The sequence below is a fragment of the Cryobacterium sp. Hh11 genome (assembly GCF_004404045.1).
Taxonomy (GTDB): Bacteria; Actinomycetota; Actinomycetes; order Actinomycetales; family Microbacteriaceae; genus Cryobacterium; species Cryobacterium levicorallinum.
Map to the genome: position 1 here is coordinate 1 of NZ_SOHF01000035.1, position 57,671 is coordinate 57,671.

50 protein-coding genes (1 of these 50 running past the window's edge) are annotated in these 57,671 nt (G+C 66.1%); 28 read left to right on the forward strand and 22 right to left on the reverse strand.

Features of this window, described 5'->3' with window-relative positions; genetic code table 11:
* The 3 genes from E3T46_RS15650 to secA form a co-directional block, all read left to right on the forward strand.
* The coding region (locus E3T46_RS15650; RefSeq protein ID WP_134579256.1) for a phosphoribosyltransferase family protein at window positions 1-415 on the forward strand (415 nt) is incomplete at its 5' end.
* 122 nt (window positions 416-537) lie between these two features.
* Entirely contained in the window at window positions 538-1,242 is a 705-nt protein-coding gene (gene raiA, locus E3T46_RS15655) for a ribosome-associated translation inhibitor RaiA (RefSeq protein WP_134579257.1), read from the forward strand.
* A gap of 140 nt (window positions 1,243-1,382) precedes the next feature.
* Window positions 1,383-4,190 carry a preprotein translocase subunit SecA gene (secA, locus tag E3T46_RS15660; protein ID WP_134579258.1) on the forward strand — a complete coding sequence of 936 codons (2,808 nt, stop codon included), beginning with the start codon at window positions 1,383-1,385 and terminating at the stop codon, window positions 4,188-4,190.
* Between the two features lie 31 nt (window positions 4,191-4,221).
* Here secA and E3T46_RS15665 read toward each other — a convergent pair whose 3' ends face one another.
* Window positions 4,222-4,662 (reverse strand): Rv3235 family protein, encoded by a 441-nt coding sequence (locus E3T46_RS15665; RefSeq protein ID WP_134579259.1) that lies wholly within the window; start codon window positions 4,660-4,662, stop codon window positions 4,222-4,224.
* A gap of 130 nt (window positions 4,663-4,792) precedes the next feature.
* On the opposite strand from E3T46_RS15665, the gene E3T46_RS15670 reads away from it, so the two are divergent.
* The 3 genes from E3T46_RS15670 (at window position 4,793) to E3T46_RS15680 (ending at window position 7,367) form a co-directional block, all read left to right on the forward strand.
* The gene (locus E3T46_RS15670; RefSeq protein WP_134441776.1) at window positions 4,793-5,392 is read left to right on the forward strand and encodes a hypothetical protein; all 600 of its coding nucleotides are present in this window, start codon (window positions 4,793-4,795) and stop codon (window positions 5,390-5,392) included.
* 83 nt (window positions 5,393-5,475) lie between these two features.
* Window positions 5,476-6,105 (forward strand): hypothetical protein, encoded by a 630-nt coding sequence (locus tag E3T46_RS15675; RefSeq protein ID WP_134441774.1) that lies wholly within the window; start codon window positions 5,476-5,478, stop codon window positions 6,103-6,105.
* The gene (locus tag E3T46_RS15680) at window positions 6,105-7,367 is read left to right on the forward strand and encodes a regulator (RefSeq protein ID WP_134441772.1); all 1,263 of its coding nucleotides are present in this window, start codon (window positions 6,105-6,107) and stop codon (window positions 7,365-7,367) included. The genes E3T46_RS15675 and E3T46_RS15680 overlap by 1 nt, the downstream gene beginning before the upstream one ends.
* Window positions 7,368-7,401: 34 nt before the next feature.
* Here E3T46_RS15680 and E3T46_RS15685 read toward each other — a convergent pair whose 3' ends face one another.
* Both E3T46_RS15685 and E3T46_RS15690 read right to left on the reverse strand, forming a co-directional pair.
* Entirely contained in the window at window positions 7,402-9,147 is a 1,746-nt protein-coding gene (locus E3T46_RS15685; protein ID WP_241980828.1) for a DUF5671 domain-containing protein, read from the reverse strand.
* The gene (locus E3T46_RS15690) at window positions 9,147-9,611 is read right to left on the reverse strand and encodes a hypothetical protein (protein ID WP_134441770.1); all 465 of its coding nucleotides are present in this window, start codon (window positions 9,609-9,611) and stop codon (window positions 9,147-9,149) included. The genes E3T46_RS15685 and E3T46_RS15690 overlap by 1 nt, the downstream gene beginning before the upstream one ends.
* A 79-nt stretch (window positions 9,612-9,690) precedes the next feature.
* On the opposite strand from E3T46_RS15690, the gene E3T46_RS15695 reads away from it, so the two are divergent.
* Complete coding sequence (locus E3T46_RS15695; protein WP_134467244.1) at window positions 9,691-11,184, forward strand: PAS domain-containing sensor histidine kinase; 1,494 nt, start codon at window positions 9,691-9,693, stop codon at window positions 11,182-11,184.
* Between the two features lie 202 nt (window positions 11,185-11,386).
* Here E3T46_RS15695 and E3T46_RS15700 read toward each other — a convergent pair whose 3' ends face one another.
* Window positions 11,387-11,635 carry a WhiB family transcriptional regulator gene (locus tag E3T46_RS15700; RefSeq protein ID WP_035837005.1) on the reverse strand — a complete coding sequence of 83 codons (249 nt, stop codon included), beginning with the start codon at window positions 11,633-11,635 and terminating at the stop codon, window positions 11,387-11,389.
* A gap of 192 nt (window positions 11,636-11,827) precedes the next feature.
* Here E3T46_RS15700 and E3T46_RS15705 point away from each other — a divergent pair, with 192 nt between their 5' ends.
* Entirely contained in the window at window positions 11,828-12,277 is a 450-nt protein-coding gene (locus E3T46_RS15705) for a hypothetical protein (protein ID WP_241980829.1), read from the forward strand.
* A gap of 39 nt (window positions 12,278-12,316) precedes the next feature.
* On the opposite strand, the gene bcp is transcribed toward E3T46_RS15705, so the two are convergent.
* The 3 genes from bcp to aroA are packed head-to-tail and all read right to left on the reverse strand — an operon-like array spanning window position 12,317 to window position 15,292.
* Window positions 12,317-12,796 (reverse strand): thioredoxin-dependent thiol peroxidase, encoded by a 480-nt coding sequence (gene bcp / locus E3T46_RS15710; RefSeq protein WP_134441767.1) that lies wholly within the window; start codon window positions 12,794-12,796, stop codon window positions 12,317-12,319.
* 24 nt (window positions 12,797-12,820) lie between these two features.
* Complete coding sequence (gene rsgA, locus E3T46_RS15715) at window positions 12,821-13,930, reverse strand: ribosome small subunit-dependent GTPase A (protein WP_134579260.1); 1,110 nt, start codon at window positions 13,928-13,930, stop codon at window positions 12,821-12,823.
* Window positions 13,931-15,292 carry a 3-phosphoshikimate 1-carboxyvinyltransferase gene (gene aroA, locus E3T46_RS15720; RefSeq protein WP_134579261.1) on the reverse strand — a complete coding sequence of 454 codons (1,362 nt, stop codon included), beginning with the start codon at window positions 15,290-15,292 and terminating at the stop codon, window positions 13,931-13,933. It lies immediately after the preceding gene.
* Between the two features lie 105 nt (window positions 15,293-15,397).
* Here aroA and E3T46_RS15725 point away from each other — a divergent pair, with 105 nt between their 5' ends.
* Both E3T46_RS15725 and E3T46_RS15730 read left to right on the forward strand, forming a co-directional pair.
* Window positions 15,398-16,066: a sigma-70 family RNA polymerase sigma factor gene (locus tag E3T46_RS15725; RefSeq protein WP_092451332.1), complete on the forward strand. Its 669-nt coding sequence runs from the start codon at window positions 15,398-15,400 to the stop codon at window positions 16,064-16,066.
* Window positions 16,063-16,305 carry a zf-HC2 domain-containing protein gene (locus tag E3T46_RS15730; RefSeq protein ID WP_092451330.1) on the forward strand — a complete coding sequence of 81 codons (243 nt, stop codon included), beginning with the start codon at window positions 16,063-16,065 and terminating at the stop codon, window positions 16,303-16,305. Before E3T46_RS15725 ends, E3T46_RS15730 begins: the two co-directional genes overlap by 4 nt.
* Window positions 16,306-16,599: 294 nt before the next feature.
* On the opposite strand, the gene E3T46_RS15735 is transcribed toward E3T46_RS15730, so the two are convergent.
* The gene (locus E3T46_RS15735; protein ID WP_134579318.1) at window positions 16,600-20,370 is read right to left on the reverse strand and encodes a multifunctional oxoglutarate decarboxylase/oxoglutarate dehydrogenase thiamine pyrophosphate-binding subunit/dihydrolipoyllysine-residue succinyltransferase subunit; all 3,771 of its coding nucleotides are present in this window, start codon (window positions 20,368-20,370) and stop codon (window positions 16,600-16,602) included.
* A 182-nt stretch (window positions 20,371-20,552) separates the two neighbouring features.
* Here E3T46_RS15735 and E3T46_RS15740 point away from each other — a divergent pair, with 182 nt between their 5' ends.
* From E3T46_RS15740 to E3T46_RS15750, 3 genes are all read left to right on the forward strand, one after another.
* A complete protein-coding gene (locus E3T46_RS15740) occupies window positions 20,553-21,992 on the forward strand; it encodes a GuaB1 family IMP dehydrogenase-related protein (protein WP_134579262.1) in 1,440 nt (479 codons plus the stop codon).
* 162 nt (window positions 21,993-22,154) lie between these two features.
* Window positions 22,155-23,507: a hemolysin family protein gene (locus E3T46_RS15745; RefSeq protein ID WP_241980836.1), complete on the forward strand. Its 1,353-nt coding sequence runs from the start codon at window positions 22,155-22,157 to the stop codon at window positions 23,505-23,507.
* Complete coding sequence (locus E3T46_RS15750) at window positions 23,504-24,574, forward strand: hemolysin family protein (RefSeq protein ID WP_134441758.1); 1,071 nt, start codon at window positions 23,504-23,506, stop codon at window positions 24,572-24,574. Before E3T46_RS15745 ends, E3T46_RS15750 begins: the two co-directional genes overlap by 4 nt.
* A 113-nt stretch (window positions 24,575-24,687) precedes the next feature.
* Here E3T46_RS15750 and E3T46_RS15755 read toward each other — a convergent pair whose 3' ends face one another.
* Window positions 24,688-26,841 carry a leucine-rich repeat protein gene (locus E3T46_RS15755; protein WP_166790305.1) on the reverse strand — a complete coding sequence of 718 codons (2,154 nt, stop codon included), beginning with the start codon at window positions 26,839-26,841 and terminating at the stop codon, window positions 24,688-24,690.
* Window positions 26,842-27,220: 379 nt separating this feature from the next.
* Complete coding sequence (locus E3T46_RS15760; RefSeq protein WP_134579264.1) at window positions 27,221-28,741, reverse strand: leucine-rich repeat protein; 1,521 nt, start codon at window positions 28,739-28,741, stop codon at window positions 27,221-27,223.
* A 473-nt stretch (window positions 28,742-29,214) separates the two neighbouring features.
* Between E3T46_RS15760 and E3T46_RS15765 the strand changes: the two genes are divergently transcribed.
* From E3T46_RS15765 to E3T46_RS15780, 4 genes are all read left to right on the forward strand, one after another.
* Entirely contained in the window at window positions 29,215-30,090 is an 876-nt protein-coding gene (locus tag E3T46_RS15765; protein WP_134579265.1) for an ADP/ATP-dependent (S)-NAD(P)H-hydrate dehydratase, read from the forward strand.
* Between the two features lie 164 nt (window positions 30,091-30,254).
* Entirely contained in the window at window positions 30,255-31,538 is a 1,284-nt protein-coding gene (locus E3T46_RS15770) for a glycosyltransferase 87 family protein (RefSeq protein ID WP_241980830.1), read from the forward strand.
* Window positions 31,539-31,548: 10 nt separating this feature from the next.
* Complete coding sequence (locus tag E3T46_RS15775; protein ID WP_104132783.1) at window positions 31,549-31,851, forward strand: thiamine-binding protein; 303 nt, start codon at window positions 31,549-31,551, stop codon at window positions 31,849-31,851.
* Between the two features lie 38 nt (window positions 31,852-31,889).
* Window positions 31,890-33,167 carry an MFS transporter gene (locus tag E3T46_RS15780; RefSeq protein WP_134579266.1) on the forward strand — a complete coding sequence of 426 codons (1,278 nt, stop codon included), beginning with the start codon at window positions 31,890-31,892 and terminating at the stop codon, window positions 33,165-33,167.
* Window positions 33,168-33,264: 97 nt separating this feature from the next.
* Here E3T46_RS15780 and E3T46_RS15785 read toward each other — a convergent pair whose 3' ends face one another.
* The 6 genes from E3T46_RS15785 to E3T46_RS15810 all read right to left on the reverse strand — a co-directional run bounded on the left by E3T46_RS15785 (window position 33,265) and on the right by E3T46_RS15810 (window position 40,359).
* A complete protein-coding gene (locus E3T46_RS15785) occupies window positions 33,265-33,921 on the reverse strand; it encodes a response regulator transcription factor (RefSeq protein ID WP_134579267.1) in 657 nt (218 codons plus the stop codon).
* Between the two features lie 45 nt (window positions 33,922-33,966).
* Window positions 33,967-35,301 carry a hypothetical protein gene (locus E3T46_RS15790; RefSeq protein ID WP_134579268.1) on the reverse strand — a complete coding sequence of 445 codons (1,335 nt, stop codon included), beginning with the start codon at window positions 35,299-35,301 and terminating at the stop codon, window positions 33,967-33,969.
* Window positions 35,298-36,467: an ATP-binding protein gene (locus tag E3T46_RS15795; RefSeq protein ID WP_134579269.1), complete on the reverse strand. Its 1,170-nt coding sequence runs from the start codon at window positions 36,465-36,467 to the stop codon at window positions 35,298-35,300. The genes E3T46_RS15790 and E3T46_RS15795 overlap by 4 nt, the downstream gene beginning before the upstream one ends.
* Window positions 36,468-36,537: 70 nt before the next feature.
* Window positions 36,538-37,740, reverse strand: coding sequence for a homoserine O-acetyltransferase (locus tag E3T46_RS15800; RefSeq protein WP_134579270.1), 1,203 nt, complete (start codon window positions 37,738-37,740; stop codon window positions 36,538-36,540).
* A gap of 73 nt (window positions 37,741-37,813) precedes the next feature.
* Window positions 37,814-39,145, reverse strand: a complete 1,332-nt coding sequence (locus tag E3T46_RS15805) for a bifunctional o-acetylhomoserine/o-acetylserine sulfhydrylase (RefSeq protein WP_134579271.1) — start codon at window positions 39,143-39,145, stop codon at window positions 37,814-37,816.
* 113 nt (window positions 39,146-39,258) lie between these two features.
* Entirely contained in the window at window positions 39,259-40,359 is a 1,101-nt protein-coding gene (locus E3T46_RS15810; RefSeq protein WP_134579272.1) for an acyltransferase family protein, read from the reverse strand.
* 29 nt (window positions 40,360-40,388) lie between these two features.
* Between E3T46_RS15810 and E3T46_RS15815 the strand changes: the two genes are divergently transcribed.
* On the forward strand, window positions 40,389-41,168 hold the full coding sequence (locus tag E3T46_RS15815; RefSeq protein ID WP_174845413.1) for an SDR family NAD(P)-dependent oxidoreductase: 780 nt from the start codon (window positions 40,389-40,391) through the stop codon (window positions 41,166-41,168).
* A gap of 341 nt (window positions 41,169-41,509) precedes the next feature.
* On the opposite strand, the gene E3T46_RS15820 is transcribed toward E3T46_RS15815, so the two are convergent.
* The 3 genes from E3T46_RS15820 to E3T46_RS15830 all read right to left on the reverse strand — a co-directional run bounded on the left by E3T46_RS15820 (window position 41,510) and on the right by E3T46_RS15830 (window position 45,489).
* Complete coding sequence (locus E3T46_RS15820) at window positions 41,510-43,126, reverse strand: cation acetate symporter (RefSeq protein WP_134579273.1); 1,617 nt, start codon at window positions 43,124-43,126, stop codon at window positions 41,510-41,512.
* Entirely contained in the window at window positions 43,123-43,470 is a 348-nt protein-coding gene (locus E3T46_RS15825; protein WP_134579274.1) for a DUF485 domain-containing protein, read from the reverse strand. The genes E3T46_RS15820 and E3T46_RS15825 overlap by 4 nt, the downstream gene beginning before the upstream one ends.
* A 90-nt stretch (window positions 43,471-43,560) precedes the next feature.
* Window positions 43,561-45,489, reverse strand: coding sequence for an acetate--CoA ligase (locus E3T46_RS15830; protein WP_134579275.1), 1,929 nt, complete (start codon window positions 45,487-45,489; stop codon window positions 43,561-43,563).
* A gap of 88 nt (window positions 45,490-45,577) precedes the next feature.
* Between E3T46_RS15830 and E3T46_RS15835 the strand changes: the two genes are divergently transcribed.
* From E3T46_RS15835 to E3T46_RS15850, 4 genes are read left to right on the forward strand one after another with little or no spacing between them, the layout of a single operon-like run.
* Entirely contained in the window at window positions 45,578-46,276 is a 699-nt protein-coding gene (locus E3T46_RS15835; RefSeq protein WP_347232624.1) for a GntR family transcriptional regulator, read from the forward strand.
* Window positions 46,277-46,307: 31 nt separating this feature from the next.
* Window positions 46,308-47,843: an MmgE/PrpD family protein gene (locus tag E3T46_RS15840; RefSeq protein ID WP_241980831.1), complete on the forward strand. Its 1,536-nt coding sequence runs from the start codon at window positions 46,308-46,310 to the stop codon at window positions 47,841-47,843.
* On the forward strand, window positions 47,843-48,760 hold the full coding sequence (prpB, locus tag E3T46_RS15845) for a methylisocitrate lyase (RefSeq protein WP_134441734.1): 918 nt from the start codon (window positions 47,843-47,845) through the stop codon (window positions 48,758-48,760). Before E3T46_RS15840 ends, prpB begins: the two co-directional genes overlap by 1 nt.
* Before the next feature lie 10 nt (window positions 48,761-48,770).
* Window positions 48,771-49,910 (forward strand): bifunctional 2-methylcitrate synthase/citrate synthase, encoded by a 1,140-nt coding sequence (locus E3T46_RS15850; RefSeq protein ID WP_134441732.1) that lies wholly within the window; start codon window positions 48,771-48,773, stop codon window positions 49,908-49,910.
* Here E3T46_RS15850 and E3T46_RS18085 read toward each other — a convergent pair.
* Window positions 49,898-50,038 (reverse strand): hypothetical protein, encoded by a 141-nt coding sequence (locus tag E3T46_RS18085; RefSeq protein ID WP_166790306.1) that lies wholly within the window; start codon window positions 50,036-50,038, stop codon window positions 49,898-49,900. The genes E3T46_RS15850 and E3T46_RS18085 overlap by 13 nt on opposite strands.
* 55 nt (window positions 50,039-50,093) lie before the next feature.
* On the opposite strand from E3T46_RS18085, the gene E3T46_RS15855 reads away from it, so the two are divergent.
* From E3T46_RS15855 to E3T46_RS15865, 3 genes are all read left to right on the forward strand, one after another.
* A complete protein-coding gene (locus tag E3T46_RS15855; RefSeq protein WP_134579277.1) occupies window positions 50,094-50,801 on the forward strand; it encodes a Type 1 glutamine amidotransferase-like domain-containing protein in 708 nt (235 codons plus the stop codon).
* A gap of 123 nt (window positions 50,802-50,924) precedes the next feature.
* On the forward strand, window positions 50,925-51,647 hold the full coding sequence (locus tag E3T46_RS15860) for a uracil-DNA glycosylase (RefSeq protein ID WP_241980832.1): 723 nt from the start codon (window positions 50,925-50,927) through the stop codon (window positions 51,645-51,647).
* Window positions 51,640-52,218: a GNAT family N-acetyltransferase gene (locus E3T46_RS15865; protein ID WP_174845414.1), complete on the forward strand. Its 579-nt coding sequence runs from the start codon at window positions 51,640-51,642 to the stop codon at window positions 52,216-52,218. The genes E3T46_RS15860 and E3T46_RS15865 overlap by 8 nt, the downstream gene beginning before the upstream one ends.
* 85 nt (window positions 52,219-52,303) lie before the next feature.
* Here the strand turns inward: E3T46_RS15865 and E3T46_RS15870 are convergent, their stop codons facing one another.
* Window positions 52,304-53,128 (reverse strand): SDR family oxidoreductase, encoded by an 825-nt coding sequence (locus E3T46_RS15870; protein WP_134579279.1) that lies wholly within the window; start codon window positions 53,126-53,128, stop codon window positions 52,304-52,306.
* 77 nt (window positions 53,129-53,205) lie between these two features.
* On the opposite strand from E3T46_RS15870, the gene E3T46_RS15875 reads away from it, so the two are divergent.
* Window positions 53,206-54,636 carry an amidase gene (locus E3T46_RS15875; RefSeq protein ID WP_134579280.1) on the forward strand — a complete coding sequence of 477 codons (1,431 nt, stop codon included), beginning with the start codon at window positions 53,206-53,208 and terminating at the stop codon, window positions 54,634-54,636.
* 63 nt (window positions 54,637-54,699) lie between these two features.
* Here the strand turns inward: E3T46_RS15875 and E3T46_RS15880 are convergent, their stop codons facing one another.
* Window positions 54,700-56,757, reverse strand: a complete 2,058-nt coding sequence (locus E3T46_RS15880; protein ID WP_134579281.1) for an MMPL family transporter — start codon at window positions 56,755-56,757, stop codon at window positions 54,700-54,702.
* A gap of 95 nt (window positions 56,758-56,852) precedes the next feature.
* Here E3T46_RS15880 and E3T46_RS15885 point away from each other — a divergent pair, with 95 nt between their 5' ends.
* Window positions 56,853-57,335 (forward strand): Fur family transcriptional regulator, encoded by a 483-nt coding sequence (locus E3T46_RS15885; protein ID WP_134579282.1) that lies wholly within the window; start codon window positions 56,853-56,855, stop codon window positions 57,333-57,335.
* 46 nt (window positions 57,336-57,381) lie between these two features.
* Window positions 57,382-57,671, forward strand: the start of a protein-coding gene (locus E3T46_RS15890) for a catalase (RefSeq protein ID WP_134579283.1). 1,201 nt of this gene lie beyond the right edge of the window; 290 of the gene's 1,491 nt are visible here — the first part of the coding sequence; its start codon is at window positions 57,382-57,384; the stop codon falls past the right edge of the window.

Consider the following 57,671-nt stretch of genomic DNA (forward strand, 5'->3'; position numbering starts at 1 on the left):
CGCCGCCGCACCGAGCCTGCCCGCACCGAGCCGGGTCGCGCCGAGCCGGGTCGCGCCGGGCCCGGCCGGAATCGAGCTCGTGACCATCCCCTCCTCGCGCGGGGCCTGGCGGGCCCGCGGCTACCACCCGGTCGATGCACTGCTGCATCGCGCTGGCCTCCACCCGGCCCCGTTGCTCGCCCAACGCGGCGTGGTCAGCGACCAGGTCGGTCTGGGCCGTGCTGAGCGCGCCGCGAACAAAGACCACAGCCTCATGGCCCGACATCCACTCAACGGAGTCGCTGTAATCCTGGTCGACGACATCGTGACCACCGGCGCCACGCTCCTCGAGGCGCGCCGTGCCGTGTTCGCTGCGGGCGGCACCGTCGTTGGCCTGGCCACACTGGCGGAAACACGGCGTCTGCTGCCGCGATAACGACCCGTCGCACAAACTGGTTAACAAATACTGTGACTTATCCCACCGCCCCAGCTACGGTGGAGACAAAGGCGCGCAATGATCGCCCGGTTTGAGGGCGGTCCGCCAAACTGGAGGTCGTCATGGAAACTAACATCGTCGGACGCAACCTTGGGATCACTGATCGCTTCCGGGATTACGCGACGGAGAAGGCCGAGAAAATCGCCCTCCTCGCGGATAAGGCCCTCGCACTCGAAATCAAGGTCAGCCGCCACCACGAGAAGAACGGTGCAGCCGTCGGCAACGACCGGGTTGAACTCACCCTGATCGGTAAGGGTCCGCTCGTTCGGGCCGAAGCGGACGGATCCGACAAGTACGCTGCTTTCGACGTGGCGCTCGGCCGTTTACTCGAGCGTGTTCGCCGCGCCAAGGACCGCAAGAAGGTGCACCGCGGTGGAGCCCACCGCCCCACCTCGCTGCACGAGGCATCCGCGGTCGGGTTCAGCGTCATCGACATCACGCCGGCCAACCCCGAAACGCTCGAGCGGGTGCGCACCGGCGCGATTCCCATCGTGCACGCGGATGCCCCCGCCGTCGCGGACGAGGAAGACTACTGCCCCGTCGTCATCCGTCGCAAGGTCTTCGCCGCTGCGCCCATGTCGGTCGACGATGCGCTCTACTTCATGGAGCTGGTCGGGCACGACTTCTACCTGTTCCAGGATATCGAAACCAAGCGTCCGAGCGTGGTCTACCGCCGCAAGGGCTGGGACTATGGAGTCATCGAACTCGATAGTGCCGTCAGTGAGTTGCACGAGGCTGTGCCCGTTGCCAGCGGGCGTGCCAACTGACCAACTAGCATTGCCTTAGTTGCCGACCAGGTCGGCGCTCTGGCATCTGCCAGACGAGAGGCGCAGGCAGGCGCTGCGGGAGCGGTTCAATCGAGCTTCCGCAGCGCGTGTCTGCACCGTTTGACTAGTGGAGTACATTCGTGGCGTCAATTCTTGAAAAGGTTCTTCGTGTTGGTGAAGGCCGCGTTCTGCGCCGCCTGGAAAACTACGCGAAAGCCATCAACGCGCTGGAAGAGGACTTCCACGAGCTCACCGACGAGGAGCTCAAGAACGAGACCGTCACCCTGCGGGAGCGGTACTCCAACGGCGAATCGCTCGACGACTTGCTCCCCGAGGCGTTCGCCGCCGTGCGCGAGGCGAGCACCCGAACCCTGGGGCTGCGGCACTTCGACGTGCAGCTGATGGGCGGGGCAGCACTGCACCTCGGCAACATCGCCGAGATGAAGACCGGTGAGGGCAAGACCCTGGTCGCCACCACCGCCGCCTATCTCAATGCGATCAGCAGCCGCGGTGTGCACGTCATCACGGTCAACGACTACCTCGCGAGCTACCAAAGCGAGCTCATGGGCCGCGTCTTCCGCGCCCTCGGTATGACGACCGGATGCATCATCTCCGGCCAGACTCCGGCTGCGCGTCGGGAAATGTATGCCGCCGACATCACCTACGGCACCAACAACGAATTTGGTTTCGATTACCTGCGCGACAATATGGCCTGGCAGGCCAGCGACATGGTGCAGCGCGGTCACTATTTCGCCATCGTCGACGAGGTCGACTCGATTCTCATCGACGAGGCACGCACCCCCCTGATCATTTCCGGACCCGCTTCCGGCGAAGCCAACCGCTGGTTCAACGAGTTCGCCAGCCTGGCCAAGCGCCTGGTCCCCGACGAAGATTTCGAGGTCGACGAGAAGAAGCGCACCATCGGTGTGCTCGAACCCGGCATTGAAAAGGTCGAGGATTACCTCGGCATCGACAACCTGTACGAATCGGCCAATACCCCGTTGATCTCCTTCCTGAACAACGCGATCAAGGCGAACGCCCTGTTCAAGAAGGACAAGGACTACGTCGTGATGAACGGCGAGGTACTCATCGTGGATGAGCACACCGGCCGAATCCTGATGGGCCGTCGCTACAACGAGGGCATCCACCAGGCCATCGAAGCCAAGGAGGGTGTCGCGGTCAAGGCCGAGAACCAGACCCTGGCCACGGTCACCCTGCAGAACTATTTCCGCCTCTACTCCAAGATCTCCGGCATGACCGGAACAGCCGAGACCGAGGCCGCCGAGTTCATGAGCACCTACAAGCTCGGCGTGGTGGCCATCCCCACCAACAAGCCGATGAAGCGCCTCGACCAGTCCGATCTGATCTACAAGAACGAAGAGTCCAAGTTTCGTCAGGTCGTCGAGGACATCGTCGAACGCCATGCGGCCGGGCAGCCAGTTCTGGTCGGCACCACGAGCGTTGAAAAGAGCGAATACCTGTCGCGTCTGCTCGCCAAGAAGGGCGTGCGGCACGAGGTGCTCAACGCCAAGAACCACGCCCGTGAGGCCGCGATCGTCGCCCAAGCCGGTCGCCTCGGTTCGGTGACCGTGGCCACCAACATGGCCGGTCGTGGTACCGACGTGATGCTCGGCGGCAACGCCGAGTTCATCGCCGTCGCCGAGATGAACGCGAAGGGTCTCAGCCCGATTGAGACCCCCGACGAGTATGAACTCGCCTGGGATGACGTCTTCACCGCGGTAAAGGCCGACGTGGCGGAAGAGGCCGACAAGGTCATCGCCGCCGGTGGCCTGTACGTGCTCGGCACCGAACGGCACGAGTCCCGTCGCATCGACAACCAGCTGCGCGGACGCAGCGGTCGCCAGGGCGACCCGGGCGAAAGCCGCTTCTACCTTTCCCTCACCGACGACCTCATGCGCTTGTTCAACGCCGGCGCCGCCGAAGCACTGATGGGGCGCCAGGGGGTGCCCGACGATATGGCGATCGAGTCTAAGGTCGTCAGCCGGGCCATTCGCAGCGCCCAGTCGCAGGTCGAGGGTCGCAACGCCGAGATTCGCAAGAACGTGCTCAAGTACGACGACGTACTCAACCGCCAGCGCGAGGCGATCTACGGCGACCGCCGGCACATCCTTGAGGGCGACGACCTGCACGAGCGCACCCAGACCTTCCTCACCAACGTCATCGACGAGGTGCTCGACGTGCACGCCGGCGAAGGCAACGGCGACGACTGGGACTTCGATGCCATGTGGACCGAGCTCAAGACGCTCTACCCGGTGGGACTGACCATCGACGAGGTCGTATCAGAGGCCGGCGACAAGGGCAAAATCAACCGCGACTTCATGCGCCGCGAGATTCTCTCCGACGCCAAGCTCGCCTACACCCGCCGGGAAGAGTCCCTCGGTTCTCCGGCCATGCGCGAGCTCGAACGCCGCGTGGTGCTGTCGGTCATCGACCGCCGCTGGCGCGACCACCTGTACGAGATGGATTATCTGAAGGACGGCATCGGTCTGCGCGCGATGGCTCAGCGAGACCCTTTGGTCGAGTACCAGCGTGAAGGCTTCGCCATGTTCCAGCAGATGATGGGACAGATTCGCGAAGAAACGGTCGGGTTCCTGTTCAACCTCGACGTCGAGGTGACGGCCGGATCCGGAGCCGTCGCCGGACCGGTCGTCGCGGCCAAGGGGCTGTCCCCGGCCGATTCCCCCGAGGAGAAGCTCAGCTACACCGCCCCGAGCGATTCGGGTGGAGTCGAGGTGCGCAACCAGCGCGGTCAGATTCAGCAGGCCGCCACCGATCGAGCCAGACGCACGGCCACCGTCGCTGCCAGCGATGACGAACCGACCGAGCCGGCCGGACCGCCCCAGCGTGGAGCCTTCGGTCAGAAAACCGAGGGTGCTGCCCCAGTGAACCGGGCGGAGCGTCGCTCACAGGGTAAGAAAACAACGTAGCGTTTCGGTCGCCCTCGGTTTTGGCCGTGCTTTACAGCACGACCAGGACCGAGGCTCGCCACCGCCGGTCCATCCCCTCCAAACAGATCGCGACCGCATAGCTCCGGTGCCGCTCGAACACGACGACGACGGCGTCCAGGCCTCCAGTGTCGCGCTTCACCTGGGTGACGTGGCCGATGGCGAGCCGGGGGCGGTCAGCAACCTGGCCGGTGACGGCGCGCGCCCGCGCTGCGATCGACGCTCGAACGCGCAGATGGGCATAGACGTCGTCGGTTACCCAGCTCGCAAGGTGTTCAATCTGTCGGACTCCGGCGATGACCTCGAAGGCGCAGATCGCCAGGGCCCGAAGCAGCGGTTCCGGATCGGGGAGCTCCGCCATGGTACTGGGCTGAGGACCGAAGAACTCGTCGTCTTCGGTTCGCTCCCGCCGGAGGGCCTGCGCATTCGATTCGCTGCTACCGGGTGACGGCATGATGCCTCCTGAGGTCGAGCACGAGCTGCAATGGCGGAAACCTAAGCAGCATTGTTCCGGCACTGTCGAGGGCTTAAAGAGCCTGTGGACAACGTGAGCGAGAACGCCCAGGTTCGGCTACTTTCGGTGTGTGCGCTGGGATGATTTGTTTGATGACCTGGAAGGGCAGCTCGACTACGAGCTGCAGGCCGAGGTCGCTGACCTGTGCCTGCACGAGGAACGGGAGCGCCTGGAGAAGCTCTCCCTGCGCACCCGGCTGAGCAACGTGGTGCGGTCCGCGAGCCTCGGCAGCGCCCTGCGGCTGCGCGTGGTGCTCGTGTCGGGCCAAACGCTCGCCCTGCGTCCGACCGCGCTGGGCCGGGACTGGCTTGCGGCCGACCTGCTCGATTCCGAGAGCGCTCGCGGCCAGTGCGTGGTCCCGCTCGCGGCCATCGCCGCAGTCTTGCTCGACGAGGAACAGATCAGGGCGTCGTTGGCCGTGGAATCGGCAGCGACCGGTCGGGGAGTCGAACGGGTCGGACTACCGTTCGTCCTGCGCAACCTGTGCCGTCGCCGGCGCGCCGTGGAGCTGGACACCCGGGCCGGTGTGGTGGCCGGAACCATCGACCGGGTGGCGCGGGACCACATTGATCTGGCGGTGCATCCGCTCGGAACGTTGCGCCGTGGCCCCGAAATCGCTCACTACCGCATCGTGCCGATCTGGCAGATCCATGTCATCCGGCTGAAATGACGCTGCCCTGTGGAGAACTTTTTCACCGGGTGGCACAGTGGGCCACGATAAGAGCGAATCCTTCCAGACAAGCGAGGTAGCGGATGATGTCACCCGGTTCCACACGTACGCGCCGCCGCTTCTGGGTGGACCCCCGATTCGTCATCGGCCTCGTGCTCGTGGCCGCGTCGATTGCCGGCGTGAGTGCGATCGTCGTCGGCAGTGACCGGACCACGGCGGTCTACACCGCACGCCACACGCTCACCGTCGGCGATCGCCTCACGAAGACCGACCTCGTTGAAACCCGGGTACGGCTGGGCAGAGCCGCCGACCTCTATCTGTCGCCCTCGGTCGAGCCGGGCATGCTGGTCACCCAGACCATCCTGGCCGGGGAACTCGTGGCGCGCTCCGCGGTCGGAGCAGCAGCCGGAGAGCTGACCACGAGTGTCGTCGTAGACGTTCCCGGCCGGTTGGCAGCCAGGGTCGTGTCCGGTTCGGTGGTGGACATCTGGTCGGCGCGGGCGACCGGGCCGGGCGAATACGCGCCGCCGACGATTCTCGTGGCGCAGGCTGTCGTGGTGCGGATCGTGATCCCGACCGGCATTATCGCCGCAGACAATGGTCAATCCGTGGAATTGCTCGTGCCCAAGGCGAACGTCGCCGACGTGCTCGAAGCGATCATGAACGGTGATGCCCTCGCGATCGTGCCGGTCAATACCCCCGTGGTTCCCTGATGGCCCGGATCGCGCTCGTGCTGGACCGAACGACCGAGCAGCGCATGCTGGCCGACATCATCGAGTGCGGGCACAGTGTGGTGACGCGCGTGGATACCGCCCGCGATTTTCTGGAATCGCTGTCGCACGGCCAGCCGCACGTCGTCGTGGTCAGTGGTCGGCGGGAGTCTCTGACCGGCCAGCTGATCGCCGCCTGCGATGAGCGGGGCATCCGGGTCGTCGCCATCGCCGCATCGGAACAGGAACGTCGGCACGCCGGCTCGCTCGGCCTGTACGAAACCGTGGCCCTGCCCTGTGACTGGGCGGAGATCGAAGACCTGCTCGTCTCGGGCGTGGTGGTGCCGCTGCGCGTCGGGGATCGGCACTTCACCGGCGGCGCGCTGAGTGCCGGCTCCGTCATCGCGGTGTGGGGCCCGTCCGGGGCGCCCGGGCGTACCACGCTCGCCATTAACATTGCAGCCGAAATTGCCGCGGCCGGCCACACCGTGGTGCTGGCCGACGTCGACACCTACGGCGCGTCCATCGCACCGCGGCTCGGCATGCTCGACGAGGCTCCCGGCTTTGCCGCCGCCTGCCGTCTGGCCGGCAGCGACAGCCTGAACCGGTCAGAACTCGAGCGCATCGCCCAGCGCTACAATTCCCCGAAGGGCGCCTTCTGGGTGTTGACCGGTCTCGGCCGGCCGTCTCGCTGGCCGGAACTGTCGACCGAGCGGGTCACCCGCACGATCGATGCGCTGCGACACTGGGTGGATTACGTGGTGCTGGACACCGGATTCAATCTGGAGAGCGACGAGGAATTGAGCAGCGATCTGTTGGCACCGCGCCGCAACGCGGCCACTGTGACCGCGCTGCGGATGGCCGACCACGTCGTCGCCTGCGGACTGGCCGACCCGATCGGCATGGCGCGGTTTTTGCGGTCCTGGGTGGACCTCGCCGAGGTCACGACCGGCCGTGCCGTGAGTGTTGTGATCAATCAGGTGCGGGCGAGCGCCCTGGGGCTCAATCCGCGTGGGCAGGTCTTGAGAACCCTCAAGCTGCTCGGCAACATCGACTCCGCCGTTCTGGTGCCGCACGACCAGGTCGCGCTCGATACCGCCGTACTGACCGGCCACACCCTGCGGGACGGGGCGCCGAAGTCCCCGGCGCGCGTCAGCATCCGTCGATTTGTGCTCGATGAGCTGATCGTCGTTGCGGTCGGCCAAACCGAGCGGGTGCCGCGGCGAGTGCGCTGGCCTGGCCGTAAGGCCGCCCCGGCGATCTGATCTGACCAGTACTGATCGATCAGGCCTGCGCTGGTCAGTTCTGCAGCGGGATGACGTCGACGCTGCCGCCGACGCCCACGACGACGAGCACGCGTGCTCCGGTGACCCCGGCCAAGGCCAGGCCGAGGCGCTCGGCCGATGGCAGGACGTCGTCGCGAGGTGCAGCGTCGATCGGTGCATCGTTGGTCGGTGCAGGGCCGTCGGGGGCGGTCGCACGCTGCCAGACCGTGACTGCGGCGCCGGTCAGCTCGGCGATGAGGTCGCGGGTCGCGGTCGGGTCGCCGGCCGTGACCAGAATGACCCGGTGGATGGCACGGCCGGGCAGCCCGGCCTCAGCCAGCGCAGCGCGGTCCCTCCGCCAGACCGAGAAGTGGTAGCCGGCGGCGAGGCCGGTGGCGACGAGCAGCCCCAACGGTGCCCGCACCCGGTCGAGCAGGCTCTGTCGGCTCAGGTCGTCGAGGACGAATTCGAAGATGCGGTAGCCGATCACGAGCAGGGTGATAATGGCCACGATCGCGCTGATCCCGAAGATGAGAATGAGGTAGACCCGGCGGCCCGTCACCTGGGCGGACACCGGATCGACCGGGCGCAGCGGCTTCCAGGCGGCCCACCAGACCGGGCCACCCACGATTGCGGCGCTAAGCCCGCCGAGCAGCAGGGAGCGCGTGTCCGACCCGACCACGACCGGTGCCAGGCCGGACAGCAGGGCATTGACGATGATTCCCAGCCCGGTAGCCGCAGCCACCAGACCGAAGCCGGAAACGACGAGGGTGGCGGCCAGCCGGGTCGGCAGCGCTCGCTGCCGCAGCAGACCGTGGTGGTAGGCCCAGATTAGAGCGCCGACCAGAGCGGTCGCCACGGCGGTGCCGAGCGGATCGAGAATATCGTCCAGCGGATGCTCCCGGGCAAAGGCCAGCCGGAGCAGCACGAACAGCACCGTGCCCGTTCCCACCAGCGACGCGGCAGCGGCGGCCGCGATCCCCAGGACGACGAGGGTGAGATCGGCCAGCACACCGCGCACGAGCCGGGCGCGCTCCCGCATCCACTGCCACCACCAGATCAAGGTGCCGCCGAGAAACCAGACGCCTGCCTGCAGGGCCAGCCGCCACCAGGGGTCGCCAATGACGATCGAGGACTGGAGCGCGTCGACGGCCGCATTGACCAGGGATGCGAGCGCGGTCACCGCCCCGACCGCTCCGATCAGCAAGCCGAAAATCGCGCTCAGAATGGGCGCGACGCTCGTCAACTGCAGGGGACTCTTGGACGGGTGTCGAGACATCCACCGGTGCCAGGCCCACACCAGCGTCCAGATCAGCGCGACCGCGAGGGTGCGCGGCTGCCAGTCGCCCCGCACCAGTGCCGCCAGGGTCCCGAGCAGGGCAGAAGCCGCGGTCACGAGCGCGACCGTCTGCAGGCCGGCCAGGTAGAGCCCCCAGGAGATCGACGCCCGCTCCGCGCTCGCCATCCGCCGCCACAGCACCCACCAGAGCAGCGCGGCGAACGGGCCGGCGATCAGGGTGAAGGCGAGGGACCGCGCGAGTCCGGTCACATCGATACCGGCCAGGTTGGTGCCGGTATCGAGGGCGCGCCCCAGGAGGCCGCTCAGGCCGATCGCGGCGATGACCACGAGCGCGAACAACAGGATGTACACGACCACTCGGCGTGCCGTCGGCGTTGATGTGCTACCGGGCTGTCCAGGAGATCGGCGCACAGCGATGACGATGCCGGTCATGCCCACGCCCAGCACGGCGACGAGGACGAGGAGAACCACGATGGACATTACTTCGTTACCGTCGGGTTCGGGCAGATGGACAGTTCCCAGGGAGCTGTCTCGATCAGCCAGGCACCGTCCGCCCTGACCAGGTCGAAATTGCTCTCGAACTCATACTCGGAGGCGCCGAACGGGCCGTCGTCGTAGGACGTGACCAGGGACACGACGACATCGGCTGATTTGGGGCGAACCGTCGTTGACACCAGTACGACGCGAAGGCTGTTGGTTGGACCGTGTTCGACGGGCCCACAGCCCACCAAGGCCTCTGCGGTGAGCAGCTTTTCGGCCGCATCTTCGTCACCGGCGATGACGGCCGCAGAATAGGCCTGCACCACGCCTTCCGGGGTGCTTGGGTCGAACGGTGCCGGTGCGCCGCGGGTGAAGACCACCACGAGGGCGACGAGCACCAGGGCGGCGATAGTGCCGAGGATGACGATCAAGGTGCGATCTTTAGTGCCCGCCGGTGTGTGCATGTTCTCATCATGGACCCAATGGTGTGGCATCACCACAGCGGGTGCCGGGGGAAGCGCGCGGGGATCTAGGCTAGTGATCGTGTCGACTCTCAGTGATCTCGTTCTTGCCCAGGGCCGCAGCAGCGCGGAAGACGTGGACTGGCTGCACATGCTCGTTGCCGACGGCCAGCTGCTGGCCGACCTCGCTTTCGCCGATATTGTCGTATGGGTTCCGGCGCAGTCTGGTAGCTTCGTCGCCGTCGCGCATGCCCGGCCGTCGAGTGCCGCCACACTGTTCTATCGCGACTTCGTCGGGCAGCAGATCAAGGTCGAGTGGCGCAATCAGGTTACCGAGGCGTTCGAGACCGCCAGGATCGTCGACGCCACCGCTCCCGACTGGTATGAGGAGACGCCGACCCGGGTGCGGGCTATCCCGGTGCTGCGCCGGCTGAGCACGACCGGTGCTGCGGTAACGGATGCCCCGGTGGCGGTGCTGACCTGCCACAGCAACCTGAGCGAGGCACGCACGCCGGGACGCCAGGAACTGACCTTCAACGACTGCGCCAACGATCTGTTCGCCATGATCGCGTCCGGGGACTTTCCCGACCTCGGCGCTCCGACCGGTCCGCGCCGCGGCGCGCCACGCGCCTCCGACGGGCTGCTCCGGCTCGATGTCGACGGACTGACCACCTTTGCCAGCCCCAACGCGCTCTCGGCGTTTAACCGCATGGGTTTCATCGAGGAACTCGAGGGGGAATCGCTCGCCGAGGTGACGACCGGCCTGCTCACCGGCACCGCCGTCGTGGACGAGTCGCTGCCCCTGGTGGTCACCGGGCGGGCACCGTGGCGCACCGACATTGAAGCGCGCGGCGTGACGGTGTCGCTCCGGGCGATTCCCATTCGCAACCGCGGCGAACGCGTCGGCGCGATCGTGTTGTCGCGAGACGTTACCGAACTGCGGCACCAGGAACGTGAGCTGATCACCAAGGATGCCACCATCCGGGAGATTCACCACCGGGTCAAGAACAACCTGCAGACCGTCGCCTCGCTGCTGCGGATCCAGGCTCGGCGTACCCAGTCCGACCGGGCGCGCGAGGCGCTGACCCAGGCGATGCGGCGGGTCGCTGCGATTGCCGTCGTGCACGACACACTGTCCGAGGGACTCAGCCAGATCGTCGACTTCGACGCCGTTTTCGAGCGGGTGCTGCTGCTCACGGTGGAGGTCGCATCCGCTCACAATACGACCGTGCATCCCAAATCGTCGGGTAGCTTCGGCACCCTGCCCAGCGCCTATGCGACGCCGCTCGCGCTGGTTTTGACCGAACTGGTCACCAATGCTGTGGAGCACGGCCTCGCCGGGCGCGAGGGCGAGGTGTCGATCGAGGCGCAGCGCAGCGAGGAGACACTGACCGTCATGGTGCGAGACACCGGTGCCGGATTACCGGAAGGTAAAGTCGGTTCGGGGCTCGGCACCCAGATCGTGCGCACGCTCATTCAGGGCGAGCTCGGCGGCACCATCGACTGGCACACCATGATGGGCAGCGGCACCGAGGTCACGATCGAGATCCCCCTCCGCTTCATGCAGGAGTCCTAGCCCTTTCGGGACGGGGCCTGGGCCCCGTCCCTGGGCCCAGGTTAGAAACTGGGCCCAGGGACATAAGGTGGGCCCGGCGAGCGGATGCCGATTCCGCGCGGTCGCGCGGCCCGGCTGCTCGCAGAGCACAAAAAAACGAGCCCGCGGCCTCCGGGAATACCGGACGGCCGTTGGCTCGCGTTCTGTAGCGGTGCCGGCTTTGCTAGGAAGCGCGACGGGCGCGTGCGGCGCGACGCTTGAGCGCACGTCGCTCGTCCTCGCTCAGGCCGCCCCAGACCCCAGAGTCCTGACCGGTCTCGAGTGCGTACTGGAGGCAGACCTCCGTGACGTTGCAGCGAGCGCACACCGATTTTGCCTTCTCGATCTGGTCCACAGCGGGTCCAGTGTTACCGACCGGAAAAAAAAGTTCCGGGTCAGCGGTGAGGCAGGCAGCTTTATCGCGCCAGTCCATAGGGATGCTCCTTTTATTACATGGGTGCACGGCCGATTGGCCAGAGTTGCAGGGTGATGGCCGGTTGCAGGAAAGTGGGATCTGCGCGATAACCGCGTTGAAACAGCTCACGTCCCTGTGAGCGTCAACCGGGCCTCAAATATCGTCCCATAATAGAGGTATCAAATCAATAGTTTTGTATGGCTTTTCGCTGTGAACAGCGACTCTGGTGCGCGGCGCCCAGCTCGGATCGACCTCCGGGCGCTTCGTCGCGCCCCCCTGCTGGGTGTGCTTGTAGGGCTCGTAGCTCTGGAGGCGCTCGCACTGTGGGCGCTCACGGCCTGGTGGGTGCTCGAACTGCTCATCGATACACCGACCTCGATGGGTGGCGCGCTCGCCCTGCTGGCACTGACGGCCGTCGCGGCCGTGTGGGTGAGCGCAATCACGGTCGGTGCCCTGCGTGGGCGTTCGTGGATTCGCGGAGCCGCGGTCACCTGGCAGCTCGTACAGATCATGATCGCCGTCGGTTGCTTCCAGGGCATCTACGCCCGCCCCGACGTCGGCTGGGCGCTGCTCGCCCCCTCGATCGTGGTGCTCGTGCTGGTCTTCACTCCGAAGGTCGTCGCCGCGACCAGTCACGAACCGAAGCCGGACGCCGACTGACCACGGCCGCCTGACCACGGCCGCCTGACCGCTAGACGGTCAGGCGTCGATGCCGAGCTTCTTGCGCAGGCTGGCGACGTGGCCGGTGGCCTTGACGTTGTACAGGGCGTGGGTGATGACGCCGGCTTCGTCCAACACGAACGTCGACCGCAGCACGCCGGTCACGATCTTGCCGTAGAGGTTCTTCTCGCCCCAGGCACCGTAGGCGCGGTGCACGTCGAGTGCGCTGTCGCTCAGCAGCGGAAAGTTAACCGCATCATGCTCCTGGAACGTCTTGAGCTTGGCCGGGGCATCCTTCGACAGGCCTAGCACCTGGTAGCCCGCGGACTTGAGCGACCCGAGGTTGTCGCGAAAGTCACAGGCCTGGGTCGTGCAGCCGGGGGTCATCGCCGCCGGGTAGAAATACACGACCACCTTGCTGCCCGCGAAACCGCTAAGCGAAACGGATGCCCCGTCCTGGTCGGTCAGGGTGAACTGGGGGGCCGTATCGCCGACTGCAAGGCGCGCTGAATCCGTCATGGTTCCATCGTATCGAGAGCAGACTCAGCGGGCGGGCGCAAACGTGGCGAGCAGCCGTTGCAGCGAGTCGAGGCGCACCCGGCCGGTGTCGCCGAGCTCGCCGGCCTCAACCGCGTCGATGATCGCGCAGTCCGGCGAATCGGGCAGGTGAGTGCAGCCGCGCGGGCAGCGCTCCGCGATCGTCGCGAGGTCGGTGAAGGCCTTGAGAATATTGTCGGTGTTGATGTGACCGAGGCCGAAGGAGCGCACGCCGGGGGTGTCGATAACCCAGCCGCGGCCGGCATCCGTTTCGAGGCGCAGTGACACCGTCGACGACGAGGTGTGCCGTCCGCGCCCGGTGACGGTGTTGACGACGCCGATGGCGCGGTTGGTGCCGGGCACCAGCGCGTTCACCAGGGTGGACTTGCCGACGCCGGAGTGCCCGACGAAGACCGTGTCGTGCCCGACCAACGCGGCCGAGATCTCGGCGATCGGCATGCCGCCCTCACCACTCTGGAAGACCGGAAGGTCGAGGCCGGCGAAGTTGGCCAGGAACGCGGCGGGGTCGGCGAGGTCGGTCTTGGTGATGCACAGAATGGGTTTCACGCCGGCGTCATAGGCCGCGACCAAATAACGATCCACCAAGCGGATGCGCGGCTCCGGGTTGGCCGCAGCGACCACGATCAGCATCTGGTCGGCGTTGGCCACGATCACGCGCTCGACGGCGTCGGTATCGTCGGCGCTCCTCCGCAGCAGGGTGTCGCGCGGCACGATGCGCACGATGCGGGCCAGGCTGCCCTCGGCTCCGGTGGTGTCGCCGACGATGTCGACCCGGTCGCCGTTGACGACGGCCTTTTTGCGCAGCTCGCTGGCCCGCGCAGTTGTGATTCGACGCTCGGTGGGCAGATTCTCGTCGAGCATGACGGTGTAGCGACCGCGATCTACCGAGAGGATGCGCCCGGTCAGCGCATCCTGATGGCTCGGCCTGGTCTTGGAGCGCGGTTTACTACCCTTGCGGCCGGGGCGCACGCGCACGCTCGACTCGTCGAATTCCGGTTCGTCGTCGTCGGCTAAGGCCCACCAGGTGTCGCCGGGATCGCCGGCCAGGTCCTCGGCAAGACCCTCAGAACCGTCAGCGGGCGGCGGCACGGGCATCTACAGCGCCGCTTCGGAGATCATCGCGTGCCACAACTCGGGAAACTGGGGGAGCGTCTTCGCGGTCGTACCGATGTTCTCGACCTCGACTCCGGGCACGGCGAGGCCGATCAGCGCACCGGCCGTGGCCATGCGGTGGTCGTCGTAGCTGAGCCACTGGCCGCCGTGCAGGGGCGCCGGTTCGATCCGGAGGCCGTCGGGCAGCTCGGTGACCTTGCCGCCGAGCCGATTGATCTCGGTCGCCAGTGCGGCGAGACGGTCGGTCTCGTGGTGGCGAATGTGCCCGATGCCGGTGATCGTGCTCGGCGTCGAGGCCAGGGCGGCCAGAGCGACGAGGGTGCAGGCGAGTTCCCCGCCAGCGGAGAGATCCAGATCGACGCCGACGATGTGGTCGCCCCCGGTGACGGTGAGCCGGTCACCGGCGCGCGTGACGACGGCGCCGAACAACGGCAGCAGCTGGGCGAGGTCGGCCCCGACCTGCGTCGTCGTCTCCGGCCAGCCGGTGATGGTAACGCTGCCGCCGGCCACGAGCGCGGCGCACAGAAAGGGTGCCGCGTTTGATAAATCGGGTTCGATGTCGACCGTGCGACCGGCGAGCTGACCGGGTGCGACGATCCACTCGCCGACGTTTGGCGTAGACACGTCGACGCCGCGCGCGCGCAGCACCTCGATGGTCATCTCGATGTGCGGCAGGCTCGGCAGCCGTTCGCCGGAGTGGGTGAGGTGCAGCCCCTGCTCGAAGCGTGCGCCGGCCAGCAGCAGCCCCGACACGAACTGGCTTGAGCTGCCGGCGTCGATGGTGACGGCTCCGCCGGTGACCGCTCCGCGGCCGTGCACGGTGAAGGGCAGGGCGTGCTTGCCATCGTCGTTGATATCGCCGCCCAGGTCGCGCAGAGCGCCGATGATGGGACCCATCGGGCGGCGTCGCGCACCGGCATCGCCGTCGAACGTGGTCGGGCCGAGCGCGAGGGCTGCGAGCGGGGGCAGAAAACGCATGACCGTGCCGGCCAGGCCGCAATCGATCGTGGTGGAGCCAAGCAATTCCTCGGGCGGGGTCACCAGCAGGTCCGTTCCGAACGCCCCGTCGCCCGCAACGGCCTCGATCGTGGCGCCGAGCTGCCGCAGGGCATCGACCATGAGATCACTGTCGCGAGAGTGCAGCGGCGCGCGCAGCAGAGACGGTTCACTGGCGAGAGCGGATGCGACGAGCTCCCGGTTGGTCAGGGATTTCGAGCCCGGCAGAGCCAGCACCGCCTGCAATGGCGCGCCAATGGTCGGCGCCGGCCACCAGACATCCACTTCGGTCGGTGAATTGTCGCCGTACGGATCGAACTCCGGCTTGGAATATCTCGAGATCAACATCGGTTATCAGAATAGTCGGTGATAGCAATCTGAGGGAGGCCCGTGACGGTGTCAATGCTGTTAGAACGACCCCTGGCTGTGGGGAACGGCCTAGAATTGCCCGTGATGACTTCAGACACGCCCGTCAATTCGGAATCTATTCCGGTTGACGACACAGAACTGGTTGCACCGACCAAGGCCGAGCTGCGCGAGCAGACCCGCGGACTGTTCGAAGAACAGGCCCTGCCGTTCCTCGACCAGTTGTACGCGGCCGCCATGCGCATGACCCGCAACCCGTCCGATGCCCAGGACCTCGTGCAGGAGACCTTTGTCAAGGCCTTCGCCGCTTTCGCGCAGTACGAGCAGGGCACCAACCTCAAGGCCTGGCTGTACCGCATCCTCACCAACACCTTCATCAACCAGTACCGCAAGAAGCAGCGTGAGCCCTATCAGGGCACCATTGATGAGCTCGAAGACTGGCAGCTGGGCGGCGCCGAATCGACGACCGCCATGTCGGGACGGTCGGCCGAGGCCGAGGCCATCGACCATCTGCCGGACAGCGCCGTCAAAGAAGCCCTGCAGTCCATTCCCGAAGACTTCCGACTCGCCGTGTACTTCGCCGACGTCGAAGGATTCTCCTACCAGGAGATCGCCGAAATCATGAAAACACCCATTGGCACCGTGATGAGCCGCCTGCACCGTGGCCGGCGACTCCTGCGTGAGCTCTTGGCCGGTTATGCGGCCGAGCGCGGACTAGGCCAGGGACAGAAAACATCCGGGAGCGCAAGCAAATGACCGATTGTGGTTGCGAGAAGGCCAAGGCCGAACTCGAAGAATACCTGCACAACGAACTCCGCAAAGACGATGCGGCCGACATTCAGGAGCACCTGGCGACCTGCACCGACTGCAGCGCCGAACACCTGATCGGACGCACCATGACCGAGGTGATGCAGCGCGCCTGCAAGGAAACCGCGCCCGAAGTTCTGCGCGACCAGGTCCTGCTCAAGCTGCGCGCCCTCCAGGCCTCGCACTAGCTGAGCGCGCACGCTCAATCGCCTGTCGCTGTTCGCTGGTAGGCAAACGGATGCCGCCGCGCTCGCACGCGGGCTGGCCACGCCGCACCCTCGTGGCGCTCGTCATGGATCGTGGCACTCTAGCGCGGGGTGCCGCGAGCGGCGGCGTGACCGCGCGCATCCGCTGACGGCACGTGTTCGTCGCGCCGGCCCCGGTTGCAACCGGCCAGGCGCGGGTCGCAAAGCCGCGCCCGCCGCCGCGCAGAAACACCAATGGAGGGTGACCCCTGGGTCACCCTCCATTTTCACGTGCGGTTACAGCGTGAGCGCCTCGCGCTGCAGCTTGGCCTGCTCGACCGCGTGGCGCTTGGCCGAACCTGCCGCCGGCGAGGCCGACGCGGGACGGGAGAACAGCCGCATGGCGCGCGGGCCGAGCTTGTTGGTCTCCAGGTAGAAGAACGGCCAGGCTCCCTGGTTCTCCGGTTCGTCCTGCACCCAGGCCAGTTCGGCGTTCGGATACTGGGCGGCGACGTTCTTCAGCTCAACGGCGGGCAGCGGGTAGAACTGCTCGACGCGCACGAGGGCAATCTCGGGGTTCGGGTTCTTCTCGAGTTCGTTCAGCAGGTCGTAGTAGATCTTTCCGGCCATGAACAGAACGCGCTTGACGGCGTTCTTGTCGTTCACGCGTGCATCGTCGATGACCGCTTCGAACTTGCCGCTGGTCAATTCAGACACGGCGCTCGTCGCTCCGCGCAGGCGCAGCATCGACTTGGGCGTGAACACGATGAGCGGACGGCGCGGACGCATGTAGGCCTGGCGACGCAGCAGGTGAAAGTACGACGCGGGCGTCGACGGGCGCGCCACGGTCATGTTTTCCTCGGCGCACAGCTGCAGGAATCGTTCGATGCGGGCTGAGGAGTGGTCAGGGCCCTGACCCTCGTAGCCGTGCGGCAGCAGCAGCACAACGGATGACCGCTGGCCCCACTTTTGCTCGGCGGAGGACACAAACTGGTCGATGATGGTCTGCGCACCGTTGGCGAAGTCACCGAACTGGGCTTCCCAGAGCACGAGTGCGTCGGCGCGTTCCACCGAATAGCCGTACTCGAAGCCCATGGCGGCGTATTCGCTCAGCAGCGAGTCGTAGATCCAGAATCGGGCCTGGTTGTCCTTGAGGTTGGCCAGTGGCAGCCATTCCTGGCCGTTCACCCGGTCGTGCAGCACCGCGTGACGCTGCACGAACGTGCCGCGGCGGGCATCCTGTCCGGCAAAACGCACCGGGGTGCCCTCGACCAGCAGCGAGCCGAGCGCGAGCAGTTCGCCGAAGCTCCAGTCGATATTGCCGTTACGGCTCATGTCGAGGCGCTTCTGCAACAGCTGCTGCAGCTTATTGTGCACGGTGAAACCGGCCGGCTTGTTGTTGAATGCATCACCGATGAGCTGGATGACGCTCTCCGGGACACCGGTGGTCTCTGGCTCACCTGCGGCGTCTTCACGGGCCTGAGCTTCAGCCTCGGCCTTGGCCGTGGCGGCCATTTCCGGCGTGATGACCGGGATCGACGCGGTCTGGGCAGCGTGGGTCTCGAGGAAGGCGCGCTCGAGGCGATCCTGGAAGTCGCGGTGGGCGGCTTCGTATTCTTCCTCGGTGATGTCACCACGGCCGACGAGCGCCTCGGTGTACAGCTTGCGCACGCTGCGTTTGGCCTCGACCAGGTTGTACATCAGCGGCTGCGTCATCGAGGGGTCGTCGCCCTCGTTGTGGCCCCGACGGCGGTAGCAGATGAGGTCGACGACGACATCCTTCTTGAATTCCTGGCGGTAGGCGAAGGCTAGCTCGCCGGCGCGTACCACGGCCTCCGGGTCATCCCCGTTGACGTGGAAGATCGGCGCCTGGATGGTCTTGGCGACGTCGGTGGCGTACACGCTGGTGCGGGCATCCTGCGGCAGGGTGGTGAACCCGAGCTGGTTGTTGACCACGATGTGTACGGTTCCGCCGGTGCGGTAGCCGCGCAGCTGGGACATCTGCAGGGTTTCGAGTACGACGCCCTGGCCGGCCATCGCGGCGTCGCCGTGGATGAGGATCGGCAGGGTGGAGAAGGTGCCGATCGGCTTGCGGTCCTGCTTGGCGCGCACGATGCCCTCGAGCACGCCGTCACCGGCCTCGAGGTGCGAGGGGTTCGCGGCCAGCGATACCGGAATCTCGGCGCCGTCTTCACCGCGGAACATGCCCGTGGTGCCGAGGTGGTACTTCACGTCGCCGGAGCCGTGTAAGGTGCGTGGGTCCTGCGTGCCCTCGAACTCGCGGAAGATCTCGCCGTAGGTCTTGCCGGCGATGTTGGTGAGAACGTTCAGGCGGCCACGGTGGGCCATCCCGATCGCGACCTCGTCGAGACCCTGCTCGGCGGCGCCCTGCAAAATGGTGTCCAGTAGCGGAATGGTGCACTCGCCGCCCTCGAGGCTGAAGCGCTTCTGACCGACGTACTTGGTCTGCAGAAACGTTTCGAAGGCTTCGGCCTCGTTGAGCTTGGCCAGAATACGCATCTGCTCGTGGTGGGTGGGCTTGACGTACGACTTCTCGATTTTCTCCTGCACCCACTTGCGCTGGGCCGGGTCCTGAATGTGCATGTACTCGATACCCGTGGTGCGGCAGTACGAGTCACGCAGCACACCGAGAATGTCGCGCAGCAGCATCTGGCGCTTCGCTCCGAAACCGCCGGTCACGAAGGACCGGTCGAGGTCCCAGAACGTGAGCCCGTGGGTGGCGATGTCGAGGTCGGGGTGGCTGCGCTGTGAGTACTCGAGCGGGTCGATGTCGGCCATCAGGTGGCCGCGCACGCGGAACGAGTTGATCAGTTCCTGCACCCGCGCGGTCTTGTCGACGGCGCTCGCGAGGTCGACGCTGATGTCCGGGGCCCAGTGGATCGGGTCGTACGGGATGCGCAGCGCCGAGAAGATCTCTTCGTAGAAGTTGTGCTGGCCGATCAAAAGCTCGTGCACGATCTTGAGGAACTCGCCCGACCCTGCACCCTGGATGACGCGGTGGTCGTAGGTGCTGGTGAGGGTGATGGTCTTTGAGATGGCCAGGCCGGTAAGCGTCTTGACGCTCGAGCCCTGGAATTCGGCCGGGTAGTCGAGGGCGCCGGCGCCGATAATACAGCCCTGGCCCTTCATCAGGCGGGGCACCGAGTGCACGGTGCCGATGCCGCCCGGATTGGTCAGCGACAGGGTCGCTCCGGCGAAGTCGTCGGCCGTGAGCTTGTTTTGGCGGGCGCGAGTGACGAGGTCTTCGTAGGCGGCGAGGTATTCGCCGAAGGTCATCGTGTCGGCACGCTTGATCGCCGGAACCAGCAGGGCGCGGGTGCCGTCGGGCTTGGGCATGTCGATGGCCAGGCCCATGCCGACGTGGGCGGGAGCGACCACAGAGGGCTTGCCGTCGACCTCGTCGTAGTAGACGTTCTGGCTCGGGAACATCTTGAGCGCGCGAATCAGCGCCCAGCCGATCAGGTGGGTGAAACTGACCTTGCCGCCGCGTGCCCGCTTCATGTGGTTGTTCATGACGATGCGGTTGTCGATGAGCAGCTTGGCCGGGATGGTGCGCACGCTTGTCGCGGTCGGCACGGTCAGGCTCGTGACCATGTTGGTCGCGAGTGACTTCGCCATACCGCGCAGCGGAACGACCTTGTCCTGCTTGACCGGCGCTGACTCGTCGGTGACGACGGCCTGCGGGCTGGTGACGGGAGCGTCGGCGGGAACCGGGGCCGGCTTCGGCGCGCTCGAGGTGGTGCGGGCCGTCGGCTGGTTCTCAGTCACCTGAGCTGGCGCTGCCGGTACGGCCGGGGCTGCGGCTGCGGCGGTTGCGGCCGGCGCCGGTGAAACGGATGCTGCTGGCGCTGCTGCGGGGGCAGCATCCGCTGGAATGGGAGTGTTCGCGGTCTGGTTGTAGCTCTCCAACACCGGCCACCACGACTCATCAACCAAGTTCTTGTCGATCAGGAATCGCTCATACAATTCGTCAACGAGCCACTCGTTTGCTCCGAATTCGCCTGACGTTGTCTCGTCAGAAGCTCCACCGGTTACCTGGCTTGACACCGTGGGATCGCCCACTCTCTGCTTTGAATTTGGATGCCCTCGGCAAGGTCCGTTGCCGGGTCATTCTGCGCTTTCATTGAGCCTGTCGCTGACGATCGTGACCGCCAGGTCAGTCTTACTGCCCAGCCTAATCCCATCCCGCGCGACCACTAACACCCTGTCGAACGGCTAGCGTTCTTGGTATGCAGTTCTATGGAACGACGCCCAGCCATGATTTGACTTACTCCGACGTGTTTTTGGTGCCCGGACAATCGGCTGTCACTAGCCGGTTGGATGTCTCCCTGGCACCCAATGACGGTACGGACGCGACGATTCCGATCGTGTCGGCGAATATGAACTCGGTCACCGGGCCACGCCTGGCTGCCTCGCTGGCCCGCCGCGGGGGGCTCGGAGTGCTGCCGCAGGACATGCCGTTGCAGGACCTCGATGCCGCTATTCGCTGGGTCAAAGCCCAATCGGTTCGTTTCGACACGCCGTTCACCTTTGCCCCGGACGATACCGTCGAGATGGCGTTGCGGCAGGTTCCGGCCTCGCCCGGCCAGGGAATCGTCATCCACTCCACCAGCGGAGACTACCTGGGCTGCATCGTCGCCAGCCGGCTGGCGACCGCGCTGCCCGATGCGCGCCTCGGCGATCTGCTGCACGGTGAACTCGCCGCGCTCGACGCCGACGACGTCGAGGGGCCGCGCCGCGCCTTCGACCTGATGACGGAGGCGGACATCGATTTCGCGCCGGTGCTGCACCACGGCACCGTCGTCGGAACGCTCAGCCGCAAGAGCGCCCTGCGCTCCACCCTGTACCAGGCGACACTGGACGCCCGCGGTCGGCTCAAGGTCGCTGCCGCGATCGGCATCAACGGCGACGTCGCCGCCAAGGCCCGCGCCCTCGCCGCCGCCGGCGTCGACATTCTGGTGATCGACACCGCGCACGGCCACCAAGACGGCATGCTGCGTGCCCTCGGCATCGTCGCCGACCTGAACCTCGGGCTGCCGATCGTGGCCGGCAACGTCGTCACCAAGGACGCCGTGCGCGACCTGGTCGGTGCCGGCGCCACGATCGTCAAGGTGGGAGTCGGTCCGGGCGCCATGTGCACCACCCGCATGATGACCGCCGTCGGTCGGCCCCAGTTCTCGGCCGTGCTCGAAACGGCCACCGCGGCCCGTGAGCTCGGCGCGCACGTCTGGGCCGACGGGGGAGTGCGCTACCCGCGGGACGTGGCCCTCGCGCTGGCCGCTGGGGCGGCATCCGTCATGATTGGTTCCTGGTTTGCCGGCACGACCGAGGCGCCAGGAACGCTGAATACGGATGCCCGCGGCGCGCTGTACAAAGAAAGCTGGGGAATGGCCTCGACCAAGGCCGTTCAGGCACGCTTCGATCGCCTCGACGCCTACGACCTCGCCCGTAAGACCCTGTTCGCCGAGGGAATCTCGAGCTCGAAGATCTACCTCGACCCGCTGCGGCCGTCGATCGAGGACCTGCTCGACATGATCACCTCTGGCGTGCGCTCGTCGTTCACCTACGCCGGCGCCACCACCGTCGCCGACTTTCACGAGAAAGCGCTCGTGGGTATTCAGTCGGCGGCCGGGTACGAAGAGGGCAAGGCTCTGCCGGTCTCCTGGTAGATGTGGCCGGGCGCTGCCGGACGGTTCTCGTGCTGCGCTAATGGGTGTGGCCGGGCGCGCAGGCAGGTGCGCCCGGTATACTCGGAGGAATAATGGATGACCCTCCCACCGCTGAACCCTCGCCTGACAAACCCTCGCCCGTGACTGCCGGCGGTGAAATCCTTGTCTGAGCTGATCATGCTCGGGTTCGGCCTCATCCTCACGGTGGGAACGGGCATCTTCGTCGCCAGTGAGTTCGCCCTGGTGAATCTCGATCGCGCCGACCTTGAAGCGCGCCGCGATCGCGGGGAAACCCGTCTCGCCATGACCATCGCGGCGCTGAAAATCACCTCGACCCACCTGTCGAGTGCGCAACTGGGCATCACCCTGACCACGCTGCTGACCGGGTACACGATCGAACCGGCCCTCTCGTCCCTGCTGCGCAGCCCGCTCACCGCGGCCGGGCTGCCGGTTGACCTGGTTCCCGTCTTCGGCACCACGATCGCCATCGTCTCGGCGACCCTCGTGTCGATGGTCATCGGCGAACTGGTCCCGAAGAATTTTGCGCTTGCGTTACCGATTCCGACCGCTCGGCTGGTCATTCCGTTTCAGACCGCGTTCACCGCCGTGTTCAAACCGGCCGTGCTCGTGCTCAACAACAGCGCCAACGGCCTGTTGCGCGCGTTCGGCATCGAACCCAAGGAGGAGCTCTCGGGTGCCCGCACCGCTGAAGAGCTCTCATCGCTCGTACGCCGCTCGGCCAGCGCTGGGCTGCTCGAGAAGGACACCGCGACCCTGCTGCGCCGCACGTTGATGTTCTCCGGACACACCGCCTCCGATGTCATGACTCCGCGCCCGCGGGTCGCGAGTATCCACCGCACCGATTCGGCGCAGGACATCATCGACCTCGCGCGTTCCACCGGTTTTTCCCGGTTCCCGGTCGTCGACGAGAGCGTCGACGACGTCGCGGGTGTCGTGCACGTCAAACAGGCGGTGGCCGTGCCGCGCAATCGGCGAGCGGATGTGCCGGTTTCGGCCCTGCAGACCGACCCGGTTCGCGTTCCCGAAACGATGAAACTCGACGACCTGCTCGGTGAGTTGCGCGGTCGTGGCTACCAGATGGCGATCGTCGTCGACGAATATGGCGGAACCGCCGGCGTCGTCACCCTGGAGGACCTGGTCGAGGAACTGGTCGGCGAGGTCGCCGACGAGCACGACCGGGCCAGGGCCGGCGTCGTGCGCTCCCCCGACTCGCTGACCTTTCCCGGAATGCTGCGGCCGGATGAACTGCTCGATCGTACCGGTGTCGTCGTGCCGGAACAGGGCCCCTACGAGACCGTGGCCGGCTTTGTGATGAGCGAGCTGGGGCGGTTGCCGGTCACCGGCGACCGCGTGCCGGTGCCGGGCGGATTCCTCACCGTTGAGCGTCTGGAAGGGCGTCGCATCGACCGACTGCGTTTCACCCCGGAGGTGGCGCCGGAGCCGGCGGTTCCGCCCGGGCCCAAGACTGATCGAAAGAAGGTGAGCGACAAATGAGCGACTGGGCCGGACTTGCCTGGTTGGTCGTGCTGCTCGCCGCCAACGCCTTCTTCGTCGGAGCGGAATTCGCCGTCATCTCGGCACGTCGTTCCCAGATTGAGCCGCTCGCCGAGGCCGGAAAACGCAGCGCCAAGACCGCGCTCTGGGCGATGGAACACGCAACGCTCATGCTCGCGACCTCGCAGCTGGGCATCACGGTCTGTTCGCTGCTCATTTTGAACGTCTCCGAACCGGCGATCCACCACCTGCTCGAGGTGCCACTGGCCCTGACCGGCCTGCCCGAGGCTCTGATCGGCACGATCGCCTTCATCGTCGCACTGCTGCTGGTCTCGTACCTGCACGTGGTGTTCGGCGAGATGGTACCGAAAAACCTGTCTTTCTCCGTCCCCGACCAGGCCGTGTTGCTGCTTGCCCCGCCGCTCGTGTTCGTCGCCCGCGTTTTTCGTCCGGTGATCGTCACGCTCAACGCCTGCGCGAATGGTGTGCTGCGGCTGTTTGGCGTGCAGCCGAAGAATGAGGCGACCAGCGCGTACACGCTCGACGAGGTAGCCACGATCGTCACGCAGTCCACCAAAGAGGGTGTGCTGAGCGACGGGACCGGCGCGCTGACCGCGGCATTCGAGTTCACCAACCTCAAGGTGCGCGACGTGGCTGTTGGTCTGTCCAAGCTGGTCAGTCTGCCCGAGTCGGCCACCCCGGCCGACGTGGAGAAGGCCGTCACTCGCCACGGGTTCTCCCGGTACGTGCTGGCCGATGCCGAGGGCTATCTCACCGGATACGTGCACCTGAAGGACGTTCTCGACCTCGATATCGCATCGGTCGGGGAAGCAACGCTGGCCGCGCCGGACAGCTACTCGGGGCGGATCCCGGCCAAGCGCATCCGTGCCTTGATCTCAATTTTTGAAGACACCGACCTCGAAGATGCCCTCGCGACCATGCGCCGTTCTGGCGCGCACCTCGCGCGGTCGTTCACCGCCGAGGGCGAAACCACCGGGGTGCTCTTTCTCGAGGACATTATCGAAGAGCTTGTCGGCGAAGTACAGGACGCCACCCGCCGCGAGTAGTTGGCGCAGCTGCGGAACTCGCCCAATTCGCTGGTCGAGCTCGCCGAGACCGCCATAAGACGGCCGTCACCCGTGTAGTTCGCGCGGTGACGGCCGTTTTTTAAGTGGATGCGTTATGCGATACTTCGACGTCGGGCCGCGACGAGCGCGGCTCCGGCCAAGAGCAGCAGCAGCGCGGCGAAGCCCAATGGCGCTGCTGTGAATCCGGTTGACGCGAGTGCCGTGGTGGTGGAGGTCGCGGTGACGGACAGGACAGCATCCGCTGCGGTGTAGGAGAGGTAGGTGACCGTGCCGGTGGCGCTGACCGTCAGGAACGCGACGCGAGACACGATCGAACTGTCAGCGGCCGTGCCCGTCAGGGTCACGGTGTGCTGTCCGGCCGATAGTCCGGTCGGTAGATTCGCGCTGGCTGTGAACGCTCCGGAGCTGTCGATCGTTCCGCCGGCCAGGAGTACCGGGGTGGAGCGCAGAATGATGGTGTAACTCGAACCTTCTTTCAGCCCGGCGCCCGACACGGCCACCAAAGCGCCGGCGACCGTGTCGCCAACGGCCAGGCCGAGATTAAGCGTCAGGGTCGGCGACGAAGGTGCCTCAGGTTCAACCACCACGGCCAGGGGCCATTTCGCGTACACGGTCACATCGTCGGTCGGAGCGACTGAAAAATCAAACTCCGTCGTGAAGTCTGCAGTGGTGAACCAGCCATCAAAGTCTGCATCCGTCGGAACAGGATCGACGGCCAGCTGGCCTGCAATCAAGCGCTGCGCACCGATAGTGCCATGCCCGTTCGACTCAAACGACACGATCGGGTCGATCACGGTGAGATAGTCCGTCCACGCGCCCGACGTAAACCCGCCGTCCACTGCGAACTGCGACAGATAGTGCACCGTCAAGCCCTCAGCGTTACCCAGCGACGGCTCGAGGTTGTCAGCGAAGAGCGTCGGCGCTGCGCCGGCAAACGTCACCGATACGACGGGGGTCCGGTAGAAAATGTTCGCGCCGATGGACTGCATTGAAGCTGGCATGGTGATCGCCGTAAGACCTGCGATGTTTGCGAAAGCATACCCTCCAATGGACTCGAGCCCCTCGTGCAGGGTGACCGAGGTCAGGCCGGTGTTAGCGAACGCCGCGTCGCCGATGTTTTCCACTGACCCTGGAATGTCGAGTAGCGTCAGGAAGCTGTTCGTGTGGAACGCGCTACCGCCGATAGTCGTCACGGACGCCGGAATACTGATCGACGTCAACAAGTTGGATTGAAAGGCTGCGAAACCAATGGTGGTCACGTTCCGGCCGATGGTGACTGCAGTGAGGCTCTTATACGCAAAGGCGCGGTCGCCGATGGCGGTGACCCGGTAGGTCGTGTCCATATCTTCGACCGTGTCAGGAATCTCAACGATCCTCGACGCCGCATCCGTAAGACTGACGGCGGTCGCCGTTCCGTCGCCAGCACTCGTGTCGTACGTGATGCCGTTTGCGGTGGTGAATGCCGTGCAGGGGGTCCACTTCGCGTACAGGATCACATCGTCGGTCGGAGCGACCGAAAAATTAAACTTTGTCGTCAACGCTGCATCGCTGGTCCAGCAGCCGACCTCTTCACCCGTAAAAGTAGGAGCTACAGCCAGCTGGCCTGCAATCAAGCGCTGCGCACCGATAGTGCCATGCCCGTTCGACTCAAACGACACGATCGGGTCGATCACGGTGTTGTAGCCCATCCAGGTCGGCGTCGTAAACCCGCCGGTGGCCCCGAACTGTGACAGATAGTGCACCGTCACAGGCGTAACCGTCACACCCTCATTCCTCAAACCCCAACCCAGCGGCGGATAGCTGGCATTAGAGTCGTCGAGTGTTGTTGGCGCGAGGCCGGCGAAAGTCACCGATACGACTACGCCGTCATAGAAGATGTCCTGCCCGATGTACGTCACTGACGCCGGAATGGTGATAGCCGTCATCGGGTTTTGGCCGAAGGCATAACTGTCAATTTTAATGAGCCCGTCGGAGAGGATTATAGAGCTCAGGTCCTTCCCCATGAACGCGTACTCGCCGATGGCGGTCACCGGGTAGGTCATGCTGTCCTTTAGGACCGTGGCAGGAATCACAACGGTCGTGTCCGACCCGGTATAGCCAATGGCGGTAATCGTTCCGTCACCAGCGCTCGGTCCGTAGACAATGCCGTTCGCGGCGGTGAAGCCTGCCGTCGTGGCCTGTGCCGGTCCGGCGATCAGTGCGATCGAGCTGGCCACGAGTAAACCGACGACGGATGCCGCTAGCATCCGTTTCGACGCCCCTCGCGAAAGGGAAAAACCTACAGACACTGCGACCTCCCGGTAGATGAACGTGACGACTCGGCCACCGGCGGGCGTGGTCGTCAGAGGGTTTCGACACACGCCGAATTTTGAGCCTACTTCGAGCACCCCCCCATTTGCCCAGAGTGGGAGTGCTGGGATTTCGTTACGAACTACTGGGATGGGTGCTTCTGTTCCAGCAAAAGGGATCAGCGGATGGCCGCGCCCGATTCGGCTGGCCGCTACGCCCGTTACCGTAGCGAGCACCCAGATCGGGCGCGCTCGCGGCGGGTCGCAGCGCTCCGACCGCACAAGTCGGCCGTCACCCGCATGATTCACGCGGTGACGGCCGACTTCAGTGGATGCGTTACGCGACGCTCCGACGTCGGGCCGCGACGAGCGCGGCTCCGGCCAGGAGCAGCAGCAGCGCGGCGAAGCCGAGCGGCGCGGCCGTGAATCCGGTTGCCGCGAGCGCTGCGGTGGCAGCATCCGCTGCGGTGTAGGAGAGGTAGGTGACCGTCCCGGTCGCGCTGACCGTCAGGAAGGCAACGCGAGACAGGGAAGAGCCGTCAGTGGCCGTGCCTGTCAGGGTCACGGTGTGTTGTCCGGCCGACAGTCCGGTCGGCAGAACAGCGCTGGCTGTGAACGCTCCGGAGCTGTCGATCGTTCCGCCGGCCAGGAGTACCGGGGTGGAGCGCAGAATGACGGTGTAGTCGGAGCCGGCTTTGAGCCCGGCACCGGACACCGTCACCGGGGCGCCGGCGACGACGTCGCCAACGGCCAGGCCGAGGTCAAGAGTCAGGGTCGGCGACGACGGCGCGACCGGCTCAACAACCGGCTCTCCAATAACCACCGCGGCTACGGGCCACTTCGCGTACACGGTCACGTCGTCGGTCGGAGCGACCGAAAAATCAAACGGCGTCGTGAAGTCTGCCGTGGTGAACCAGCCATCGAAGCCTGCATCCGTGACAGTAGGAGCCGTGGCCCGCTCGCCTGCAACCAAGCGCTGTTTAGCAATCGCGTCGTGCCCGGTGACGTCAAACGACACGATCGGGTCAATCACGGTGTTGTAGCCCATCCAGGTCGGCGTCGTAAACCCATTGGCACGCCCTCCGTCAACTCCGAACGTCGACAGATAGTGCACCGTCAAGCCCTCAGCGTCGCCCAGTGACGGATCGACGTGGCCCGAGTCCGGATTGATGGCGTCAGTGCTCCAGAGTGTCGGCGCTGCGCCGGCGAAAGTCACCGCTACGACGTGGCCGTCCCAGAAGAGGTTCGCGCCAATGGTCTGCACTGACGCCGGAATGGTGATTGCCGTCATCGGGTTTCCCCAGAATGCGTATTGACCAATGCTTTCGAGCCCCTCATGCAGAGTGACCGAGCTCAGGCTAGTGCCACCGAAAGCTGCCTCGCCGATGTGTGTCACTGACGCTGGAATGTCCAGTGACGTTAGAGTACCGCTTGAGCTGAACGCATCGTCTTCGATGGTCTGCACGGACGCCGGAATGATAATAGGCCCGGTCACGGAGTTCCTGCTGAAGGCCATCTGGCCAATGGTTTTCACGTTCTGGCCAATGATGACCCCGGTAAGGCCCCAATATTTAAAGGCCTCGGCCCCGATGGCAGTGACCGTGTACTCCGCGCCCGCTTCTGTGACCGTGTCGGGAATCTCAACGGTCAATGCCGACCCGTCATAGCCAATGGCGGTAATCGTTCCGTCGACGTCGCTGGCACCGTATCGGATGCCGTTTGCAGCGGTAAAGCCCGACGTCGCGGCCTGCGCCGGAGCGGCGATCAGCGCTATCGAGCTGGCCACGAGCAGGCCGACAACGGATGCCGCCAGCATCCGCTTCGACGCTCCTCGCGAAAGAGAAAAAGCTACAGACAATACGACCTCCAAATAGATGACCGTGATGACTCGCCCCCCGGTGGGCGTGGACGTCAGAGGGTTCCGGCCTGCGCCGAATTTTGAGCCTACTTGGGGTGTTACCCACGTCTTCTCTCGGTGGACACTGTGATTGCCGGGAGAACTACTGGGTTTTCGGTCCGCCCGCGTGCAGAGGCTCGCGCCGATCAGTGGATGAGCGCGCCCGATCTGGGTGGCCGCTAGGCCGGTTAACGTAGCGCGCGCCGAGATCGGGAGCGCGAGGACTCCGCGAATTCAACCGTCAGTGGCTGATCAGTCCGCGACCTGAATCCACCGTGGCGCGGATGTCCGAGCCCGAAACGGGTGCGCCCGTGCAAAGTCGACCGGTCGTGGTCTCCCGGGGTGCTCCAACGGACCGGGCGTGTCCGGAAGGCAGCCGCTCGCGGCATCCGTTGGTGTGATCGTGCTGAACCGAAACGACCTATCGTGGAGGCATGGTGAAACCGCGCGGCTGGCTCGAATGGGAGGCCGAACAGGCCCGCGACTGGATCGCGCGGCCCCAGGCCGGAGATGACAAATACTCCCGTGGTGTGCTTGGAGTGCGCACCGGTTCCAAGGACTACCCGGGCGCAGCGGTGCTCGGCGTCGACGCGGCCGTGCGCACCGGCGTCGGCATGGTGCGCTACCTCGGGCCGCGCCGCGCTCAGGACCTGGTCCTGCAGCGCCGCCCCGAGATCGTGACCCTGCCCGGACGGGTACAGGCCTGGCTGCTCGGCTCCGGCATCAACGCCGCCACGAGAACGGATGCCGTCAGCGCTGCCCTCGACAAAGCGCTCGCCGAGGGCCTGCCCACCGTCATCGACGCCGGCGCCCTCGACCTGGTCTCGCACGCAATCGGACCGACAGTCATCACACCGCATGCCGGCGAACTGGCCGCGATGCTCGCGGGCGAGGCCAAGCCGGGCTCAGCCTCGCAGATCGCAGCGAATCCGGGGGAATGGGCCATTCGCGCCGCCCGGCTGTTTGACGTCACGGTGCTGCTCAAGGGAGCAGTCACCCACATTGCCTCACCGGCCGGCGCCCGCCTGACCGTGTCGACCGGGCCGGCCTGGCTCGCGACGGCCGGGTCCGGCGACGTGCTCGGCGGCATTCTCGGGGCGCTGCTCGCGACCCACTCCGACCAGCTCGAAGCGGATGCCGCGTCCCTCGCCCCGCTCGCCGCCACTGCAGCGCTCATCCACGCCGAAGCGGCGAACCTCGCTTCCGCCGGCGGTCCGATCGCGGCCCTGGACGTGGCCGATGCGGTGCCGCGGGCCGTCGCCGCGTTCCTGGACTATGGCAGCGCGCCAGGGGCTCGCGCGGCGCGCTGACCCGCGCCTTGACCCCGCGCGCTGAGCTCGCTCGGCGTGCTGACGTGTGCGCGGCGCGCAGTCGCGATGCCCTTCCGGCGCGCCAGAGCGGAACGCGGGCGAGAAACTCCCGGGTGAGCTGCGCGGGCGGTGTCCCTGGGCCGCCGCCTGTGCGAAGGTAAAGCGTGCGAATTCACGACGAGCCCCACGGGGCAACCGGCGCGCGGCCGGCGCTGCGGCATCCGCTCGCCGCGCTGTGGTCGGCCTTCGTGCTGGTGCACCTGCTGCTGATCACTTTGGCTTTGTTCGGGCCGGGGTATCCGCTCGGCGATGTCGAAGTGGTGTATCGCGGATGGGCCGAGGACGCCGCGGCCGGCAATATCGTCGGCGTCACCGAGAATTTCGTCTACCCGCTGCTCGCGCTCGTACCCGTCGTCGGCGCGCTCGCCCTCGGCGGCCCGGCCTATCTCGGCACCTGGTTTGGGCTAATCACCGTGCTGAACGCCGGGGCATTCTTCGTACTCCTGCGCACACACCGACCCGCGGCGTGGTGGTGGCTGGCATTCCTGGCGTTGCTTGGCCCGATTGCGCTGCTGCGCATCGATGCGGTCACGGTGCCGCTCTGCATCATCGCCCTGCTGGGCCTGCGGCGCCGTCCGCTCTGGGGCACGGTGCTGCTGACCATTGCGGCCTGGATCAAGATCTGGCCGGTGGCCGCCCTCGCCGCCCTGTTTGTGGCGTCCACACTGCGCTGGCGGATGCTCGGGGTCGCCGCAGCCGTCACCGCGGCGGTCGTCGCCGCGGCCGGGGCGCTCAGCCTGGCTCGCGGCAGCGGCATCCACGTGCTGAGTTTCGTGGGCGAGCAGGCGGGCCGGGGGATCCAGATTGAATCACCCATCGCTGTGCCGTGGCTGTGGCAGGCCGTGCTCAACGTGGCCGGCAGCTTCATCTACTACGACCAGCAGATCCTCACCTTTCAAGTCGCCGGCGCTGGCACCGCCGCCGCAAGCGCCGTGATGACTCCGCTGCTCGCGCTCGCCGCCGCCGCCGTGCTGCTGCTCGGAGTGCGGGCCCAGCGGCGGGGAGTCGGCTGGTTGGCGGTCTTTCCGCCGCTGACCCTCGCCCTGACCGTGACCCTCATCGCCGTCAATAAGGTGGGGTCGCCGCAGTTCATCAGTTGGCTGGCCGCACCGATCATTCTCGGGCTCGTGCTGAACGGGCGCGCCTGGCGCACGCCGGCGCTGCTCGCACTCGTGCTCGCCGCCCTCACCCAGCTGGTCTACCCGTACCTCTACGACTGGCTGCTGGTGGCCCATCCCCTCATGATTCTGGTGCTGACCGTGCGCAACCTGCTCGAATTCGTGCTGCTCGGCTGGGCGCTCTTCACGCTGTACCGACTGGGCAGGTCAGGCCGGCCCGCCCGCGACCGTTTCATCCCCAAACCACTCACCATCAAACCACTCATCTAGGGAGCCCCTCATGCTCGTCGCATTCTCTGTCGCACCGTCCGTCGCCGCCGACTCGCAGGGATCCGTGCACGATGCGGTTGCCGCAGCGGTGCGCATCGTCCGCGAATCCGGACTGCCGAATCACACCGACTCCATGTTCACCACCATCGAGGGCGACTGGGATGAAGTCTTCGCCGTGATCAAGGCGGCGACCGAGGCGGTGGGCGCCTTCGGGCCGCGTGTTTCCCTCGTGCTGAAGGCGGACATCCGCCCCGGCCACACCGGAGAGCTGACCGGCAAGCTCGAGCGCCTGGAGACCGCCCTCTCCGAGTGAATCGTCCGCTCCAGCCGGCCTGGGCTTAGGCTTGTTGCATGCCCCTCACTCCTGACGGGTCGACGCAGCTGTCGTCGACCCGTATTCGTCTTGCCCTGCTCGCCCTCGCCCTGGGCGGATTCGGCATCGGCGCGACCGAATTCGTTGCCATGGGTCTGCTGCCGAACCTGGCCGCCGACCTGCTGCCCGGTCTCTATGCTGCGGCGCCGGATGCCGCCAACGCGCAGGTCGGCTGGCTGATCTCGGCTTATGCTCTCGGTGTCGTCGTCGGAGCGCCAACAATCGCGGCCGCGGCGGCCCGTTGGCCGCGCAAACAACTGCTCCTGGCCCTGCTGACCGCGTTCACGCTCGGCACGATCGCCTCGGCCCTGCTGCCGACCTTTGAGACCGTTCTCGTTGCCCGCTTTGTGGCCGGGCTGCCGCACGGCGCCTACTTCGGCATCGCCTCGCTCGTCGCCGCCCGCCTGATGGGCCCCGGCAAACGGGCTCGCGGTATCGCCATCGTGCTCTCCGGGCTGACCATCTCCAACGTCATCGGGGTGCCCACGATCACCTGGATCGGTCAGGTGAGCGGATGGCGAATCGCCTACCTCGTCGTCGCCGCGATCTTCGCGCTCACCTTCGTGGCCGTCGCCGTGTTCGTGCCGTTTCAGGCCGGCAACCCCAAGGCCACCATGCGCGCCGAGCTGCGAGCGTTCAGCCAGTTGCAGGTCTGGATCACGCTCTCGATCGGTGCGATCGGCTTCGGCGGCCTGTTTGCGGTCTACACCTATGTCGCCCCGCTGGTGATCGACATCACCGGGCTCACGGCCGCAGCGGTTCCGCTCATTCTCGTCGTCATCGGCCTCGGCATGACAGTCGGCAACTTCGCCGGGGGAGCGCTGGCCGACTGGAGCGTGCGCCGTACCATGTACATTTCCTTCGCCGTGCTGATCGCTGCCCTCGTCACGCTCGGTCTCTCTGCGCAGTCGCTAATCGGGTTGGTGATCGGCATGTTCTTCATCGGTGCGGCGGCATCCGCTCTCTCGCCGACCATTCAGGCCCGACTGATGGACGTCGCGCACGAGAGTCAGTCGCTCGCGGCGGCGCTCAACCATTCCTCGCTCAACGTCGGTAACGCCCTCGGCGCGGCCCTCGGCGGCGTGGCCATCGCCGCTGGGCTCGGCTACCTGGCCCCGGTCTGGATCGGTGTCGCCCTGAGCGCGCTCGGCGTGCTGCTGACCCTGCTCACCTTCAGCATCGACCGTCGGCGCCGCCTGCGGGGCCAGCACGTGCCCTACGGCACGCAGCTGATCCCGGTCGTCCGCAAGGGTTGACGTCGGCGCGTGCCTGCCGGCATCCACTCAATCGAAGCCGCGTTAATAAACGAACCGGCCCGCATTTCGAAAAATGGAGCCGGTCGGTAAATGAACGTCAGTCCGTCTGCAGCAGGATGCCGTCGTGGATGGCGCGCTTGCGCAGCGCGACCTTGGTACCCACGTCGTACCCGGCGAGGCGGTACTTCTCGCGAATGCGCTTCAGGTAGCTCTTGGCGGTCTCCTCGGAGATCCCGAGCTGGTAGGCGACGGCCTTCACCGGCTCACCGGCGCCGTAGAGCGCCATGACGCGGCGTTCCTGGGCGCTGAGGCGGGGACCTTCAACGTTCTCGGTCGAGTTGAGCGCGTAGTCGAGCTCAGCGGAGATGTAGGACTTGCCGTTGTAGGCAGCACGAATGGCATCGACGATCATGCTCGCTTCCTCGCTCTTTACGAGGTAGCCGAGGGCGCCAGCGGCGAGGGCTTCGCGCACGAGAGCCGGCTCGGAGTAGGTGCTCATGAGCACCGTCTTCACCCCGGTCGTCTTGAGCGTGGAGATCTTCAGGGACACCGGAATATTGTCCTTGAGATCGAGGTCGAGCAGCACGACGTCCACCGGAAACTCGGGGTGGGTCAGCAACTCGGGCCAGGTCGTCACCGCCGCGACCATCTCGATGTCGTCAGCGGCGCTTCGAATCCACTCGGTGAGCGCCCCCAGGAGCATCTTGTGGTCGTCAACAAGGGCCAAGCGGATGGGACGGGGTGTCGTCGTCATGTGTTGCCTCCTAATGAGTGCACCTTATCGTCTATATCCCCGATACTAAGCATCAGCTGGATTGTCCACACTGCACTCGATGTCTACCCGCAAGCTTCCGGCCCAATTGGAGTCCACGTGCGGACCAACCGCACGAATCGCCTGCCAGGTTTCGGGATCGACACGCCGCCGCGATACCCCAGTTGTGGTCAATTCAATCGGAAAACGCACCCGGTGGTGCAGCCCCACCCTATGTGTGGGGGCAATCGGTCCGAACCGCAGTGAAACGGATGCTCCCGATCGCTGGGTATCCCCCAACAGCAGCCAAATCGTCAGGAGCAGCCCGTCACGTTGGGTCGGCGATAACAGCCCGGCCAGCCCGGCCGGGTCGCTCAGGGCAACGACGGGGCCCAGAAACTCGCTCTCCGTGATCGCGTGGTGCAGCCAGGTTTCGGTGCGGCCCTCGATCAGGTGCACGCGCAACTGGGTGGCGAGCGATGCAGCCGTCGTGGCCGTCGACGCGGCCAACGGAAGCGCTGTGCGTCCCTGGGCCACATCGTCGAGCAGGGTCTCCGCATCGAGGTCGAGTCGGGCCAGCTGCTCCGAGGCGAGCATGCCGACCGCGAACCGCGGCTGGGACACGGTGCTCTGCACGAGCACGAGGTCGAGCTCGCGCTGAACCATGCGCCGAAACGCTTGCACAATGCTTGCGCCGACCACCGGCGGAACGACAGCCAGGGAGATCGAAAGAATATCCGGCCCGAGGGTCAGAACGCCGCTACGCTCCTCAAACAGCGTCGTCCCGCCCATGGCGACGCCGAGGGCGAGCGCCGCCAGGGTGATATCGCGGGACCTCCGGAGAGTGACGATCGACAGGAGGAAGGCCCCGATGGCCGGGGCCGCGGTGGGGAAGGCCGACGTGCCAGGAATTCCCCACGACCCAGCCAGGTCGAGCGCGCCCACGATCGCGCAGGCGCCGAGTGCGATCAAAAACAGCCACAGCGGCAATCGAGATTCCAGCCTGTGCACCGCCAGGTTCACCCCGACGGCGGTCGCCGCGAGCAGCAGCCAGGCCGCGATGCTCAGAACGGGGGTGGGAGTCTGGCCCCACTCGAGCGCCAGCCGCGCCAGCAAAAACACGGCGATGACGGCCCCACTGATGCTCATCCCGATACCGAGGTGGCGGGCACCCAAACCGTTTTGATCCGAGCGGAAGACCGTGAAATGACCGTCACCACGCAGGCTCGACCGCGGAAACCGCAGCGGCGACAGTGCCGCTCTGGTCGTTTGGCCAGCGGCTGATGTCGCCCAGCTTCGCTCGTCCGGTGCGCCCAGCAGGCGCGCACCCACACCGCGCGTGCGAACGATATCAATGGGTGCGGTGTCGCTCAGTGGACTCATTTGGGAACCTCAAGAACAACCGTCGTTCCGGCACCCGGCGAGGAAAACAGGCGCGCGTTGCCCCCCACGTCACGCAACCGGGCGATGACCGATTCGGCGACGCCGAGCCGTTCCGAGCCGACCTGGCCGAGGTCGAAGCCGACCCCGGTGTCGGTGATCATCGCGCGAACGGTGGTGTCGTCATCCGTTATCGTCACGTCGGCATGGTCGACACCGGCGTGACGGCGCACGTTCTCGAGACACTCAGACAGTGCGAGCAGAAAGGAATCGAGCACGTTGGTGGGCAACTGCACCTGCCCGCTGCCGTGCCAGTTGACGGTCAGGCCGACACGCTCGAAGCGCTGACGCACCGCTGCGAGCGTGTCGCCAAGGGTCAGCACCGACGCCGGTTCGAGGGTATACCCACCGGAACGACTCGGAGTCGGCAGGCCACCGAGCCGCAACTGACGCAGGAGCCGCGCATCGTCCCCGGCCTGTTTCTGCAGGGCGGCCGGGCTCACTCCGACGCCGGAATGGGCCAGCAGGGTCAGCGTCGCGAGCACCGTATCGTGCAGCAACCGGGCGTCCTGTCGGCGTTGCGCCTCCAGTTCGCTCGCGTGCCGTTCGGCGCGGTGGGCACGCCCGATCGCGGCGATTCGGTGCATCACGCGGGGGACGCTTTGCGCGATCCACCAGGAGGCGAGCGTGAAGGAGAGCCATATAGTCACCGTCAGGGTGAGCAGAATGACCCGGTCGGCGGCGTCCACCGTCACGACGGCGACGGTCGCGACGGTCAGCGCGAAGCAGGCGCCGAGCAGCAGCAGCCGGCGCGCGCTCGTGATCAGTACCGCCGCGATCGCGCACATGGGCGCGGTCGCCACCATGCCGATCACGCTTTCCTCGATCAGGTTGGGTGGAACTCCGGGGTGGCTCGCGAAGCCCACGATCAGGATCGTTCCTTCCCCGCACAGCACGATCAGCACCGCCCAGCGCAGGGCGCCGGTGCTGCCGAGCAGGTACTGCGCGGCCGCGAGCAGCAGGACGAGCGCCACCGCCGCAATGCGCGCGTCTCCGGTAACGCCACCGGGTACGAACAAGCACGCCAGCGTCGTGGCCGAGCCGGTCAGCCCGGCCGCCTGCACCGCTCTGCGAAGGAGCCGGTCTCGCTCCTTGAGGATGCGTTGCATGGGTGCCTGTCTGGTGGGAGATGAACATGTCTATCTGCACCATACCGGGCGGGACGCCGGAGAGTTCTCCCTAGTCCAACACCCGCCGTATTTGGGCGCCGATCGCTTCGTTTTCGATGAGGAAGCCATCGTGACCATACCCGGATTCCAGCACCACAGCGGTGGGGCCATCGATATTGTTCGGCAGGTGGGCGGCGATGGTGCGCTGGCCGTCGACTGGGAACAGTCGGTCACTGTCGATACCGACGACAACGGACCGGGCGGTGACCCGGCCGAGGGCGGTCGCCACACCGCCGCGGCCGCGCCCGACATCGTGGGAATTCATGGCTTCGACCAACACGATGTAGCTGTTGGCGTCGAAGCGCCTGGTGAATTTATTCCCGTGAAAGTCAAGATACGATTCCACTGCGAAGCGACCGTTGGCGCCGAGCGGACTGATATCGCTCTGCCAGCCCCGCGCGAAGCGTGCGTTGAGTTCGGCTGGGCTGCGGTAGTTCAACAGGGCCATGCGGCGGGCGAGGGCCAGCCCGCGCGTCGGTCCGTCACCATCTGCTTCATCGTAATAATCGCCGGCCCGAAAGGCCGGGTCGGTGCGAATCGCCTCGATCTGAACCGAGTTGACGGCGATCTGATCGGCCGTGGTGATTGGCGGCGCGGCCAAAATGATCAGGCGCTCGACCCGCTCGGGGGTGATGATCGCCCATTCCAAGGCGTGCATGCCGCCCATTGACCCGCCGATCACGGCCGCCCAGCGGCCGATACCGAGCCAGTCGCTGAAAACGCGCTGCGCGCTGACCTGGTCGCGAATTGTGAGATAGGGAAAACGGATGCCCCACTCCAGACCGTCCGGAGCCAGCGATGCCGGCCCGGTGCTGCCCTGGCAGCCGCCGAGCATGTTCGGCGCCACGACGAACCACCGGTCGGTGTCGATGGCGAGGCCCGGTCCGACGATGCCGTCCCACCAGCCACCGGTCTCCTGGCCGGGGCCGGGGGTGCCGGCCAGGTGGCTGTCACCGGTGAGCGCGTGCAGCACGAGCACGGCATTGTCTCCGGCCGGGTTGAGGGTGCCCCAGGTCTCGTAGGCGAGCCGCACCATGGGGAGGCTGCCGCCGGCCTCAAAGCTCAGCGGGCCGAGATGGGCGAATTGCCGGTTTCCCACCGGGTCACCGTCACGCCAGGCACCGGTCGCCGGAGGCTTGCCGAGGAGCGAGCGCGCCTGGGCTTCGGTGATGAAGCTCGACGGGACCGTGTCTGCTGATGATTGCCATTCCATACCCGTCCATTCTGTCGGTCGAATGGACGGCCCGGGCGCATGTTACGTTGTGCGCCCGGGCCCAGCGACCCGGTCAGGCGTCGGCGCGGTCGCGCTTGACGACGGCGCGGGCCGCGGCGAGGCCAGCCTCGAGGTCGGCTTTCAGGTCAACCACGTTTTCGATTCCGACCGAGAGCCGCACCAGTCCCGGGGTGACGCCGGCGGTGAGCTGCTGCTCCGGGGTGAGCTGGGCGTGCGTGGTCGAGGCCGGGTGAATGACCAGGGAACGCACGTCGCCGATGTTGGCGAGGTGGCTGAACAGGCTCAGATTGTCGACGAGGGCGCGGCCGGCGGCGACTCCGCCCTTGAGTTCGAAGGAGAGCACCGCTCCGACGCCGAGCGGGGCGTACTTGTTGGCGTTGGTGTACCAGGGGCTCGAGGGCAGGCCGGCGTAGTTCACCGAGGCGATGTCGTCGTGGTTGTCGAGCCACTCGGCGATGTCTTGGGCATTCTGCACGTGGCGTTCGATGCGCAGGCTGAGCGTCTCGATGCCTTGGATGAGCTGCCAGGCGCTCGCCGGGGCGATGGCGCTTCCGAGGTCACGCAGCAGCTGCACGCGAGCCTTGATGACGTAGGCGATTCCGTCACCGACCGCGGTGGTGTAGCTCGCGCCGTGGTATGAGGGGTCGGGTTCGGTCAGTCCGGGGAACTTCTCCACGTTCTTCGACCACTCGAACTTGCCACCGTCGACGAGAACCCCGCCGATGACGGCGCCGTGGCCGCCGAGGAATTTCGTGGCCGAGTGCACGATGATGTCGGCGCCGTGCTCGAACGGGCGAATCAGGTACGGCGTCGCGATCGTGTTATCGACGATCAGCGGAATTCCCGCAGCGTGGGCGATATCCGCGACCAGCGTGATGTCGAGTACGTTGATGCGCGGGTTGCCGATGGTTTCGGCGAAGAACAGCTTGGTGTTCGGGCGCACCGCACGGGCCCACTCGGCCGCGTCATCCTGGTCCTCGACGAAGGTCGTTTCGATGCCGAGCTTGGCCAGGGTGTACTTGAACAGGTTGTAGGTGCCGCCATAGATCGAGCTCGACGAGACAATGTGGTCGCCGGCCTGGGCGATGTTCAACACCGCAAAAGTGGACGCCGACTGTCCGCTGGACAGCAGCAGCGCCGCGGTGCCCCCCTCGAGTGCGGCCACGCGCTCCTCGACGACGGCCTGGGTGGGGTTCTGGATGCGGGTGTAGATGTTGCCGAATTCGGCCAGCGCAAACAGGTTCTGGGCGTGCTCGGCGCTGTTGAAGACATACGAGGTGGTCTGGTAGATCGGCGTCGCCCGAGCGTTGGTGGTCGGGTCCGGGTGTGCTCCGGTGTGAACCTGCTTGGTCTCAAACTTCCACGATGAAGAATTGTCGGTCACGATAGCCTCCGGATCACTCGGCGCGGACTTTCCAGCGCTCTGGCCACGAGCATATGGAGCAGGTGTGAACCCTGCAACGGATGCCGCAACACGGCGTCATCTTCTGCCGGAGGCTACTTTCGGTCGCGATGCGGCAGCACAATCGTGCCGGTCGGTGTCGCAGCGCTCGGCCGGAACAGCCACCGGGCTTTCGGCTCGACCAGGGGCCGCATTACCCTCCGCACGATCGGCAGGGAGAGCACGATCGAGATGGCCACGCTCAGCACGATCATCGCCGGAAGCATCCAGCCCGGTTGGGGCCCGTCGAGTACACCGGTTTCGCGCAGCGGGTAGAGCAGAAAGGTGTGCAGCAGATAGATGTACATCGTGGCCGCTCCGAGCTCACTGAACCAGGTCGTGCGCCGGGGGATCAGTATCAGGAACGCCACGATCAGCGCGAAGGCGAGCAGCATGACGGCCAAACGGATGCCACCGGCCCACCATGAGGAATAATCAAATGTCGCGTACGCCTCGTCGTAGAGCAGAAAACGGCGCACCTGCAGCTCGCGCAGGGTCTCGATATTGAGGGCGATCAGTAGGTATAGCCCGCCAAACAGCCCGAGCGCCCCGGCCCGCCAGCGCCAGACCAGCTCCGCGCGCAGTTCGAGCCAGTTGTCGGTCAGCAGCCACTGCCGAAGTTTCCAGCCGAATACGAAGAACGGGAGCAGCCCGAGGGTGCGGGCGAGGGTGAAGGTGCCATCGATCGACGAGATGTAGCCGGCGCCGATGGAGATCACAATGCTGATGGTGAGGGGATAGCGCAGCAAGACCAGGTAGGGCAATGCGATCCGCCAGATCAGCAGGGCGAGCAGGAACCAGAGGGTCCAGCTGGCACTGGAGTAATCCAGCAGAAATTTGCCGCCGAGGATCCAGCGCAGCCCGGTCCAGATGGTTTCGAAGATGAGGTACGGAAAAACGATGTCGGTGAGCAGCCGCTGCATCTGTCGCGCGTCGGGCGGCCCCGACTTGGCAAAATAGCCGCTCACGGCAACGAAAACCGGCACGTGAAAGGCGTAGATGAACAGGTACAGCGTGTAGGCGGCATCCGCTTCGCCGATGAGTTTGAGAATGGCGTGGCCGATCACCACGAGGGTGACCGCGATCCAGCGCGCGTTGTCCCAGAGGGGTAGGCGACGCTTCTGCGGTCGAGTGGTGGCGGTGCCAAGTGCGCTCATTGAATCCATTCTCCCGCCACAATGGAGAAATGAGTACTCGAAGAGTGGTTGTGACCGGAGCAAGTTCGGGAATCGGAGCGGCGACCGTTCGCCTGTTCCGGCTGCGAGGCTGGGATGTGGTCGGGGTCGCGCGGCGGGCCGACCGCCTCGCTACGCTGCGAGCGGACACAGGAGCGGATGTCTTCACCGCTGACCTGACGCTGCAAGCGGATGTCGACGCCCTGCGCGACTACCTCGCCGCCACCGGCCCGGTGCACGCCCTGGTCAATAATGCCGGCGGCGCCAAGGGCCTCGACACGGTGGAGGCCGGGAGTATCGAGGACTGGGCCTGGATGTTCGAGATCAACGTGCTCGCCGTCAAGCGGGTCACCACGGCGATTCTGCCGCTGCTGCGCTTAGGCATCGACTCGGGGGCCGGGTCGGCCGACATCGTCACCATCACGTCGATCGCCGGGCACGTGGCCTATCTCGGCGGCGGCGGCTACAACGCGGCCAAGTTCGCTGCCCACGCCATGACCGAGGTGCTGCGCCTCGAGCTCTCCGGTGAGCCGATTCGGGTGATCGAGATCGCGCCGGGCATGGTCAAAACGGATGAGTTCGGTCTGGTTCGTTTCAACGGTGACGCCGACAAGGCGTTCGCGGCCTACGACAACGTGCCAGATCCGCTGTCGGCGGAGGACATCGCGGAGACCATCGTGTCTAGCGTTGAGCGCCCGGCACACGTGAACCTCGACCTGATCGTGATCAAGCCGGTCGCCCAGGCGGCCCCGACCCGCATCGCCCGTGGTCCGCTGAAGGTGCGCGAGTAGTAACCTCGCCGCATTACTCCGCGCGGCCCGCGGCTTTGCGCGCGGCCCGCGGCGTCGGCGGGTCATCCGCTCCTCGCTCAAACATTGAGGGTTTCCGGGGACCCCCGCGAAAAGCGTGCGGCGGCCCCCGGAAACCCTCAAAACTCGCAACCCCGCGGAAAACCCGCCGCCGCCGCTCCCATAAAGACCGGCGCGAGCTTGTCTGCGGAACGCCTCTATCCGCTGATCGAGCTCGCCGAGATCGCCATCGGCCAACGCGAGCTTGTCTGCGACAGGCGGGGCGCAGCAAACGGGCCGGTCGGGATCGCGAGATCCTGGCCGGCCCGTTCTGTGTGTGCGGGTTAGTGCTCCACGGCCTTTTCGGCGCCGTGCCCGGTGAGCGAGCGCACTGCCATTTCTGCAGCGAGCTTCGGGCTCTCCTTCGTCGTGCTGGTGACCGATCCGAGCCAGCCCAGGAAGAACCCGAGCGGGATCGAGACGATGCCCGGGTTGCTGAGCGGGAAGATCGCGAAGTCGACACCGGCTCCGAACATGGACGTGTCGGTGCTGGAGAACACCGGCGAGAAGATGATCAGAAGAACCGCCGAGGAGAGTCCGCCGTACATGCTCCAGACCGCGCCGCGGGTCGTGAATCGACGCCAGAACAGGGAGTAGAGAATGGTCGGCAGGTTGGCGCTCGCCGCGACGGCGAAGGCCAGTGCCACCAGGAAGGCGATGTTCTGCCCCTGCACTCCGATGCCACCGGCGATGGCGAGAATGCCGATCACGACGACGGTACGACGAGCGACCTTGACCTCGTCGTCGGGGTTTCCCTTGCCCTTCTTGATGACGGATCCGTAGATGTCGTGCGCAAAGCTCGTTGCCGCCGTGATGGTGATACCGGCCACGACGGCCAGGATCGTCGCGAAGGCGATGGCCGAGATGAAGCCGAGCAGCAGCGGTCCGCCGAGGGCGAGCGCGAGTAGCGGAGCAGCCGAGTTCACTCCACCCGGAGCGGCCTCAATCGTCTCTGCACCGACGAGCGATGCCGCACCGAAACCGAGCACCAGGGTGAAGATGTAGAACGCGCCGATGAGCCAGATGGCCCAAACTACCGAGCGACGAGCTTCCTTCGCGGTCGGAACCGTGTAGAAGCGCATGAGCACGTGCGGCAAGCCGGCGGTGCCCAGCACCAGGGCGAGGGCGAGGGAGATGAAGTCGAGCGGGTTGGCGCCGTACTTCAGGCCCGGAGCCAGGATGTCGGCGCCGGCAGCGGAGACGGCGACCGCGCTGTCGAGCAGGGTCGACAGGCTGAAGCCGTTGATCGCGAGCACCCAGACGGTCATCGCGAACGCGCCAATGATGAGCAGGAACGCCTTGACGATCTGCACCCAGGTGGTGCCCTTCATGCCGCCGACGAGGACGTAGACGATCATGAGGCCACCGACGACGGTGACGACGATGGACTGGCCGAGCTTGTCGTTGATGCCGAGCAGCAGCGACACGAGTCCGCCGGCACCAGCCATCTGTGCCAGCAGGTAGAAGAAGCACACGGCCAGGGTGGTCGTGGCCGCTGCCATTCGCACGGGGCCCTGCTTGAGGCGGAAGGACAGCACGTCGGCCATGGTGAACTTGGCCGTGTTGCGCATGAGCTCGGCGACCAGCAGCAGGGCGACGAGCCAGGCAACGAGGAAGCCGATCGAGTACATGAATCCGTCGTAGCCCGTGACGGCGATCGCGCCGACGATGCCGAGGAACGATGCCGCTGACAGGTAGTCGCCGGCGATGGCGAAACCGTTCTGCGGTCCGGTGAAGGAACGGCCACCAGCGTAGTAATCCGCCGCCGTCTTGTTGTTGCGGCCCGAGCGGATCACGATGATCAGCGTGACCGCCACGAAGGCGAGGAAGATGGAGATGTTGAGAACGGGGTTGTTCTCAACCGGCTTGACCGTCTCGGCCAGGAGTTGCAAAGCGGTCATCGCTGTTCCAGCCCTTCAAGTTCGGTGCGAAGATCTGCGGTCAGGGGGTCGATCTTGCGGTTGGCGAAGGTTACGTAGCTCATCGTGATGGCGAACGTGGTGACGAACTGGGCCAGTCCGAGGAGCAGTCCGATGTTGATACTGCCGAACACCGGTGTCGCCATAAAGTCGTGCGCGTAGGCTGCCGCGAGCACGTAGGCGATGTACCAGACCAGGAAGAAGATCGAGAGTGGCACCACGAAGCGGTTGCGGGTCTTCTTCATATGCAAAAATTGGGGCGTCTTCTCGTACGCCTCGTAGTCGATACGGGACTTCGGTGGGGCGTTTTTCATTGCTTCACTCATGGGGCCTCCTTGCCTCAGGGACGAAAAATAAGGGCTGTGGAAAAATTTGTGGGTGCGAGGTGGGGGCGGAGCGTGGTCTCGACCGGTGGTCTACAAAACGGATGCTGTCAGCGCTCGTTTGAGATCGTCGAGAACGGTGGGGTCTTCGATAGTGGGGGGAACGGAATATTCTTCACCGTCGACGATCTGCCGAATGGTTTTGCGAAGAATCTTGCCCGACCGCGTTTTGGGCAGTCGGTCGAGTATGGTGACGTCGCGAAATGCTGCAACCGGGCCGACATGCTCCCGGACGAGCGCGACGAGTTCGGCGGCCAGAACGTCGTGGTCGACACTAGTGCCTACTTTGAGGGTCACGAAACCAGCGGCGCGCTGGCCCTTGAGGGGGTCGTGCACGCCAAGCACCGCGCACTCGGCGACGGCCGGGTGCAGGGTGAGTACCTCTTCGAGTGAGCCGGTGGAGAGCCGGTGTCCGGCGACGTTGATCACATCGTCGGTGCGGCCCATCACGAACAGGTAGCCGTCGGCGTCGAAATGGCCGGAGTCGCCGGTGGCGTAGTAGCCGGGGAAAGCGGTGAGGTAAGAACTCGCAAACCGTTCCTCGCTGCCCCAGACCCCGAGCAGGGTTCCGGGCGGCAGGGGGAGCCGAATGGCGATGTTGCCGTCCTTGCCGACTTTCTCGATCGGCTTGCCCTTGGAATCCAGAATGGCAATGTCGTATCCGGGCACCGGGACGGTGGCCGAACCCGGCTTGGTCGGCAATTCTTCAATGCCGAGCAGATTGGCACAGATCGCCCACCCGGTCTCGGTCTGCCACCAGTGGTCGACGACCGGGCAGTGCAGCCCATTGTTGGCCCAGTGAAAGGTCTCGGGATCGAGTCGTTCTCCGGCCAGGAACAGGCTGGTCAGGCTCGAAACGTCGTGGTTCTTCAGTTCGAGCAGGTCGGGGTCGACCCGGCGGATGGCCCGAATGGCGGTCGGCGCGGTGAACAGAACCTTCACCTTGTAGTCGTCCACGACGCGCCAGAAGGCGCCGGCATCCGGGGTGCCGATCGGCTTGCCCTCATAGAGGACCGTGGTCGCGCCCGCCAGGAGCGGCGCGTAGACGATGTAGGAGTGTCCGACCACCCAGCCGACGTCGGATGCGGCCCAGTAGACGTCGCCCGGTCCCACATCGTAAATGTTGCGCATCGACCAGTTCAGGGCGACGGCATGGCCGCCGTTGTCGCGGATGATGCCCTTGGGCTTACCGGTCGTACCGGACGTGTACAGGATGTACAGCGGGTCTTCGGAGCGCAGGGCGACCGGGTCGGCCGGCGCTGCTTTGGCCTCTTCGGCTGCCCAGTCGAGCCAGACGACATCCGCTTCTGAATGGTTCTGGTAGTCAGCAGCTGAGCCGGGGATGCTGTCCCGGCCTTGCACGATCACGGTGTGCACCGAACCCTGGCTCAGGGCGATGGCCTTGTCGACCAGTGGCAGGTATTCCACCGCGCGGCCAGGCTCCAGGCCGCCGGATGCCGTGACGATGACACTCGGGCGGGCGTCATCAATGCGCACGGCCAGTTCGGTTGCGGCGAAACCACCGAACACGACCGAGTGCACCGCGCCGATGCGGGCGCAGGCGAGCATGGCGACAACGGCTTCGGGAATCATCGGCAGGTAGATGACGACGCGGTCGCCGGTGCCAACGCCGTTGGCGCGGAGCACGCCGGCGAACCTGGCGACGCGACCGAGCAGGTCGAGGTAGCTGAGCTTGACCCGGGTGCCGGTCATGGCGGAGTCATAGATCAGCGCGGTGTGGGCGCCGCGGCCGGCCAGCACGTGGCGGTCGAGTGCGTTGTAGCTGGTATTGAGAGTGCCGCCGGGAAACCAGCTGCCGGTCGCCGGGCCGTCGGGAGCGAGCGCCAGACGGGGCTGCGTGATCCAGTCGATGCCCTCAGCCGCCTCAAGCCAGAAGGCTTCCGTCGACGAAATGCTGCGTCGCCACGCATCCCGGTAGCTCGCACCTGATTCGCCGTTCATGTCTATCTTCTCCATCGAAGTGCCTCTGTATACAAAGAGTGGTTGAAGTATTGCATATAACCCAGCATTGTGGAATAGGATCTGAGTTGTGTATACAGAAACCGCAATGTTGGGGTTAGACGTGCCGCTCCGCGCCAGTGAGCGAGCGTACCGTCAGCTGCGCGGGGAGATCCTGAACGGACTCCTCGCACCAGGGGCTGCCCTGCTCGAAGTCGAACAGGCCGAGCGTATTGGCATATCACGCACCCCGCTGCGGGAAGCGGTGGCCCGATTGATTGCCGACGGACTCGTCGTCGGTCGCCGAGGCCGTGGCTTTGAAGTCACCGACATCTCGGTCGACAGTATTTCCGAACTTTACGAACTGCGCCAGGCGCTCGAGGTGCAGGCCATTCGTCTGGCGGCGATTCGCCGTGATCCCACCCCGTTCGCCCTGCTCCGTGAGGGCTTCGTCAATGCTCCGCAACTGCTGGAACAGGGCGACGTCGGAGTGCACCGATACTACGGGCTGATCGATGAACTCGAAGATGCCATCGATGTCGCGGTCGGCAACCCCTTTCTCGTCGGCGCCCTGCGCGCCGTACGCACGCACTTGGCCCGAATTCGTCGGTTGGCCCGGAGAAATCCGCTGCGGCTCCATGCCGCGGCGGCCGAGCATCTGCTGATTCTCGACGCCATTATCGCCGGCGATCCGTCGCTGGCGGCCCATGCCACCCATATTCATCTTCATCAAAGCCTCCAGAGCGTCCTCGCGGCGATCGATGAGGGCTCGGCCACTGTCGCCAATTAGCGGCCCTGGTCACCTAACGAAGGGATCCACCGTGCAGCTTCACCACGTTCGAGTTCACAAGAGCGACGAGAATCTGGCCCGCGAGGACCAGCTGGCCTGGAAAATCGCCGAGGTTGCCGCCGACCCGGCCCTCGTCTCCGAAGAGGTGACCGAGATGGTCATCAACCGGGTGATCGACAACGCCTCCGTCGCGGCGGCCAGCCTGACTCGTCGCCCGGTGATCGCCGCCCGCTCGCAGGCGCTCGCGCATCCGCGTTCCACTGGCGGCGACGGAGCGACTGTGTTCGGCCTCGCCCCCGCCCGCCGGGTTTCCCCGGAGTGGGCGGCCTGGGCCAACGGTGTGGCCGTGCGTGAACTCGACTATCACGACACGTTCCTCGCCGCCGAGTACTCGCACCCCGGCGACAATATCCCGCCGATCACGGCGGTCGCCCAGCACCTCGCGGCCTCCCGCGGCCTGACCGGCAGCGACCTGATTCGCGGCATCGCCACCGGCTACGAGATTCAGATTGACCTGGTGAAATCGATCAGCCTGCACGCGCACAAGATCGACCACGTTGCCCACCTCGGCCCGTCGGTCGCGGCCGGTATCGGCACCCTGCTCGGCCTCGACAAGGAAACCATCTTTCAGGCCGTCGGTCAGGCGCTGCACACCACGACCGCGACGCGTCAATCCCGCAAGGGCGAAATCTCCAGCTGGAAGGCGCACGCCCCGGCTTTCGCTGGCAAGATGGCTGTCGAAGCCGTCGACCGTGCGCTGCGCGGCGAGACCAGCCCCACTCCCATCTATGAGGGCGAAGACGGCGTCATCGCCTGGCTGCTCGACGGCCCGGAGGGCTCCTACGACGTATCGCTGCCCAAACCCGGAAGCATCAAGCGCGCGATCCTGGACAGCTATACCAAGGAGCACTCGGCCGAATACCAGGCGCAGGCCTGGATCGATCTCGCTCGCAAGCTACACAACGAACACGCCGAACTGCTCGTCGCCGGGGCTATCACGAGCGTTGTCATCCACACCAGCCACCACACGCACTACGTGATCGGCTCCGGCGCCAACGACCCGCAGAAGTACGACCCCACCGCGAGCCGCGAGACGCTCGACCACTCCATTCCCTATATCTTCACGGTCGCTCTGCAGGACGGCAGCTGGAACCACGTCGATTCCTACAGCCCGGAGCGAGCCGGCCGCCCAGACACCATCGCCCTGTGGCAGACCGTCACAACCACCGAGGATAAGGAGTGGACGCGTCGCTACCATTCCCTCGACCCGGCCGAGAAGGCCTTCGGCGGTCGCGTCGAGATCGAACTGGCCAATGGAACCCGCATCGTGGACGAGATTGCCGTCGCCGATGCGCATCCGCTCGGCGCTCGCCCCTTTGCCCGCGCGGAGTACATCAACAAGTTCCGCACCCTGGCCGCGCCGGTGATGGAGGCGTCCGAAATCGAACGCTTCCTCGCGCTGGCCCAGCGCCTGCCCGAGCTTGGTGCTGCCGACCTCGGGGGCCTGACCATCGTGGCCAAGCCCGGACTGCTCTCCTCGATCGCCACGCCGAACGGAATCTTCTAATGCTGTACGCCGGCACGACCGCCGCCGACAAGCGGATTGCCCTGCGCCAGGGCCTAAAAAGCGGCAAGATTTTGCGCTTTCCGGGCGCGTTCAACCCGCTGTCTGCCAAGCTCATTCAGCAGAAGGGGTTCGAGGGCGTCTACATTTCGGGCGCCGTGCTCTCGGCTGACCTCGGCCTACCCGACATCGGCCTGACCACCCTCACCGAGGTGGCCGGCCGGTCGCAGCAGATCGCCCGGATGACCGACCTGCCGGCCATCGTCGACGCCGACACCGGCTTCGGCGAACCGATGAACGTGGCCCGTACCATCCAGACCCTCGAAGACGCCGGCCTGGCCGGAATGCACATCGAGGACCAGATCAACCCGAAACGCTGCGGTCACCTCGACGGCAAGCAGGTCGTGGATGCGGACACCGCGATCAAGCGCATCCGCGCAGCGGTCGACGCGCGGCGGGATGCGAACTTTCTCGTGATGGCGCGCACGGACATCCGTGCAGTCGACGGTTTGGATGCCGCGGTGACTCGGGCGAAGCAGCTGCAGGATGCCGGAGCGGACGCGATCTTCCCGGAGGCGATGGGCAGCCTGGCCGAGTTCGAGACGATCCGGGCGGCCGTCTCGGTGCCGATCCTGGCGAACATGACCGAATTCGGCAAGGGCGAGCTGTACACCGTGCAGCAGCTCGAAAACGTGGGCATGAACCTGGTGATCTTTCCGGTGTCGTTGCTGCGCCTCGCGATGGGGTCGGCGGCCCGCGGACTCGATGCGATCGAGCAGACCGGCTCGCTCACGACGATGCTGCCCGAGATGCAGCACCGGGCCGACCTGTACGAATTGCTCGACTACGCGTCGTATAGCCAGTTCGACTCGGGTATCTTCGATTTCACGCTGAACCCGCACATTTCGTCCAAGGTATAAGGGGAGCACAATGTCTGACACGGAAACACTCGCTCCACACGTCTATAAGGGGCTGACCGGCGTGGTCGTCGACACAACCGCGGTCTCCAAGGTCAACCCGGAGACCAACTCGCTGCTCTACCGTGGCTACCCGGTGCAGGAACTCGCGGCGAAGAAGAGCTTCGAGGAGGTCGCCTACCTGCTCTGGCACGGTGAACTGCCCACAGACCAGCAGCTCGCGGACTTCGAGGCCCTCGAACGTTCGCTGCGTCACCTCAACCCGGTCGTCAAGCGCATCATCGACGAGTTGCCGTTGACCGCGCACCCGATGGATGTCGTGCGCACCGCGGTGAGCGTTATCGGAGCGAGCGATCCGGAAGCCGAGAACCCGTCGCCGGAATCCGACCTGGCCAAGTCGATTCGGCTGTTCGCCCAGCTGCCCGCGATCGTGTCGTACGACCAACGGCGTCGGCATGGGCTCGACCTGGTCGAGCCGCGCGACGACCTCGGTTACTCGGCGAACTTTTTGCACATGGCCTTCGGGGAGGTGCCTGAGCTCGTCGTCGTCAACGCCTTCGACGTGTCGATGATTCTCTATGCCGAGCACTCCTTCAACGCGTCGACGTTCACCGCGCGGGTGATCACCTCGACCCTGTCCGACCTCTATTCGGCCGTGACCGGCGCGGTCGGGGCGCTCAAGGGAGCATTGCACGGCGGCGCGAACGAAGCCGTCATGCACACCTTCACCGAGATCGGCCTCGGCGCCGGCTCGGCCGCCCGGGCCGAGCCCTGGCTCGCGCAGGCGCTCGCCGAGAAGCGCAAGATCATGGGCTTCGGGCACCGCGTCTACAAGAGCGGCGACTCGCGCGTACCGACCATGCGGGCCGCGCTCGTCACCCTGGCCCTGCACTACGAGAAGCCGGAGCTGCTCGAACTCTACGAAGCCCTCGAGACGGCGATGACGACGCGCAAGGCGATCCTGCCCAACCTCGACTACCCGTCGGGCCCGGCCTACCACCTGATGGGATTTGACACCCTCACCTTCACGCCGCTGTTCGTTGCGGCGCGCATCACCGGGTGGACCGCTCACATCATGGAGCAAAAGACCAGCAACGCACTGATTCGCCCGCTGTCGGCCTACAACGGGCTCGACCAGCGTCAGGTTCCGTAGCGCTTCTTCTTCGCGCCGGATAAACCGCAACGAGCGGATGCCGCGCTGCCGGTCGGCAGCGCGGCATCCGCTTTATTGTGCCTATGGTCACGGCGCTTGCGTCTTTCGTTAGCATTGTCGAATGACACTTGACGCGCCTCTTTCGAGCAACGACACAGCCACGATCGAAACGAAGGTCACCGCGTGAGCGTGCACCTGGTCGGCGGCGGAGGAGACCCGGCCCACAATGCCCAGGTGTTCGGAACGTTCCTGTCCGAGGTTGTGGCTCACGCCGCACAGGCTGGCCGTGACGAACCGATCGTGGCGATCATCACCGTCGGCCCGGGCAGCGCCCACGCCGAGGAACTGGCTGCCTCGCTCGGCGACAGTGTGCAGACCCGCCGCACCGTGCTCGCGCCCGGCGATACCGGCGACCTCACCGCTCTGGGCACCGTCGACGGCATTCTCATCGGCGGCGGCGTGACCCCCGATTACCTGGCCGCACTGCTTCCCATCGCCGGCGAGATTCGCCGTCAGGTGTCGGCCGGCGTGCCCTACCTCGGCTTCTCGGCCGGTGCCATGATCGCCGCCGAACGAGCCCTGATCGGCGGCTGGCGCATCGGCGGCGTCGAGGTGACGCCCGAAGACGTCTCCGAGGGCCTCGACGAAATCACCCTGGCCCAGGGCATCGGACTGCTCGACGTCACGGTCGACGCGCACGCCGCCCAGTCCGGCAGCCTGTCCCGGTTGATCGCGGCGACCGAGGCCGGCCTGATCGACGGCGGCCTCGCCATCGACGAGAACACCGTGCTCGTGGTCGGCGAGGGCGCACTTCGCGTGCTCGGCGCCGGCAGCGTCTGGAACGTCAGCCAGGCCGACGGCGGTGTGCTCGTGAGCACCATCGGCGCCTGACCCGCGCATGACAGCCTGCACAACGGATGCCGCAACACGCGTACCGAGTCAGCTCGCGGCGGTCGCCACCCCATCAGGTACCTGTCCGGTTGATCGGGCGCGCCCGGTCGGCCGGGTGAGATCGTGAACCTCAACGCCCTCGCGGCCAGCGGCGACATCGATCCGGGCTGGGCGCTCGCCCTCGCACCCGTGGCCGATGACCTGGCCAGGATCGGCGAGCTCCTGACGCGTGAACGAGCCGCCGGCCGCGCCGTGCTGCCCGCTGCGGAGCACCTGCTGCGCGCGTTCCGCCAGCCGTTCGACGCCGTGCGGGTGCTCATCGTCGGGCAGGACCCGTATCCGACTCCGGGCCATCCGATCGGCCTGGCCTTCGCCGTCAAAGCCGACGTGCGCCCGCTTCCGCGCAGCCTCGGCAATATCTACACTGAATATGAAGCCGATCTCGGCCTGCCGCGACCCGAGCACGGCGACCTCTCGGCCTGGACCGATCAGGGCGTGCTGCTGCTGAACCGGGTGCTCAGCGTCGGTGTGGGAGCGGCCGGTTCGCACCGCCGCCAGGGCTGGGAAGCGGTGACCGACCAGGCCATTCGCGCACTGGTCGGGCGGGGACATCCGCTTGTCGCGATTTTGTGGGGAAAGGATGCCGGCGCGCTCAAGCCACTGCTCGGCGACACGCCCGTGCACGAGTCGGTGCACCCGAGTCCACTATCGGCCTGGCGTGGTTTTTTCGGTTCGAAGCCATTCAGCAACGCCAACCGGCTGTTGACCGGGCAGGGGGCCGCATCGGTGAACTGGGAGCTTCCGGTAATCTGGAATCAACCAGAAAGGGGAGTGCCCGGTGCTTGAGGAAGAATACGAGCCTCGTCGTCGGTTGCCCCGCCACCTGCGGCCGGAAACCGCCGTCGAGACGCCGTTCGAATACACGATGCGTGAGGTGCGGGCGACGGACCTGCCGCACATTCGCGAAATCTACAATTATTACGTCGCCAACAGCACCGTCACTTTTGACGAAGATGCCATGACTCTCCCCGAGTGGCGCGACAAGTTCTACTACCTGAACAAGCAGGGCATGCCGTTCATCGTTGCCGTCTCACCGGCCGGCCAGATTCTCGGCTACGCCCTGGTCGCCCCGTGGAAACAGAAGAAGGCCTACCGGTTCACGGTCGAAAACTCGATCTACCTCGGCGCCGCGTCCACCGGAAAAGGACTCGGGCGCGAGCTGCTCGGCGAACTGATCAAGCGGTCGAAGGCGGCTGGCCTGAAGGAGATCATCGCCGTGATCGCGGATCAGGGAGCGGAAGCCTCGATCAAGCTGCACCGCGACTTCGGTTTCGAGGAGATCGGCCGCATGGGCAAGGTCGGTTTCAAGTTCGAGCGCTGGCTCGGCACTATTCTGCTGCAGAAGAGTTTGAAGTAGCCCCGTCGGCCCGGCTCATGGGGCCGACGTTGGCAGGTCGCGGGGCATAGGGACCGAAGTTGGCGTCTCGTGGGCGTGCCCGGGCTCAGTGCGTGCCGCGCGGCGTGTTCAGGCGGCCGACGGCGTTGAGTACCGCACGTCGCGGAGAGATGCTCGCGACCCGGGCGAGCAGGGCGTTGCGGGCGCCGACCAGCACGACCGAGGGCGTGACCGAGCGGTCGAGCGCCGAGAACGAGGCGCGCATGACCTCGTCGACCGTGAGCGGTGTGCCCTTCTTGCCGCCGCCGGTCTTGGCGACCGCGAAGAACTCGGTGTCGGCGGGACCTGGGCAGATTGCCGTGACCTTGAGGCCGCTCGCCCGCGTTTCGTAACTGACCGCCTCGGTGTAGCTGAGCACGTAGGCCTTGGTCGCGCCGTACACCGCCATGTGCGGCACCGGCTGGAATGCGGCCGTGCTGGCCAGGTTCACCAGCGCCGCAGTGTGCGGATGCAGCGAGGCGGTCTCGACCAGATCGGGCAGGAAGGCGTGGGTCAGCGCGGTCAGCGCGTGCACGTTGAGCGCCACCTGCTCGCGTTCGCGGGCCTCGTCCGAGTCGAGCACGGTGCCGAAAGTGGCGAATCCGGCATTGTTCACGAGGGTGCCGATGGTGATTGCCCGCTCGCGCAGGTCGCGCACCAGCTCGGGGACGGCATCCGCTTCGGTGAGATCGAGCGGAATCACGGTGGAAACGGTGCCGTATTTCTCGGCGAGATCGACCGCGAGGGCTTCGAGCCGGGCCTGGCGACGGGCGACGAGTACCAGATCCGCGCCGCGCTGGGCGAGCGCGTGGGCGTACCCGACGCCGAGTCCGCTCGACGCTCCGGTGATGAGCGCGGTGGTGCCGATGGGGTTGTACAAAGCGCTGGCCATGGATTGAGGCTAGCCTCGTTGTGCCGCCGCGGCCAGTGCTGCCTGATTGGCGACCGTCGCCGAACTAGGCTCGGGTCATGGCTGATCCACACGAACTGACCGCCCTTGAGCAATGGCAGGCCCTGCAGAGCCGCGAAATCAGCCCGAGCGAACTGACCGAGCACTACCTCGGACGCATCGAGAAGTACAATCCTGCACTCGGTGCCTTCGTCACGGTGACGGCAGACGCGGCCAGGGCCAGGGCCCGTTACGTTGAAGAGCGGATGCCGCGCACCGCGCCGCTCTGGGGCCTCCCGTTCGCCGACAAGGACCTGTACCTTCGTGCCGGGGTGCCAGCCAGGTTCGGCTCCCGCCTCTTCGCCGACTATGTGCCCGACGAGTCGGATGAGCTCGTGCAGGCCCTTGACGACGCCGGGGGAGTCAGCCTCGGCAAGACGAACACGCCGGAGTTCGGCCTCGCCTCCTACACCGAAAGCCTCGCCGCACCGCCGGCTCGCACGCCGTGGAACCTTGCGCTCGGCGCCGGTGGATCGAGCGGCGGCGCCGCCGTCGCGGTCGCCGCCCGCCTGCTGCCGTTCGCGCCGGGCTCCGATGGCGGCGGGTCCATCCGCATCCCAGCGGCCGCCTGCGGGCTGGTCGGCCTCAAGCCGAGCCGCGGACGGGTGCCGTCCGCTTCCGGAGTCGACAAGCTCGGTGGCCTCGCCGTCGGCGGCCCGATCGCCCGCACGGTAGCGGATGCCGCCCTGCTGCTCGATGCCATGATCGCGCCGCGAGATGGTCACCCCGACCACCACTATGCCTTGCGGGCTCCGGGAGACGAAGCTCCGCTGCTGGCCGCGGCGGTGCGCGGCGATGGGCGGTTTCAGCTCGGCGTCATGACCACTTCAGCCTGGGACAACGACTACTCCATTTCGATTGCGCCCGAAGCCCAGGCCGCGCTCGATCTCGCCGTGGCCGGTTTCGCCGCGCTGCAGCACGGCCTCGAGGAGACGGCCCTCGTGCCCGACGCGAGCTATGTGCCGGCGTTCCGCACAATTTGGCAAGCGGGAGCGGCGACCATCCCGGCCGAAACCGACGCAGACGTCGCCCTGCTTGAACCGCTGACCCAGTGGCTGCTCGTCCGAGGTCGTGCCCTCGGTGCCCGGGAACTCGCCGAGGCGCTGGCCGCACTGTCCGCGTTCGAGCGTTCGTTCATTCGCCAGCTGTCGAAATTCGATGCCGTGCTGACCCCGGCGATGGCGCTGACGCCGCGGCCGGTCGGCTGGTACGACGCGCACGACGGCGAGGCGAACTTCGCCCAGCAGGTACAGTACACGCCGTTCACCTCGATGATCAACGTGAGTGGGCTGCCGGCCATCGTGCTGCCGGTGCACCAGACCGACGACGGCCTGCCGATGGGCGTGCAGCTCATCGGTCGACCCGGCGGCGAAGCTACGCTGTTGGCGCTCGGCGCGCAGCTGGAGCGGCGCATCCGCTGGCAGGATCGCGTGCCGCCCGACCCGGCGTAGGCCTGACCGGGCGCTGGCCTCACCGGGCGTGAGCCCGGAGTCAACCAGAGTCGCGCCGGAATTCTACCGGCGCGACGCGACCGGCTTCGACGGCCACCAGAACCGGTCGTCCACCAGAAAGACCAGGGCCGGCACGAGCACGGTGCGCACGACAAGGGTGTCGAGCAGCACTCCGATGCAGACGATCACGCCGATCTGGGTGAGTGCCACGACCGGCAGGACGCCGAGCACGGCGAACACCGCCGCGATCAGAATCCCGGCGCTGGTGATCACCGCGCCGGTCGACGAGAGCGCCCGCACCATGCCTTCTCGGGTGCCGTAGCGCCTGGCCTCTTCCCGCGCTCGCGTGGTCAGGAAGATGTTGTAGTCCACGCCGAGAGCGACCAGGAACAGAAAAGAAAACAGCACGACGCTGGTGTCGAACGCGGCGAAGCCGAGCAGGTTCTGAAAGATCAGGTTCGAAGCTCCCAGGCTGGCGAAGAACGTGCCGAGCACGGTGGCGATGAGCAACACCGGCGCCACGAGGGAGCGCAGCAGCAGCGCCAAAATGAGAAAGACGATGCCCAGAATCAGCGGCAGAATCAGGGCCTGGTCCCGTTCGGCGCTGATTTTCGTGTCGAGGGCCGTGGCATCGCTGCCACCGACCAGCGCCTGCGAGACCGCGCCCGAAGCATCCGCTAAATTGCTGCGCAGTTGGCTGAGGGTCGCGAAAGTCAGGTCGCTGCCGGGTTCGCTGTCTAGGGTGACATCGATGCGGGTCAGGCCGCCGGCGTTCTCACCGGCGACAGCCGCGGAGACCCCTGGGGTCTGCAGGGCCACTGCCGCGGTGTCAGCGGATGCCGCCTCCGGAGTCAGCACGACCGTCTGGCTGGTCAGCCCCGCCGAAAAAGACTCGTCCACGATGTCCTGGGCAACAACCGACTCCGGGTTGCCGAGCAGCTGATCGGCTTGGGATAACCCGACGGCGGCTCCGTTCAGCCCGAACGCGAGCGAACCGATCGCCAGAACGGACACGACCGTGATGATCACCGGATGCCTGGCCACTCCGCGACCGAGCCTGGTCCAGAAGCCGGTGCGCGGGGCAGTGGCCTGGGCCTGCACGCGCGGAATGAACGGCCAGAACAGGCCGCGCCCGCAGACCACGAGGGCGGCCGGCAGCACGAGCAGGGCGAACAGAATGGCGATGAGTACACCGATGGCGCAGGCGATGCCGAGCGCCCGGTTGCCGGCCAGTTCGGCGAAAATCAGGGTCGCCAGGCTCAGCGCAACGGTGCCGCCGCTGGCTGCGATGGCCGGGCCGGCGCTCGTCACGGCGGTGCGCATGGCGACGTTGCGATTTTCGGTGTGCAGCAATTCTTCGCGATAGCGGGCCACGAGCAGCAGGGCATAGTTGGTGCCGGCGCCGAACACGAGCACCGAGAGGATGCCCGAGATCGAGGCGTCGAGGGCGAAACCGAGCGGTTCGGCCAGCGCGCCGGCGACCTTGCCGGCCAGGCCGTCGGCGAGCCCGACCACGACGAGCGGCACGATCCAGAGCACCGGGCTGCGATAGGTCACGATCAGAAGCACCGCGACCACGATCACGGTCACCAGCAGCAGGCGAAAGTCGGCTCCGGCGAAAGCGTTGGTGATGTCGGACTGAAAGCCGACCGGCCCGGTGACATAGGCGGTCAGCCCGCTCGGCAGCGCGGTCGACGCCGTTGAACGGATATCGGTGGCCGTCTTCGCAATGTCGGCCGTCGCGCTCGCCGCCTCCAGCGGCACCACGCTCAGCGCCGCCTGGCCGTCGTCGCTGAACTGTGGCGTGGCCGCGCGCGGGGCGATCGACGCGGCGCCGAGCTGCTCGGCTGCGGCGGTGATCGCGGTTTGGTCGGCCGCCGTGAGCGCGGCGCCGTCGCGGCTCCAGACCACGATCGCCGCGGTCTGGTCGGCCGAGGGGAACTCGGCGAGCAGCTCGGTGACCTGGGCCGCCTGGCTGGTCTCCGGCAGCCCCGCCGCCGGAAAATCCTCGGACTCATTGGCCGGGAGCAGCGCAAACAGCAGACCGACCGCCACGAGTGTTCCGAGCAAGACCGCCCAGGCGGTGCGTTTGCCGGTGATGAAGCGCGTGATCGCGAGCACAGTTCCTCCAGAACCTCGATAATCGCTATCCTAGCTAGCTATACCAATGCCCAAATTTGTTTTGAATTACTCAAAACAAATGTTAGGGTCGGAGCATGACGACGACCGAACCGAGCGAAGAGACCGCGGGCCTGCGCCTGGCCGCAGCCGACGCCGGGTTGCTGGCCGACAGCATCCGTTCGGCTGGTCTCAAAGTTACGGCGCCGCGTCTGGCGGTGCTGCGCGCCCTCACCGATATGCCGCACTCCAACGCCGACGCCCTGTTCACAGCGGTGCACACCGACCTGCCCGGCACCTCGCTGCAGGCGGTCTACGGGGTGCTCGCCTCGCTCGGCACTGCCGGACTCGTGCGCAAGATCGAACCGGCCGGTTCGCCCGCCCTGTTCGAGCGCCGGGTCGGCGACAACCACCACCACATCGTCTGCACCCGCTGCACTGTGGTGCAGGACGTGGATTGTGCCGTCGGTCACGCACCCTGCCTCACGCCGGCGGATGCGCTCGGTTTCGACGTGCGCGCCGCCGAGGTCATCTACTGGGGCCTGTGCGCCCAGTGCCAGCTCGACACCGCACACCCCTAACTTTCTTCCGCCAACCTCGCGTTGCTGATCCACACCAAGGAGCACCATGACTATCAAGCCCACTACCGACCAGACGGGAACGCCCGTCGCCAGCGACGCGCACTCCCTCACCGTCGGCGCCGACGGCGTCACCGCGCTGCACGACCGCTACCTGGTCGAGAAGCTCGCCCAGTTCAACCGCGAGCGCATTCCGGAGCGCATCGTGCACGCCAAGGGCGGCGGAGCGCACGGCGAGTTCGTCGTGACCGGCGACGTCTCGAAGTACACCCGCGCGGCCGTGTTTCAGCCCGGCACCGTCACCCCCACCCTGCAGCGCTTCTCCAGCGTGGCCGGCGA

Bases quoted from the DNA above. Each gene is read 5' to 3' on its own strand.
- E3T46_RS15790 (WP_134579268.1), bottom strand. From the start codon at position 35,301: ATGAGTCCACTGAGCGACACCGCACCCATTGATATCGTTCGCACGCGC.
- E3T46_RS15775 (WP_104132783.1), top strand. From the start codon at position 31,549: ATGCTCGTCGCATTCTCTGTCGCACCGTCCGTCGCCGCCGACTCGCAG.
- E3T46_RS15765 (WP_134579265.1), top strand. From the start codon at position 29,215: ATGGTGAAACCGCGCGGCTGGCTCGAATGGGAGGCCGAACAGGCCCGC.
- E3T46_RS15850 (WP_134441732.1), top strand. From the start codon at position 48,771: ATGTCTGACACGGAAACACTCGCTCCACACGTCTATAAGGGGCTGACC.
- E3T46_RS15810 (WP_134579272.1), bottom strand. From the start codon at position 40,359: ATGAGCGCACTTGGCACCGCCACCACTCGACCGCAGAAGCGTCGCCTA.
- E3T46_RS15885 (WP_134579282.1), top strand. From the start codon at position 56,853: ATGACGACGACCGAACCGAGCGAAGAGACCGCGGGCCTGCGCCTGGCC.
- E3T46_RS15830 (WP_134579275.1), bottom strand. From the start codon at position 45,489: ATGAACGGCGAATCAGGTGCGAGCTACCGGGATGCGTGGCGACGCAGC.
- E3T46_RS15750 (WP_134441758.1), top strand. From the start codon at position 23,504: ATGAGCGACTGGGCCGGACTTGCCTGGTTGGTCGTGCTGCTCGCCGCC.
- E3T46_RS15675 (WP_134441774.1), top strand. From the start codon at position 5,476: ATGATGTCACCCGGTTCCACACGTACGCGCCGCCGCTTCTGGGTGGAC.
- rsgA (WP_134579260.1), bottom strand. From the start codon at position 13,930: ATGCCCGTGCCGCCGCCCGCTGACGGTTCTGAGGGTCTTGCCGAGGAC.
- E3T46_RS15700 (WP_035837005.1), bottom strand. From the start codon at position 11,635: ATGGACTGGCGCGATAAAGCTGCCTGCCTCACCGCTGACCCGGAACTT.
- E3T46_RS15870 (WP_134579279.1), bottom strand. From the start codon at position 53,128: ATGGCCAGCGCTTTGTACAACCCCATCGGCACCACCGCGCTCATCACC.
- E3T46_RS15780 (WP_134579266.1), top strand. From the start codon at position 31,890: ATGCCCCTCACTCCTGACGGGTCGACGCAGCTGTCGTCGACCCGTATT.
- E3T46_RS15875 (WP_134579280.1), top strand. From the start codon at position 53,206: ATGGCTGATCCACACGAACTGACCGCCCTTGAGCAATGGCAGGCCCTG.
- E3T46_RS15690 (WP_134441770.1), bottom strand. From the start codon at position 9,611: ATGCACACACCGGCGGGCACTAAAGATCGCACCTTGATCGTCATCCTC.
- E3T46_RS15725 (WP_092451332.1), top strand. From the start codon at position 15,398: ATGACTTCAGACACGCCCGTCAATTCGGAATCTATTCCGGTTGACGAC.
- E3T46_RS15825 (WP_134579274.1), bottom strand. From the start codon at position 43,470: ATGAGTGAAGCAATGAAAAACGCCCCACCGAAGTCCCGTATCGACTAC.
- E3T46_RS15680 (WP_134441772.1), top strand. From the start codon at position 6,105: ATGGCCCGGATCGCGCTCGTGCTGGACCGAACGACCGAGCAGCGCATG.
- E3T46_RS15800 (WP_134579270.1), bottom strand. From the start codon at position 37,740: ATGGAATGGCAATCATCAGCAGACACGGTCCCGTCGAGCTTCATCACC.
- aroA (WP_134579261.1), bottom strand. From the start codon at position 15,292: ATGTTGATCTCGAGATATTCCAAGCCGGAGTTCGATCCGTACGGCGAC.
- E3T46_RS15755 (WP_166790305.1), bottom strand. From the start codon at position 26,841: ATGCTAGCGGCATCCGTCGTCGGTTTACTCGTGGCCAGCTCGATCGCA.
- E3T46_RS15785 (WP_134579267.1), bottom strand. From the start codon at position 33,921: ATGACGACGACACCCCGTCCCATCCGCTTGGCCCTTGTTGACGACCAC.
- prpB (WP_134441734.1), top strand. From the start codon at position 47,843: ATGCTGTACGCCGGCACGACCGCCGCCGACAAGCGGATTGCCCTGCGC.
- E3T46_RS15795 (WP_134579269.1), bottom strand. From the start codon at position 36,467: ATGCAACGCATCCTCAAGGAGCGAGACCGGCTCCTTCGCAGAGCGGTG.
- E3T46_RS15740 (WP_134579262.1), top strand. From the start codon at position 20,553: ATGCAGTTCTATGGAACGACGCCCAGCCATGATTTGACTTACTCCGAC.
- bcp (WP_134441767.1), bottom strand. From the start codon at position 12,796: ATGACGGATTCAGCGCGCCTTGCAGTCGGCGATACGGCCCCCCAGTTC.
- E3T46_RS15685 (WP_241980828.1), bottom strand. From the start codon at position 9,147: ATGTCCATCGTGGTTCTCCTCGTCCTCGTCGCCGTGCTGGGCGTGGGC.
- E3T46_RS15730 (WP_092451330.1), top strand. From the start codon at position 16,063: ATGACCGATTGTGGTTGCGAGAAGGCCAAGGCCGAACTCGAAGAATAC.
- E3T46_RS15665 (WP_134579259.1), bottom strand. From the start codon at position 4,662: ATGCCGTCACCCGGTAGCAGCGAATCGAATGCGCAGGCCCTCCGGCGG.
- E3T46_RS15815 (WP_174845413.1), top strand. From the start codon at position 40,389: ATGAGTACTCGAAGAGTGGTTGTGACCGGAGCAAGTTCGGGAATCGGA.
- raiA (WP_134579257.1), top strand. From the start codon at position 538: ATGGAAACTAACATCGTCGGACGCAACCTTGGGATCACTGATCGCTTC.
- E3T46_RS15820 (WP_134579273.1), bottom strand. From the start codon at position 43,126: ATGACCGCTTTGCAACTCCTGGCCGAGACGGTCAAGCCGGTTGAGAAC.